Annotated in this window: 32 protein-coding genes and 1 pseudogene (1 of these 33 running past the window's edge); 17 read left to right on the top strand and 16 right to left on the bottom strand. The window is 41.6% G+C overall.

The window, feature by feature from the left end; all coding sequences use genetic code 11:
- Both HWQ58_RS03665 and HWQ58_RS03660 read right to left on the bottom strand, forming a co-directional pair.
- Positions 1–1,856, bottom strand: partial view of a non-ribosomal peptide synthetase gene (locus HWQ58_RS03665; RefSeq protein WP_292857887.1) — the beginning only. The gene continues 2,587 nt to the left of window position 1, outside the view; only the first 1,856 of its 4,443 coding nucleotides appear in the window; it begins with the start codon at positions 1,854–1,856; the stop codon falls past the left edge of the window.
- A 12-nt stretch (positions 1,857–1,868) separates the two neighbouring features.
- Complete coding sequence (locus tag HWQ58_RS03660; protein ID WP_292857884.1) at positions 1,869–10,748, bottom strand: non-ribosomal peptide synthetase; 8,880 nt, start codon at positions 10,746–10,748, stop codon at positions 1,869–1,871.
- A 1,304-nt stretch (positions 10,749–12,052) separates the two neighbouring features.
- On the opposite strand from HWQ58_RS03660, the gene HWQ58_RS03655 reads away from it, so the two are divergent.
- From HWQ58_RS03655 to HWQ58_RS03625, 7 genes are all read left to right on the top strand, one after another.
- Complete coding sequence (locus HWQ58_RS03655; RefSeq protein ID WP_292857881.1) at positions 12,053–14,635, top strand: TonB-dependent siderophore receptor; 2,583 nt, start codon at positions 12,053–12,055, stop codon at positions 14,633–14,635.
- Between the two features lie 142 nt (positions 14,636–14,777).
- Positions 14,778–15,800, top strand: coding sequence for an ABC transporter substrate-binding protein (locus tag HWQ58_RS03650; protein ID WP_292857878.1), 1,023 nt, complete (start codon positions 14,778–14,780; stop codon positions 15,798–15,800).
- A gap of 181 nt (positions 15,801–15,981) precedes the next feature.
- Positions 15,982–17,043, top strand: a complete 1,062-nt coding sequence (locus HWQ58_RS03645) for an iron ABC transporter permease (protein ID WP_292857875.1) — start codon at positions 15,982–15,984, stop codon at positions 17,041–17,043.
- Positions 17,040–17,840, top strand: a complete 801-nt coding sequence (locus tag HWQ58_RS03640; RefSeq protein ID WP_292857872.1) for an ABC transporter ATP-binding protein — start codon at positions 17,040–17,042, stop codon at positions 17,838–17,840. Before HWQ58_RS03645 ends, HWQ58_RS03640 begins: the two co-directional genes overlap by 4 nt.
- Positions 17,841–18,074: 234 nt before the next feature.
- The gene (gene dnaN / locus HWQ58_RS03635; RefSeq protein ID WP_292857869.1) at positions 18,075–19,238 is read left to right on the top strand and encodes a DNA polymerase III subunit beta; all 1,164 of its coding nucleotides are present in this window, start codon (positions 18,075–18,077) and stop codon (positions 19,236–19,238) included.
- 166 nt (positions 19,239–19,404) lie between these two features.
- Positions 19,405–20,067: a restriction endonuclease gene (locus HWQ58_RS03630; RefSeq protein WP_292857866.1), complete on the top strand. Its 663-nt coding sequence runs from the start codon at positions 19,405–19,407 to the stop codon at positions 20,065–20,067.
- Entirely contained in the window at positions 20,064–21,506 is a 1,443-nt protein-coding gene (locus HWQ58_RS03625) for an SAM-dependent methyltransferase (protein WP_292857943.1), read from the top strand. Before HWQ58_RS03630 ends, HWQ58_RS03625 begins: the two co-directional genes overlap by 4 nt.
- 173 nt (positions 21,507–21,679) lie before the next feature.
- Here HWQ58_RS03625 and HWQ58_RS03620 read toward each other — a convergent pair whose 3' ends face one another.
- The 4 genes from HWQ58_RS03620 to HWQ58_RS03605 all read right to left on the bottom strand — a co-directional run bounded on the left by HWQ58_RS03620 (position 21,680) and on the right by HWQ58_RS03605 (position 27,333).
- Positions 21,680–24,988 carry a GAF domain-containing protein gene (locus HWQ58_RS03620; protein ID WP_292857863.1) on the bottom strand — a complete coding sequence of 1,103 codons (3,309 nt, stop codon included), beginning with the start codon at positions 24,986–24,988 and terminating at the stop codon, positions 21,680–21,682.
- Positions 24,989–25,259: 271 nt separating this feature from the next.
- The gene (locus HWQ58_RS03615) at positions 25,260–26,432 is read right to left on the bottom strand and encodes a TRC40/GET3/ArsA family transport-energizing ATPase (protein ID WP_292857860.1); all 1,173 of its coding nucleotides are present in this window, start codon (positions 26,430–26,432) and stop codon (positions 25,260–25,262) included.
- A gap of 105 nt (positions 26,433–26,537) precedes the next feature.
- The gene (locus HWQ58_RS03610) at positions 26,538–26,819 is read right to left on the bottom strand and encodes a hypothetical protein (RefSeq protein WP_292857857.1); all 282 of its coding nucleotides are present in this window, start codon (positions 26,817–26,819) and stop codon (positions 26,538–26,540) included.
- Between the two features lie 136 nt (positions 26,820–26,955).
- Positions 26,956–27,333, bottom strand: coding sequence for a hypothetical protein (locus tag HWQ58_RS03605; protein ID WP_292857854.1), 378 nt, complete (start codon positions 27,331–27,333; stop codon positions 26,956–26,958).
- 130 nt (positions 27,334–27,463) lie between these two features.
- Between HWQ58_RS03605 and HWQ58_RS03600 the strand changes: the two genes are divergently transcribed.
- Positions 27,464–27,652, top strand: a complete 189-nt coding sequence (locus HWQ58_RS03600) for a hypothetical protein (protein ID WP_292857851.1) — start codon at positions 27,464–27,466, stop codon at positions 27,650–27,652.
- A 12-nt stretch (positions 27,653–27,664) separates the two neighbouring features.
- Here the strand turns inward: HWQ58_RS03600 and HWQ58_RS03595 are convergent, their stop codons facing one another.
- The 5 genes from HWQ58_RS03595 to HWQ58_RS03575 form a co-directional block, all read right to left on the bottom strand.
- The gene (locus HWQ58_RS03595) at positions 27,665–28,405 is read right to left on the bottom strand and encodes a Uma2 family endonuclease (protein WP_292857848.1); all 741 of its coding nucleotides are present in this window, start codon (positions 28,403–28,405) and stop codon (positions 27,665–27,667) included.
- 168 nt (positions 28,406–28,573) lie between these two features.
- A complete protein-coding gene (locus HWQ58_RS03590) occupies positions 28,574–28,951 on the bottom strand; it encodes a DUF2358 domain-containing protein (RefSeq protein ID WP_292857845.1) in 378 nt (125 codons plus the stop codon).
- A 53-nt stretch (positions 28,952–29,004) separates the two neighbouring features.
- Positions 29,005–29,568 (bottom strand): hypothetical protein, encoded by a 564-nt coding sequence (locus HWQ58_RS03585; RefSeq protein ID WP_292857841.1) that lies wholly within the window; start codon positions 29,566–29,568, stop codon positions 29,005–29,007.
- Positions 29,569–29,731: 163 nt separating this feature from the next.
- Entirely contained in the window at positions 29,732–30,406 is a 675-nt protein-coding gene (locus tag HWQ58_RS03580) for a HupE/UreJ family protein (RefSeq protein ID WP_292857838.1), read from the bottom strand.
- A 187-nt stretch (positions 30,407–30,593) separates the two neighbouring features.
- On the bottom strand, positions 30,594–31,328 hold the full coding sequence (locus HWQ58_RS03575; protein ID WP_366837300.1) for an SGNH/GDSL hydrolase family protein: 735 nt from the start codon (positions 31,326–31,328) through the stop codon (positions 30,594–30,596).
- A gap of 250 nt (positions 31,329–31,578) precedes the next feature.
- Here HWQ58_RS03575 and HWQ58_RS03570 point away from each other — a divergent pair, with 250 nt between their 5' ends.
- A complete protein-coding gene (locus HWQ58_RS03570) occupies positions 31,579–33,387 on the top strand; it encodes an endonuclease (RefSeq protein WP_292857832.1) in 1,809 nt (602 codons plus the stop codon).
- Between the two features lie 20 nt (positions 33,388–33,407).
- Here HWQ58_RS03570 and HWQ58_RS03565 read toward each other — a convergent pair.
- A pseudogene (locus HWQ58_RS03565) lies at positions 33,408–33,584 on the bottom strand (hybrid sensor histidine kinase/response regulator); the annotation flags it as partial.
- A gap of 982 nt (positions 33,585–34,566) precedes the next feature.
- On the opposite strand from HWQ58_RS03565, the gene pabB reads away from it, so the two are divergent.
- Both pabB and HWQ58_RS03555 read left to right on the top strand, forming a co-directional pair.
- Positions 34,567–36,852: an aminodeoxychorismate synthase component I gene (gene pabB / locus HWQ58_RS03560; protein WP_292857829.1), complete on the top strand. Its 2,286-nt coding sequence runs from the start codon at positions 34,567–34,569 to the stop codon at positions 36,850–36,852.
- A gap of 587 nt (positions 36,853–37,439) precedes the next feature.
- Positions 37,440–39,221 (top strand): iron uptake porin, encoded by a 1,782-nt coding sequence (locus HWQ58_RS03555; RefSeq protein ID WP_292857825.1) that lies wholly within the window; start codon positions 37,440–37,442, stop codon positions 39,219–39,221.
- 63 nt (positions 39,222–39,284) lie between these two features.
- Here HWQ58_RS03555 and HWQ58_RS03550 read toward each other — a convergent pair whose 3' ends face one another.
- Positions 39,285–42,185, bottom strand: a complete 2,901-nt coding sequence (locus HWQ58_RS03550) for a CHAT domain-containing protein (RefSeq protein WP_292857822.1) — start codon at positions 42,183–42,185, stop codon at positions 39,285–39,287.
- 425 nt (positions 42,186–42,610) lie between these two features.
- Between HWQ58_RS03550 and HWQ58_RS03545 the strand changes: the two genes are divergently transcribed.
- The 5 genes from HWQ58_RS03545 to HWQ58_RS03525 all read left to right on the top strand — a co-directional run bounded on the left by HWQ58_RS03545 (position 42,611) and on the right by HWQ58_RS03525 (position 53,121).
- Positions 42,611–43,015: a filamentous hemagglutinin N-terminal domain-containing protein gene (locus HWQ58_RS03545; RefSeq protein ID WP_292857819.1), complete on the top strand. Its 405-nt coding sequence runs from the start codon at positions 42,611–42,613 to the stop codon at positions 43,013–43,015.
- A 402-nt stretch (positions 43,016–43,417) separates the two neighbouring features.
- Positions 43,418–49,654, top strand: a complete 6,237-nt coding sequence (locus HWQ58_RS03540) for a filamentous hemagglutinin N-terminal domain-containing protein (protein ID WP_292857816.1) — start codon at positions 43,418–43,420, stop codon at positions 49,652–49,654.
- Positions 49,655–49,901: 247 nt separating this feature from the next.
- Complete coding sequence (locus tag HWQ58_RS03535) at positions 49,902–50,264, top strand: hypothetical protein (protein ID WP_292857814.1); 363 nt, start codon at positions 49,902–49,904, stop codon at positions 50,262–50,264.
- 319 nt (positions 50,265–50,583) lie between these two features.
- On the top strand, positions 50,584–52,311 hold the full coding sequence (locus tag HWQ58_RS03530) for a ShlB/FhaC/HecB family hemolysin secretion/activation protein (RefSeq protein WP_292857811.1): 1,728 nt from the start codon (positions 50,584–50,586) through the stop codon (positions 52,309–52,311).
- 183 nt (positions 52,312–52,494) lie between these two features.
- Positions 52,495–53,121, top strand: coding sequence for a Uma2 family endonuclease (locus tag HWQ58_RS03525; protein WP_292857809.1), 627 nt, complete (start codon positions 52,495–52,497; stop codon positions 53,119–53,121).
- Here the strand turns inward: HWQ58_RS03525 and HWQ58_RS03520 are convergent.
- The 3 genes from HWQ58_RS03520 to folK form a co-directional block, all read right to left on the bottom strand.
- Complete coding sequence (locus tag HWQ58_RS03520) at positions 53,081–53,725, bottom strand: ADP-ribosylglycohydrolase family protein (RefSeq protein WP_292857806.1); 645 nt, start codon at positions 53,723–53,725, stop codon at positions 53,081–53,083. The genes HWQ58_RS03525 and HWQ58_RS03520 overlap by 41 nt on opposite strands.
- Before the next feature lie 7 nt (positions 53,726–53,732).
- Positions 53,733–54,281, bottom strand: a complete 549-nt coding sequence (locus HWQ58_RS03515; RefSeq protein WP_292857803.1) for an NUDIX hydrolase — start codon at positions 54,279–54,281, stop codon at positions 53,733–53,735.
- A gap of 68 nt (positions 54,282–54,349) precedes the next feature.
- Positions 54,350–54,865 carry a 2-amino-4-hydroxy-6-hydroxymethyldihydropteridine diphosphokinase gene (gene folK / locus HWQ58_RS03510; RefSeq protein WP_292857800.1) on the bottom strand — a complete coding sequence of 172 codons (516 nt, stop codon included), beginning with the start codon at positions 54,863–54,865 and terminating at the stop codon, positions 54,350–54,352.
- Positions 54,866–55,118: 253 nt separating this feature from the next.
- Here folK and HWQ58_RS03505 point away from each other — a divergent pair, with 253 nt between their 5' ends.
- Complete coding sequence (locus HWQ58_RS03505) at positions 55,119–57,506, top strand: transglycosylase domain-containing protein (protein WP_292857797.1); 2,388 nt, start codon at positions 55,119–55,121, stop codon at positions 57,504–57,506.
- Positions 57,507–57,671: the final 165 nt, after the last annotated feature.

The following is a 57,671-nucleotide window of genomic DNA, read 5'->3' as shown; positions in this document are numbered from 1 at the left end:
GGTTGTCCTGTAGATCCAGAAGTATAAATTAAGTAAGCCAGGTTCTCAGTCTTTACTTCACTTGTAGGATTCTCATAACTTTCTTGAGCAATTGCATCCCAAAGAGTATCTAAGCAGAGTACTTGCGCTCCAATATCAGGTAAGCTTTTCACCAACCGTTCTTGGGTCAATATTATTGATACCTGAGAATCTTCCAGCATATAACTCAATCGCTGGTTGGGATACATTGGATCGATTGGTACGTATGCTCCTCCAGCTTTGAGAATGCCTAGTATACCTACCAACATTTCCCAAGAGCGTTCTACACAAATCCCCACTAATACATCGGGTTCAACTCCCAAAGCTTGAAGACGGTGTGCTAGTTGATTGGCTCTGGTATTCAATTCTCGGTAAGTTAATTGCTCATTTTTAAACACCACAGCTACATTTTCTGGAGTACGTTCTGCCTGTGACTCGATTAATTGGTGGATACACTTGTCATTAACATAATCTCTTCTTGTATTGTTGAATTCAACGAGCAGTTGCTGTCGCTCAATATCGACAATACTATGGGTCAAAGTTCTCAGTGTAGTGTCGGAATTTGCAACTATATTGTTTAGCAGCGCTGACAAATGACTCAACATTCTAGTTACCGTCATAGTATTGAAGTAACGTAAGTCATAAAATATATTCAACGATAACTGCGACCAAGGTTTAACTAAAAGAACAAGAGGATAGTTAGAGTTGATAAAAGAGCGAACATTATCAATTTTCAAGTTTCCTGTAGGTAAATTAGAAATATTGGCGGAAGAGTTTTCAAACACCAAAATGCTCTTGAACAAAGGTATCCCTGGAGGTACTTGACTCCAATTCTGAATTTGAATTAGAGGGGTACATTCGTATCTACGTATACTAAGCTGTTGGGAATGGAGTTCTTTCAGCCAAGATAAAAGCGAAACTTCACCAGAAACGAGTACGCGCACTGGTAGGGTGTTGATAAAAAGTCCCACCATATACGAAACCCCTAATAATGTTGGTGGTCTTCCAGACACAACGGTTCCGTACACTACATCTGCTTCATTGCTGTAATAACTTAACAGCAATGCCCAAACCCCTTGTAATAAGGTGTTCAAGGTCAAATGATGTTGTTGCGCTAAAGACTTAAGTGCTTCTGTGGTTGTTAGCGACAGTTGGACTTGTTGTTGATTGAAACCTTCTTGTTGACTTTTCCCATCTGCTATTAAAGAAGTTGGTGTTGTGAAGCCCTGAAGATATTTTCGCCAAAAGACCTCAGCCTCCGATAAATCTTGCTGTTTCAGCCAACTGATGTAATCCCGATAAGGACGGCTTGGTTGCAACTGGAGAATCCGGCCTTGACAAAGTGCCTCGTAGCAGGACAAAAATTCTTTGAGGATTGTGTTCACACACCACGCATCTAAGACTAAGTGACAAATGCTCCAAATAAATTGGTAAGTATCCACCTCTGTCTGAATTAAGGCCAGCCGCATTAAGGGTGGTTGAGCCAAATCAAAGCCACTTTTTTGGTCTGCTTCCAGGTAACTTTGTAGTTGTGCTTCCTGTTGAGTCGTTGAAAGCTCACGCCAATCATAATGCGCGATCGCCAGTTTAGCTTGTTGGTGTACTATCTGAACTGGCTGATTCAGACCTTGCCATACAAAAGCTGTCCTCAAACTCGGATGTCGGTCTATTACTTGCTGCCAAACCTGCTCAAAAGCTGAGATGTTGAGAGTGGCGTGCAAGGTACATACTGTTTGCTCCACATACATCCTCGAATCTGGAGCCGAAAGGATGTGAAATAGCATACCCTGTTGAGTAGGCGAAAGTGTGTAGATGTCCTCTATATTTTGAGCTTCCATACCTTGAAATTTCTACTTGTTGTTGTTCAAAAAAAGCTTATTTAGTTCTTCCTGAGTTAATTCAGCTTCTGGAAAGTCTGAAGGTTTGAAGCTTGGCGTATCGGTGGACACGAAATGAGCAATGGGCGGCATTTCCTCTTGGGGAACGTAAATTCTCTCCACAACCGTTGCTAACTCTGCAATTGTTGGATATGCAAATAACTGATTGATACTGAATTTCAACCCTGCTTCATAAGCTTTAGCCGCAACCTGAATACTTTGAATCGAATCACCTCCCAACTCTAAAAAGTTGTTGTGGATACCCACCTGCCCAATTCCCAAAACTTGACTCCAGATTGTAGCTAGCACCTCTTCTACTACCGTGCGGGGTGCAGTATAAGCCATTTTTTCCTCATCGGATTGTACCTGCTCAGGTGCTGGCAAACGGCGACGATCAACTTTGCCGCTAGGTGTCAATGGCAATTCTTCTAAGATGACAAAGCTGGTAGGAAGCATATATTCTGGTAACTTCTGCCGCAAGAAACTCCGCAATTCCTTGGTTGTAGGTGCTGGTTTTTGCTCTATTACTATGTAGGCGACTAAGCGTTTGCTACCTGAGTCTTCTAAAAGTGTGGCGATCGCTTCTTGAACAACAGGATGTTGAAGTAAAATTGCCTCAATCGCCGTTAGTTCAATCCGATACCCGCGAATCTTCACCTGATGATCGATACGTCCCAAAAACTCAATGTTGCCATCTGGAAGATAACGGCCTAAATCCCCAGTTTTGTAAAGGCGATCGCTCTGTTTTGACTTTTGAACGCCAGGTGCTACAACGGGGAGCCACTGCGGTCTTGGGGTTTCCCCAAGTGGAGCAAGTGGCGTAGGAACCCCCGCAACGCACTGGCTCCTTTTGACTTTTGACTTGTTAAAGGGGTTGGGAATAAACTTTTGGGTAGTTAGTTCTGGACGATTGAGATAACCCCGCGCTACACCTAAACCACCAATATAAACTTCACCAGATACACCAATTGGTACTGGTTGGAGATGAGAATCCAGTAAATAAATTTGGGTGTTGGCAATTGGACGACCAATTGGCACAGGATTTTTTAAGTCATGGTTTTGACAATTGTATACACTGCTCCAAACTGTTGCTTCTGTGGGGCCATACTCATTAAATAAGGATGTATAGGGTAGTAACTGATGATGGCGTTCAACCAACTCTGTAGAACAAGATTCCCCAGCAACAATAACTGTTTGCAAACAGCCAAGCCCAGTTATATCTGTGTGTGCTAAAAGAGCGCTGTAGAGTGAGGGAACACTCAACCAGTGTGAAACTTGATGTTGAACAATTAGCTTGGCTAATTCCCAAATATCTCTCTGGGAACTTTCTCTTAACAGCACCAGCCTACCTCCTTGACACAATGTCCAAAATATGGACGCTACTGAACTATCAAAAGCAAAGGAGGGAATTAATAAGAAACTGGTAACGGGTTCTGAGTAATAAGTAATCCGCGCCAACGTGGAATGGACTAAGTTTTGCTGGGTAACGAGTACTCCCTTGGGTTGACCTGTGGAGCCTGATGTGTAAATAATGTAGGCGAGGTTTTCTAATGTGCTTGTACTGCTGGGGTTTTCTGCGCTTTGCGCTACAATCTGCCAGTCTGAGTCTAGGCAGACAATTTGGGCTGTGTGGGTAGGTAAGTCTGCTATTAGCCGTGCCTGAGTCAGCAGGACTGGCACTTGAGCATCTTTCAGTATAAAAGCGAGATTTTCTTGGGGATATGTTGGGTCTAAAGGTACGTAGGCTCCTCCTGCCTTGAGGATTCCCAAAATTCCCACTATCATCTCCAAGGAACGCTCGACACAGAGAGCCACTGGCACATCGGCAGTTACTCCTAAACGCTGCAAGTAATGGGCTAGAGCATTAGCTCGATGATTTAGCTGTTGGTAGCTGAGTTTTTCATCGGCAAAGACGATCGCGATCGCATCAGGATTTTGTGCTGCCATAGCCTCAAAGTGTTGATGGATACAGCATTGAGGATATTTGCTGGTGTTATTCCACTCTTCGAGCAACATCTGTCGTTGGCGATCGCCCAAAAGACATTGAGACTCGTAACGTGCCAACGGCTGTGCAGACATTACTGTTAGTGTTTCTTGAAAATAAGTGCCAATAGTCTCTAACTGAGCATGACTTATCTGTGTCAAGTCGCACTCTAAATCGAGTTGGATGCAATTTGAGGCATGATTGAGATTAAACTCAGACCGCAACGTAAAATGAGTTTCACCAAAACCCCTCGCCCCTAAAACTTCCAAATCTTTGAGACTTTGCAGACTCTCATAAACATGAAAGTTAGTGTAATTAAAAACAGTTTCAACTAGGGGCTGGAGAGCCTGACGACCAACAAGTTGATGTAAATCTGCATAGGGATAACGCCTGAAGGGCAACAACTCTCGTTCAGCTGCAAAAACCTGCTGCACCAACTCTAGCCAAGTTCCCCCCATCAGCTGCAAACGCAAGGGAACCGTGTTCAAATGGATTCCTAAAGTTTTTTCTCCGTCAGCTTCTTCCAATCGACCATTAGACTCCAGCCCTGTGAGGATATCACTCTCGCCACTTAACAAACTCATCACCCTGATATGTGCAGCTAACAAGACGTTTTTCAGGGGGACTTCTGCTAACCGGGCTAGTTTTTGCAATTTCTCAGAAAGTTCTGGGGAGATGGGGACATCTAAAAAGCCAATTTCTGGGGTATTTGCGCTGTGGTGAGCCACAACCCAACGGGCTATTCTCGTGGTTACACAATCTGCTAATTTTTGCCTCCAAAAATCTTGAGAGTCTGGCGATTGCAATGTTGCACGCTCTAAGGCGACAAAATCTCGATAAGTTATAGCTGGGGCTGGTTCAATGGCTTCGCTTTTACCATTGAGCAAAGCATAATAATGATGCAGCAATTCTGTCAGCAAACAAGCTTTGCTCCAGCCGTCAAGAATAGAAGTGTGACAGCTAAAGGTGAGATAAAAAGACTGCTCTGTGAGGCGGTGAATGAAAAAGCGAATAAATGGTGGGGAAGACCAATCAAAATTTTGTCGTTTTTCAGCTTTTATCCAGGTGGAAAGTGCTTGTTGTTGTTGGTCTGGTGACAAATGACGCAAGTCTTCGACGTGAAAGGGAGCAGTAACTTGTTGATGAACTAGTTGTAGGGGTTCGCTAAAGTTAGTCAGATCAAAGGATGTCCGCAGGATAGCATGGCGATCAACAACGTGCTGTAGAGCTTTTTGAAACAATTCAATGTCTAGACGAACTTGTAAATTGTAAAGAAAAATATCATGGTACATCGGCTCATCAGGCATGGACTGAGTGTGAAAAATCACCCCAGCTTGAACCCTAGCCAAAGGATAGGCATCTTCTACATCTTTGGGTAGCTTTTGCCGTTCTGTCTGGGAAATCAGGCTAAATGGCTCTGTTTTTTGAGTTATTAAAGCACTGAGTTCAACAAAAGTAATTTCTCGTGCCAGTGAGTCGATAGTCTGATGCTGGAAAATCTGCGCTAAGGAGAAGCTTAAACCTTTTGCAGTGGCTCTAGCTAGCACTTGGATGCTGCGAATCGAATCTCCTCCCAACTCAAAAAAGTTGTCGTGAATGCCCACTTGTTCAATGTCCAGCACCTCTGCCCAAACCTCTGCCAACGCCTTTTCTATGAAAGTGCGAGGTGCTACGAAAGCTTTTTCCAATTCAGGTCTGACTTTACCAGGAATTGGTAAAGACTGCCGGTCTACTTTACCATTCGGCGTTAAAGGCAGTGCATCCAGTATGACAAAAGCCGCCGGAATCATGTAATCAGGGAGCTTCTCTAAGAGAAAGCGACGCAATTCGCTAGTAGTGGGTGCTGGTTGATGATGGGTGACACAATAAGCAACTAATTGCTGATTCCTAAAATCTGCCTGAGAATTAGCCAATTCTCCCTTGAGTAAGCGACGCAAACCAGTAATTGTTGATGAATTTTCTACGTCAACCAGTGGTGTGAAATCTCGGTGCTGTTCCTTCTTCTCAATTTCTCTCATCAAAACAACAACTTCCCGCAATGCTGGATGTTGACTCAGTATCGCTTCAATCTCTCCTAGCTCAATCCTGAACCCCCGCAATTTAACTTGATGGTCAAGTCGTCCCAAATATTCAATGTTGCCATCGCTCAGGTAGCGTGCCAAATCCCCAGTTTTGTAAAGACGTTCTAATTTTGACTTTTGACTTTTGACTTTTGACTTGTTAAACGGGTTGGCAATGAATTTAATATCTGTTAATTCTGGTTGATGGAGATAACCCCGCGCTAAACCCACACCGCCAATGTGTAGTTCCCCAGGTACGCCAATAGGCACTGGTTGCAAGTGATTATCTAGCAAATAAATTTGTGTATTGGCAATGGGGCGACCAATGGGAACAGTGTGTTTACGACTCTCACGTTCACAAGCCCAGAACGTAACATCGATCGCAGCTTCCGTTGGCCCGTACAAATTATGTAAGTCTGCATCCAAACGCGCAAAAAATCGTTCTTGTAGTTTCAAAGGTAGGGCTTCACCACTACACATCACCTGTCTCAAGCATTGACACGCTTCAAGCCCAGGTTCTTCAAGAAACACTTGCAACATGGAAGGAACAAAATGCAGCGTGGTGATCTGTTCCTGGGCAATTATCTGAACGAGGTAGGCGCTATCTTGATGACTTGCTGGACGAGCTACCACTAAACGCGCTCCGGTAGTCAAAGGCCAGAAGAATTCCCAAATAGAGACATCAAAGCTAAAGGGTGTCTTTTGGAACACTTTATCTACTGTTGTCAGTTGATAAGTTTCCTGCATCCAAGATAGACGATTGCAAATTCCTCTATGGGTGTTCATTACCCCCTTTGGTTTGCCAGTCGAACCGGAGGTGTAAATCACATAAGCTAAATTATCAGCTGTCACCTGGCTAATTGGGTTGTCCACATTTTTACTAGTCCAAACCTCATGGTTTTTGTCCACCAAGACCACTTGCGCCCCATGTTCGGGCAAAGCTGCGAGGAATTTCTCTTGAGTCAGCAACACTGAAACCTGGGCATTTTCCACCATGAAAGCCAGACGTTCTTGAGGATAGGAGGGATCTAGAGGAACGTAAGCTCCTCCAGCTTTGAGAGTCGCCAAGATACTCACTACCATTAAGAGCGATCGCTCTAGACAAATGCCAACTAACACCTCCGGCTCTACTCCCAGAGTTTGTAGATGATGTGCTAATTGATTGGCTCGTCGATTCAATTCGGCATAAGTGAGTTGTTCTGTTTCAAATACTACCGCCACTGCATTTGGTGTCTGCTCTACCTGAGCCTCAAATTGTTGATGGAGACAAGGTTTGCTGGCGTAATCTACTTGGTTCTGATTCCACTCAAATAATAATTGTTGCTGTTCTAATTCAGTGAGGAGTGGTAGAAGTGAGATGTGCTGCTGTGAGTCGGCAACAATACCTTCTAGTAAGGTTTGAAAATGACCAGCCATCCGCGCAATAGTGGCAGCATCGAATAGGTCTGTGTTGTATTGCCAAGAAGCAGATAGTGTTTCATTAACCTCAGCCATGATGAGATTGAGGTCGAACTGAGCAATTCGCTGTTCGAGGGCTAGGGACTCTAGTTCTAGTTCCCCTAATTTTATCCTTGCTCCTGTTTCCCCTAATGCAAAGGCTGCCAAACCTGATTCATTGAGTAGGTGCGCTTTCTGCAAGACAAACATCACTTGAAATAATGGTGAACGACTGGAGTCTCGCACTGGTTGTAGTTGCTCAACTAGTCGGGCAAAGGGGTAGTTCTGGTGATCAAAAGCATCCAGCACACAGGAACGTACTTGAATGAGAAACTCATCAAAGGTGGGATTTTCTGATAAAGGCGATTGCGCAAAGCGCAGCACCAGAGGTGAACGCAATACTACCGGATTGACAAAATACCCTACCACACCTGCTGCATCAGTTTGACTTCTGCCTGTTGTGGGGGAACCCACTAGGAAGTCTTCTTGACCTGTGTAGCGATAAAGTAGCACTTGCAAGGCTGCTAGCAAGGTCATGTAGAGAGTAACTCCACGTTTGCGGCTGAAGTTTTGTAGTTTTTGAGTTAATTCTGTACTCAGCTGATAGCTAAAGGAAGCTCCTTGATAGGTTTGAATGGCTGGACGCGGACGGTCAGTTGGCAAATTTAATATAGGTAATCCTGCCAACTGCTTTTGCCAGTAGTCCCACAGGCGATCGCCTTCTGGACTCGCTAGCATTAGAGCCTGTTTTCGTACATAGTCGGTGTACTGCCAAACCAAAGGAGGCATCACAGGTGTATTGTTCTTTTGAGCTTGGTACAGTGTTCCCAACTCATCTACCAAGATGGTGAGGCTCCAGAAGTCTGCGACGATGTGGTGAACAACAAGTAAAAGAATGTGTTCCGTTTGTGAGCGAGTCAACAGACTCACCCGCATGAGGGGGCCTTGCTCCAGATTGAAGGGGTGGTATGCTGCTTTAAGCAGGCGATCGCTCAAAAATTCTTCATCCCATGTTGCAGCATCTTCCTGTTGCCAGCAAACCTCTACGTGCTTATGAACTCGCTGTATGGGATGTCCGTCAACATTTGGGAAAGTCGTACCTAGAATTCTATGGCGTTCCACTAAACTCTGAAATGCTCGATGCAATGCAGAAATATCAAGCTCGCCACGAATACGCAGAGCATTAGCAATGTTGTAAGCAGGACTCTCTGGTGTTAGCTGGTGTAAAAAGTACAAAGCCTGTTGACCGTAGGAAAGAGGGTACTCAGTGACAGTCTCATTAATTTGGGCTGGAGCGCTTTTAGGGACAGAAGAAACATTTGTTAACTCAGCAAGTACTACAGTTGCTAGTTGGTTAATATTGGAACCCCCCAAAAAGCTAGTCATCCGTAAGACCACACCCAAGTTAGTTTCAATAGTGTGCTGGAGTTCTACTGCCATTAAGGAATCAATTCCCAGGCTGTTCAAGGGTTGCTGCGGGTTGACTTGGGAAGACACTAATTTGAGTACCTGAGCTACTAACTGCTGAAGATAACAGGTTAACTGTAACTGAAGCTCTTGTGGCTCTAATGCGAGGACAGCTGTATGAGTCAGGCTGCCTATATTGACTGTAGTCTGAGATTCTTCTAAAACGCTGCTGGCAATATTTTCCCAACTTCCTGCCAAAAAATTAGTACGACAAGCATGGCGCTGAATTTTACCGCTAGAAGTTTTGGGGATACTACCTGGCTTGAGGAGTAACACTGCATAAACTTGCAGTTCATGTTCTTTTACTACTGCTTGACGGATAGCTCTAATGACTTCTTCAGTCGCCAAATTTCGTAGGAAACTGCGCTTCACTTCTTGAGCAATAACTAATTTTTCTTCGCCAGCAAGATCAATTGCAAAGGCTGCACTACCGCTAGGTTGCAGTGATGGGTGGCTTTGTTCTACTGACCATTCAATGTCTTGCGGGTAATGATTGCGACCCCGGATAATGATCAAATCCTTCAGGCGACCTGTGACAAATAGCTCTCCCTCCTGCAAAAAGCCCAAGTCTCCTGTCCGCAGAAAAGGCCCGTCTTGAGTATCTTTGAGGTAGGCTCGGAATGTGTAATCCGTTTGCTCTGGCTGATTCCAGTAGCCTTGGGTGACACTAGATCCTGCAACCCAAATCTCACCCACCTCATTAGGTTGGCAAAGGGTTAGAGTCTCAGGATGAACTATGGTAATCTTTAAATCTTGTAAGGCATGACCACAACCGACTATGGTCTGTACACCAGTTTCATTTTGACTGGCTGGAACTATTTTATTTTGCAGCAGTGCCACCGACTGAACTGGTAATAACACAGGTGGAACTAATTTGCTGCCACCAGTTATAATCAGCGTTGTTTCTGCCATACCGTAACAAGGATAGAAACTCTCACGCCGGAAGCCACATTCAGCAAAGGTAGCGGTAAACTGCTCTAGAGTTTCTTTCCGAATCGGTTCAGCGCCGTTAAAAGCAATTTCCCAGCTACTTAAATCCAGGGTGGCTCGTTGTTCGGGCGTGATTTTGCGAACACACAGGTCATAGGCAAAGTTGGGGCCACCGCTAGTTGTTGCTTTATATCGGGAAATCGCCTGTAGCCACCGCAAGGGCTTTTGCAGAAATGCCACAGGAGACATGAGTATGCACGGTATCCCCAAGTACAAGGGCTGAAGCATATTCCCGACTAAACCCATGTCATGGAAAAGGGGCAACCAACCCACGAAAAGCGTATTTTCTGTGTGCTGCATTGCCTGCTTAATTAAAAGTTCGTTATGCAGCAAATTCCCATGACTCACCATTACGCCTTTAGGTGTACCCGTAGAGCCGGAAGTATACTGCAAAAAGGCGAGGCGATCGCTATTTATAGATGGCTGCTGCCATAAATGTGCTAGATCGGTAGTAATGTTATCAGTAGTCAGCAACCGCAAAGTTTGTAAATTCGGATACTGAGCGAATTGTCGCTCAATGTTGGCAAAGACAGTTGTGGTGGTAAGGGCAATCGCAGCCTGTGCATCTGCCACAACAGCCTGGAGTCGGGACAAAGATTGGTTCGGTCGGGGCGGATAAGCTGGGACTGCAATTACCCCAGCATACAGACATCCGAAAAACGCAGCTATAAATTCTAAACCAGGTGGGTAGAGCAGTAGTCCACGCTCTCCACTTTTGACTCCATAACTTTGAAGTAGAGCAGCAATGCTCCGAGCTTGGCGATCTAGTTTTCCATAAGTCAAATATGATGCTTCTACCTCTCCATCCAGCAGAAAAGAATAAGCCTTTTGCTCAGGTTTCAGAACCGCTCTCCAATGAAGAAGTTCAACCAACGAGGTGAATTTCCTCGGTAGCTCGGAAAGATTTTTGCTCATTTATGTCACTCCATTTATACAACTATCTATGTGGAGCCAAACTGCCTAGTTGTGTTAAGTGCGATTAACTCCGCTGGGCGGTTATGCCATCGCCTTCTCAGCCTTTATTTATTGAAAATTTCAGCTTATTAGCCACACTGTATTTTTTTGAGAAAAAAGTTTTTTATTTCTAATTCTAAAATTTCACAGCACAACCAACTCAGGCAAAATATGCCTTAACATGACAGCTTTGTGAAATTTACAGTTTATCTATGGATTGAACATTATTAACAAAAATATTTATCATTAATTTTCTACTCTTGTCAAGCATCCTGCTATATGTAAACAATATTTAAAATAAACAAAATAACATTTTTATTATGCTTATAAAACATTTATCAATATGAATATTTTTATTTTAAACTGGAAAAAGCTATTCATAGCAATATTTTCAGTGCAGTCTACGCAAATGGTTTACATTTTAGAAATAAAAAAATCTGAATAGGACAACTTGTCAAATTTTGCATAACTTATACAAAGTAGATTTCCCATAGGAAACTGATAGTCTAAACTGTGATAAAAGTAATCTAGGCAGAATAAAAGTTACAAAACATTTCAAGAAAACAAAAGCTAATGTCAGACTATCTATAGTACTGTGCTGCGTAAATACGTCTATCTTTTTTAAGGCTAGAAATCCAGTGTTTCAAGGCTCATAATGGTAGGTTTATCGTAAATTCAAGGGTTTAAGACCCCTACATCTATATGTAGCGCGGAGTCGGAGCCACTCCACCTCCGATCATTTTCAGTCGGGGTTTAAATCCCCGTCTGAATGTTTGAATTTTGAATTGTTAACTGTGCCAAGCTGTATTAGCTTCGATTTCAAAAGTATATGAATGCATAAATATAACAATGTTTAATGAATTCATAACTTTTTTACACAAATAATTCGAGTAGCGGATAGAAAAAAGTATTTTTATGTACAGGCTATGCGATTCAATTATAATAAAATCTAAGTCAAAGCAAATCTTGAGTTATTGATATTGCTAAAAGAAAATGCAAGTGCTTAATTTTTAGCACTTTGATATGTTCAAAGAGTTAATTTTTGAGAAAACAATTGTTTTTAAGAGAATTATGAAAAAAGTGGCTTAGGTTGGTATGGCATTTCTAAAGTGTGGTTGTCTTTTGTGAACAAAAATAATTAATAATAATTATCAATTATTTGTTGTAGCACTTGAAAGTAAAAGCGTATTGCGATCGCCTGCAACTAGGTGTGTCTTGATTTCATCAATATTGTGGTGTGGAGGAAAATCTTGAAACTCAAACAGATGATATTATATATAGGGATTGTAGGAGCTATTTGTCTGTTAGAGACTCAGCCTGTAAAAGCACAGTCAGCAGAACCACCGATCGCAAAGATTCCTCAACTGAGCGATGTTCCACGTCCTTACACCAATGTTAAAGACTGGCTAGCGCAGCAGAATCAACAGACTGAAGTCACACCAGTGACAGGAGTGCGCCTAAGAGCAACTGATAGTGGATTGGAAATCCTCTTAGAAACTCCTACATCTGATAAGTTACAAACCACCATCAACAGGGAAAACAATAACTTTATTGCAGATATCCCTAATGCTCAACTGCGATTAACAGGTGATAGTTCTTTCCGTCAAGACAAGCCTGTTGCGGGAATTAGCGAAGTAATAGTTACTAATGTAGATACAAATAGTATCCGAGTGACGGTAACGGGTGAGGGAAGTATCCCAAAAGTCGAGTTAGATGACGGCGATACAGGTTTAATTTTTGTTGTTACCCCAGTTACATCCTCGACACCACAAGCGCCGGATACATTTAAACCAAGTAGTGAAACACCGCCAACTCAACCATCGGCTGATGCAAATGAACCGATTGAACTAATAGTGACAGGGGAGAGCGATACATATTCAGTACCCGACGCTAGCACTGCAACAAGGACAGATACACCACTCAGGGACATTCCTCAATCAATTCAAGTTATTCCCCGTCAGGTGATTGAAGACCGAAATGTTGTACGTCTTTCGGAATTGGCGGATAACGTTAGTGGTGTACAACCAGAACGGGGATATGGGGGATTGTCGTCATTAGGATTTCGGGTGCGTGGGTTTCTCACCAATTTTGAAACTTTACGCAATGGCTTTCCCGATTATGGTTACTTCAGTCCGCGAGATGTCGCTAATATCGAGAGGTTGGAAATTCTCAAAGGGCCGGCGGCGGTACTTTATGGTGGTAGTCCAACACAATATGCAGGAGGAAGTGGTGTTATTAACACAACTACCAAAAAGCCGCTTGCAGAGCCTTATTACAGTGCCAGTGTAACTTATGGAAGTTACAACTTTTTGCGTCCGACTTTAGATATTAGCGGGCCACTGACAGATGATAAATCAGTGCTGTATCGTTTGAATGTCGCTTATGAAAGTTCTGACAGTTTTCGTGATTTTGTCGAGTATGACAGCTTTTTTATCTCGCCTGTGGTAGAGATAAAAGTAGGCGATCGCACTAAACTCACCTTTGAATACGAACACCAGAAATATAACTTTGTTTTTGATAATGGTTTTCCCATTGAGCCAGAAATTCTCCAACTTGGGCGCAGTCGGTTTTTAGGAGAACCCAACTTTGCTAATGGGGAAGTGACATTTAACTCATTAACCTATAAACTAGAACACGAATTTGACGACGACTGGAAATTTCGCCAAGGATTTAATGTTCTCAGTGCTAATTTGAATGACGCAAGGCAGGTATCTCCTGGTTCTTTGCGAGACGACCGTCGGACACTAGACCGTTTGTTCTCCGCTTCTGATGAAGAACACGAAAATATTACGCTACAAAACGAAATTTCTGGTAAGTTTTCTACTGGTTCTATTCGCCATAATGTGCTATTTGGTGTAGATTTAGCGCGAAATTTATTTAACTACATTTTTGCCCCAGACCTAGAACTATCAATAGATATTTTTGACCCGCAATATGGTGGAACTCCTACTCCTGTAGAAGATGGTTCTCCCTTTGGTCGAAAAATTGTCTCCGAAAATGTTGGTTTATTTGCGCAGAACTTAATTGAACTTACACCTAATTTCAAAGTTTTATTAGGTGGTCGCTTGGACTTTAATGATTACAGCACTCAAGACCGTGTAAGTGGCGATATTCTCGATAAGCAATCAAATACTCGATTTTCGCCGCGAGTTGGAGTTATATATCAACCAAGCGATGCGACTTCACTTTACTTCAATTGGTCTAATGGTTTTTCTCCCCAATTTCAAGCCAGAAGTCGGACAGAGGAAAAATTTGAACCGCAAACTACCGAGCAGTTTGAGGTGGGGGTTAAACAAAATTTTCTTGACAATAAACTTTCTGCAACTTTGGCATTCTTTCAAATTACCAAGCAGAATGTATTGACACCAGACCCACTAGACGACCTTAACCAATTCAGTATCCAAACCGGAGAACAACGCAGTCGAGGTATTGAATTAGATATTGCAGGCGAAATATTACCAGGTTGGAAAGTGATTGCCAACTATGCTTACATTGATGGCGAAGTGACAAAAGATAATCTGATTCCTGTAGGAGACAGATTATTTGGTGTCCCAGAACATAGCGCTGGATTGTGGACAAGTTATGAACTACAAAGGGGTAGTTTGCAGGGCTTAGGATTTGGTGCTGGGTTGTATTTTGTTGGTGAGCAGGAGGTGGATTTACCGAATACGTTTAAACTTCCAAGTTATTTACGAGCGGATGCTTCTATCTTCTATCGGCGGCAAAATTATCGATTTGCAGTCAATTTCAAGAATATTTCTAATGTTAAATATTATGAGGTTGATGGGTATAGTATTGACCCTGCGCCACCGTTTACGGTGTTGGGAACAGTGTCTGTTGAGTTTTGATTATTAGGTTAAATTTTTTTAACGCATAGGCGCTTCGCCTTCCCGCAGGGTAGGAACGCAAAGTACGCGCAGAGGAACGCAGAGTTTTCTGAAGTTAATTCGTTACGATTTTGTTGTGTTAAGAGGATTTCAAGAGGGTTGTGTGAGTAAATTACATCGCCGGATCTGGATATTTCAACCCTTTGTTGCAGTCTTAGCAGTGCTGATGCTGGGTATGGTTTCAGGGTGTGCAGGAAATGTCGCTGCCCCAAATGATAGTACCTCGAATGCGACACAATATACACCATTTACACTTAAGAACTGTGATTCGACGATTACCTACAAACAACCACCACAACGCGCTGTCACCATGATGCAATCGGCGACGGAGGTCATGTTAGCGCTGGGTTTAGAAAAGCAGATGGTTGGTACAGCATACCTGGATAATCCGATTTTGCCAGAGTATCAACAGGCATATTCCCAAATTCGCGTATTAGCGCCTAAGTACCCGTCGCGGGAAGTTTTTTTGGGGGTTGAGCCGGATTTTGTCTTCTCCACTGAGGAAAGCGCTTTTGCCAAAGAAGCACTTGGGTCAGAGTTGCTAAAACTAGGTATTTCTTCTTATTTGTTGCCCATTGAATGCGATCGCATCGAACTTAGACCTGAGCGCGTGACGATGGAGAATTTATATCAAGAAATCCGAGAAATCGGGCGGATTTTTGGAGTGGAACAACGAGCAGAAAAATTAATTGTGCAACTGCGATCGCAACTCGAAGCAACCCAACAAAAGTTAAATAAAGTGACAACCAAAAAGCGCATTTTTTGGTACGATTCTGAAAATCCTCCCCTAACTGTTTCTAACTGGGGAATGCCCAATCATATTATTGAATTAGCTGGTGGAGAAAATATATTCAAAGATATCCAAGAGAAAAAAGCATGGGTAACAGTTAATTGGGAAGACGTGATTGCACGTCAACCTGATGTGATTGTTCTGATTGATGCTAACTGGTCATCTGCCGAAGAGAAGCGTCAATTACTTAAATCTAACCCTGCTTACTCTCAGTTAAAAGCAGTGCAGCAGGATAAATTCATTGTCATCGGTTTTAGTTACACGATGCCAGGAATTAGGAATGTCACAGGGGTGAAACAATTAGCAGAGGCTTTATATCCAGAGAGGTTTAAGTGATGAGGGGAGCAGGGGAGATGAGGGGAGCAGGGGAGATGAGGGAGATAGGGGGACAAGGGGGTAAACAAAACTCCTAACTCTTAACTCTTAACTCTTAACTCTTAACTCCTAACTCAGCACTCAGCACTCAGCACTCAGCACTCCTAATGCCCAATGCCCAATGCCCAATGACTAATAACTAATGACTAATCTATTACCAAAGCAATTGAGAAAAAATAAGCAGCAACGCTACAAGCTGCTAATGGTAGCAATGGTTGTCATATTGTTGGTTTCTATGACGTTGGCGGTGATGATTGGGCCAGTGCCTATTCCTGCTTTGAGAGTATGGCAGATAGCTTTATCCCAAGTGTTTCCAAAAGTTACAGGAGACTGGACGCAAGCACAAGTTCAAATTGTCTGGCTGATCCGCTTTCCACGTGTGCTATTGGCTTTTTTTGTTGGCGCTGGACTATCAGTGGTTGGTGTCATCATGCAAGCACTGGTGCGAAATCCCTTAGCTGACCCATTTATTCTCGGTATTTCCTCTGGCGCGTCGGTGGGTGCTGTTTTAGTTATCCTATTTGGTATTTTCTCGTTTTTTGGTGTGTATGCACTGTCTGTTGGGGCTTTCCTCGGTGCGCTGTTAGCATTCGTTGTTGTTTTCTTTTTAGCACGACGACAAGGATACTTCTCCTCCACTCGCTTAATTTTAATTGGTGTAGCAGTATCGTCTTTGTTTGAGGCGGTAACGAGTTTTTTAGCTATCAAGGCTGGAAGTGGTGAAGCTACACGACGAGTATTGTTTTGGTTATTGGGAGGACTTTCGGGAACAACGTGGACAGACTTAATCCTGCCGATGCTGACTTTGTTCTTGGGAATCGGGTATTTGTTACTCCAGACGCAATCGCTAAACGCACTCCTCATCGGTGAAGAAACAGCTCAGACTCTGGGAACTGACACCGATCGCTTCCGCAAGCAGTTATTCCTAGTAACCTCACTGGTGACAGGCGTAATAGTTGCTCTCAGTGGTGTCATAGGCTTCGTTGGGCTAATGATTCCTCACAGCGTCCGTTTCCTCGTCGGCTCAGATCATCGCCAGGTGTTACCTGTGAGTTTGCTCCTGGGCGGAATTTTCTTAATTTGGGCAGATGTCTTAGCACGCACCATTGTCGCCCCAGAGGAACTGCCCATTGGTATTATTACGGCACTTTTCGGCGCTCCTTTTTTCATTTGGTTGATGCAAGGTAAAGGCGGTGGAAAATGAAGTTAGAGGTGAAACACCTATCCTGGAGTATTGAGGGAAAGCAGATTTTGCATGACATCAATCTGCAAGTGTCGTCGGGTGAGTTTGTGGGGCTGATTGGCCCTAATGGTAGTGGTAAGTCAAGTTTGCTCAGGTGTATGTATCGTGTCCTGAAGCCAGATAGTGGGTTGATAACTCTCAACGGAAAAAATATCTGGCATTTGAGTACCCGTGAAATGGCACAAGCTACAGCAGTTGTTTTGCAGGAAGCATCTATTGAATTTGATTTTACTGTTGCAGAGATGGTATTGATGGGGCGTAATGCCCATCAAGGTTTGTTTGACCGTGAGACAGAAAAAGACCACTCCATAGTCTTCGATGCTTTGGTACAGGTGGGAATGAATGACTTTGCAGAACGTAGTTTCATTTCCCTTTCTGGTGGAGAAAAACAGCGTGTGTTGATTGCACGCGCCATAGCCCAGCAAGCACGGTTTTTGATTCTCGATGAGCCGACTAATCACCTTGATATTCGCTATCAGTTAGAACTTTTGCAACTGGTGAAGGGGTTGGGTGTGACTACTATTGCGGCGTTGCACGATTTGAATTTGGCTGCTAGTTATTGCGATCGCATTTATGTTGTCAATAATGGAACAATTAAAGCAGTAGGAACACCTCAAGATTTACTACAACCTGCTTTAATCCGTGAAGTTTTCGGTGTGGGTTCAACAGTAGAAACCGACCCAAGTAATGGTAAATTACACATCAGTTTCTTCTTAGATGCAGGAATAGGAAGCAAGAGGAATTACCTTGCTCCTTAGAGGTTGTTTGAAAAGTCGGAAGGATGGTAAAAAAGCTCTCTCAGTATAACGTGAGTTCGATGGTTAGAAAACGGCAAAAAGCTTGCTAGATGCGAAACAACATCCTCTAAACGAGTTTTCTACCCTTAAGCAACTTCGTCAGCGATGCCTACGCCCACGTACTAACTAAAAAACAGCGATCGCATACTGAACAATAAGGGTGTTAGGATATCTTTCACCAGCTGAATCTGACTTATGAAATTAGTTTGCTCCCAAAGCGATCTCAGTACAAACCTCTCACTCGTTAGTCGTGCAGTACCTTCACGACCAACTCATCCAGTACTTGCCAATGTGTTGTTACAAGCGGATGCTGAAACTAACCAAGTAAGCTTAACAGCCTTCGATCTCAGCTTAGGAATCCGCACCAGCTTTAACGCAGAGGTATGGCAAAGTGGTGCGATCGCACTTCCTGCTAAATTACTTGTAGACATCACTTCTCGTCTTCCAGAAGGTGAAATCACTCTCGATGATGAATCAGCCTTGACAGGTGCAACATCTGGTGGAGAAGGTTTAATTGTCACACTCACACCTAAGAGTGGACATTACCAATTCCAAGCAATGGGGCCAGAAGAATTTCCCGAACTTCCTGTAATTGAAAATACAGAAGTAATTCATCTCACCACCACCGCATTAATTGAGGGATTACGCGGTTCATTATTTGCTACCAGTGCTGATGAAACCAAGCAAGTACTCATCGGTGTGCATTTAACAGTTAAACAAGATACTCTAGAATTTGCAGCTACCGACGGACATCGCCTCGCAGTCGTAGAAACTAGCAACGAGCGTCCTCTAGGCGGAACTAATCAACTAGAAGTAACAGTACCAGCTAGAGCATTACGTGAACTCCAACGAATGTTAGCTCATAGCGCCTCATCAGATGAACCTGTAGCTTTATATTTCGATCGAGGTCAAGTTGTGTTTGCATGGCAAAATCAACGCTTGACTAGTCGTACATTAGAAGGGCAATATCCTGCCTATCGACAATTAATTCCGCGCCAATTTGAGCGACAAGTGACAATTGAACGGCGGCAATTTGTCAGCACTTTGGAACGGATTGCTGTGCTAGCCGATCAGAAAAATAATATTGTCAAGGTCAGTATTGATAGCGAAGCTCAAGAAATTACCTTATCTTGTGAAGCTCAAGATGTGGGCAGTGGTAGAGAGTCGATGCCTGCACAAATTTCTGGGGAAAATATAGAAATTGCTTTTAATATTAAGTATTTGATGGAAGGCTTGAAAGAATTACCATCTTCCGAAATTCAAATGCATTTAAATCAAAGCCTAACTCCAGTGATTTTTACACCATTGGGTGGTTTGAAAATGACCTATTTAGCGATGCCTGTACAACTTAGAAGTTAGAGGTGATATCATGTCCGCATAATTAGTTATGATTCCCATAGTCATTGCACCCCACCCCTTAATCCCCTCCCCGCTTGCGGGGAGGTAGGGCTGATTCATTCCACAAGAGTGAGAAGTTTGTCAATAATATAAAATATGGTGTTTAACCCTGTGTTTTCCTTTACCTATGCCGATTTTGACAGCAGAAATCCTCTGTTTAGAAGCTGAAATATTTTCATTAGCCGAGTCTCAGCATCCAGAACCTCTGCTGTATGGTGTTACTGATGGAAAAGCTGTCGGAACTTACCTGGAACAGAAATTTCGACTTTACTTAAAAGCTAAGTACGATTTCATACAAGGTAACTCTGCGAGTGGTATTGATTTTCCGGGGTTGCTTATAGATATGAAGGTAACAAGTGTTAGACAACCACAATCATCATGCCCATTCAAATCTGCACGCCAAAAAATTTTTGGGCTTGGCTATTCGTTGCTTATCTTTGTTTACGATAAGGCAGATAATAGTATAAACCGCACGGCTACTCTGAATATTTTGCATACGATTTACGTAAGTGCTAAAAGAACCGCAGATTTCCAGATGACACGTGGAATTTCTAGTATTTTAGAGAACGAAGGTAATAAAGATGACCTAATTGCTTTTATGCTCGACCGCAATTTGCCTGTTGACGAACTTGAAGCAAGTAACATCGCGGATGAAATATTGAGAAATCCACCTTTACAGGGATTTTTAACGATTTCCAATGCTTTACAATGGCGACTTCAGTATGGGAGAGTGATAGAACGTGCTGGTCAAGAAAAAGGTATAATTACGGTTTATAGAGCTAATCCCTGATGCGTACTGTTCAGAAACTTAAAGTAGAATACGGCGATTTTCAAACGCCGATAGAATTAGCCGATCAGGTATGTAAAAAGCTAGTAGAGCTTGGTGTTAAACCACATATTATAATTGAGCCTACTTGTGGAATAGGAAATTTTGTTGAAGCTGCTTCATCTTGTTTTGACTCAGCAAAAAAAATTTTAGGAATTGAATTAAACCTTGATTACTTTAGACAGATTCTAGAAGAAGAAAAGTTTTTACATGACCAAAGGATTGAAATTAAATGTGAGGATTTTTTTCAAGTAGATTGGTTATCACTAATAGGTGAATCAAATGAAGAAATATTAGTGCTTGGTAATTTACCTTGGGTAACAAACTCACAACAAGGTAGTATTGGGGGCGTAAATTTGCCTAAAAAGAGCAATTTTAAAAATCATACTGGTTTAGATGCAATTACGGGAAAAAGTAATTTTGATATATCAGAATGGATGCTCATACAGTTTGTACAATACTTACAGAAGCATAACAGTTATCTAGCGGTGCTTTGTAAAACTTCGGTTTCTAGAAAAATTTTAAATTATATCTATTCGGAAAAGCTAAATCTTGCTTACTGTGCAGTTTATAAGATAGATTCTAAGAAATATTTTGATGCTGCTGTTGAAGCTTGCTTATTTTTCTGTAAATTTGATTCCAACTCACAAAAATATTATTGTGATGTATTTGATAGTCTTGAAAGCTCAGTTTGCTCTCGTATAGGCTATTTAAATAATATTCTTGTTAGGGATTTGATTACATTTAAAAAAGTAGAAAGCTTATACAATAAGCAATCAAAAACAAAATGGCGTTCTGGTATTAAGCATGATTGCGCTAGCGTCATGGAATTTCGCAAAAATAATGACTATTTTATAAACGGGCTAGGAGAATCTTATGAACTCGAAGAAACTTATATTTTCCCTTTAGTTAAAGGTTCTTATGTTGCCCAAAATAAAATAAAAGCGACTGATCGATATATTTTAGTTACTCAAAGTTTTGTTGGCGAGTCTACTGAATTTATAAAAGATTTAGCACCTAAAACATGGGCATATTTAGAAAAGCATGAAAGTCTTTTAAATAATAGGAAAAGTAAGATTTATCAAAATAGCCCCAGATTCTCTATTTTTGGTGTTGGCTCATATACTTTTGCACCTTGGAAAATAGCAATCTGTGGACTTTATAAAAAATTAAGTTTTAGATTAATTGGTAAAATAAATGAAAAGCCTCCTATTTTTGATGATACTGTTTACTTTCTCAGCTTTTTTGATGAGAAAAGTGCATACGAATCATATAAGCTTTTAACTTCTTCATTAGCAAAAGATTTTTATTTATCTTTAATATTTTGGGACGAAAAACGTCCAATTAAGTCTACTATTTTAAATAGCTTAAACTTGGCAGCTTTAGCAAAGTTAGTATTATAATGTACTGTTTAGCAATACAATTATTGCTTGTCATAAAAATCCAATTACTGTAGGATGAAATATCATTTAACCCTGATTTAGATCCCCAACTTCTTCAAAAATTTGGAGCTCGGTAATACGCTTTAGTTAAAGGTAAAAGTCTTTGCCAATGACAAATGACCAATGACCAATGACTAATGACTAATTTGTCTAATCGGAATTTCAATCCAAAATTCTGTACCTAACCCAGGCTGAGAATCACATCTAAACACACCACCGTGTTTATCTACGACAATCTGGTAACTAATTGACAACCCCAAGCCAGTGCCTTTTCCCACTGGCTTAGTTGTGAAAAAGGGATCGCAGATTCTTGCTCTGAGAGCTTCGGGTATTCCTGGCCCATTGTCTGCAATCCGAATGACTACACTCTTGATATTGCCTTCAAGTTCTCCAAAAGCAGTACGGATAGTAATTTGACTGCTATGAGGTTTTGATTGAGATTCCGTGTAATCTTCTAAAGCATCGATCGCATTGCTTAAAACATTCATAAATACCTGATTTAGTGGCCCGGCATAGCAATCTACTAAAGGAAGGTTAGTATATTCTTTGACTAATTTTATCGCCGGACTTTCTGGTTTTGCTTTCAAGCGATGCTGCAAAATTAGCAAGGTGCTATCAATGCCCTCATGAATATCAACTGGCTTTTTTTCTGCTTCGTCAAGGCGAGAGAAATTCCGTAAACCCAAGACAATCTGCCGGATGCGATCGACTCCAATTTTCATAGAAGATAGAGTTTTGGGCAAATCTTCCATGATAAATTCTAAGTCGATCTCGAAGGCGCGATCGCTAATCTCAGGACTAGGGTTGGGAGTATTTTGGAAATAGAGGTCTAGGATACTGAGTAAATCTTGGGTGTAATCATTGACATGATTGATGTTGCCATAAATGAAGTTCACGGGGTTATTAATTTCGTGAGCAACACCAGCTACTAGTTGACCTAATGAGGACATTTTCTCAGTTTGGATCAGTTGGGTTTGAGTTTGCTTTAAATCATGCAAAGCTTGAGCTAGCTTTTGAGTTTGCTCTTTGGTTTGATTATGTAATTGAGCTTGTTGGAGTGCAACCCCAAGTTGATTGGCAATTTGAGTAATAAATTTAATTTCTGAGGCTTCCCAATGGCGGGGTGCAGAATTCTGGTAAGCTGCTAGCAAGCCCCATAGCTGTTGCCCGATAAATATAGGTGCGATCGCATAAGCTCTTGCTTGAATTTGCTCTAAAGCCGTAACATGGCATTGAGAGTGGCCAACTTCATAGATGTCATCGACTACAAAGGTTTCATTGTGACGATATCGCCCACCTTGGGTTTCCTGTAAATAGCTATCTTGCCAAACTGTATTGGTATCAGAACTTACTAGCTTTAACCACTTATCACCCACAAACTCGGCGATATATTCACCACTCCAATCAGCCTCAAAGCGGTAGACTGCAACTCGATCTGCTTGTAATGATTTACAAATTTCTTGGGTGGTTGTCTGAAAAATCGCATCTAGATCGAGAGATTCTCTAACTTTCGCCACAACTTCAAACAATACCCGTTGTTGTTCTGTTGCTTGTTGCAAATCTAATGTCTGCTGTTGTGTCTGAGAAAGTAAATCAGCTTGCTGGAGTGCTACACCCATTTGGGCAGCAATCTGACTGAGAAAGTTAACTTCAGAAGTTTTCCATTGCCGGGGGCCAGTGTGTTGATAAGTTGCTAGTAAACCCCAAAGTTTTTGCCCAACAAAAATCGGAGCAAGCACAAAAGCATGAATTTGAAACTGCTCTAGATTGTCGATATGACACTGAGCAAACCCCATATTGTAGATGTCATCGACCGCAAATGTCTCATTGTTGCGGTAACGTCCTCCTTGTGTGTCTTGTAAGTAAGTGTCATTCCAAATTGTATTAATACCTAGTTCGGACTCATTCGACCAGTATGGACTAGCAGCCTCGAAATCTCCAACAAATTCACCACCCCAATTAGAATCAAAACGATAAACAGAAACGCGATCGGCTTTGATTAATTGACAAACTTCTTTAGTAGTGGTTTGAAAAATCGTATTTGTGTCCAGAGATTCCCGAATTTCGGCAATAACTTTAAACACAGCCTGTTGTTGTTCAGCTGTCCGTTGTAACTCAGCGGTGCGTCTTTTGACTTGTTTTTCTAAGTTTTCATTGAAGACTTGTACTTGTTGGTATAATTCATACTGCTGAATTGCAGAAGCAAAGTGTTTACTGAGGTTTCTAGCCAGTTCAATCTCTTCAACCGTCCATTTTTGAGCTTGTGCTTTTTTAGATTCGCGCCAAACCTCAAAGGATTGTCGGGGATACTGTTGCCTTTGATCGCTATCATATTGCCCCGCCCAGAGAATTTCTGTATCTATTTCGCTGCGGAAAATACTTAAGTAGCCCAGTAATTGCTGACGATATTGGAGCGGGATCATCAACATACTGCGAATTCTAGTTGGTTGAAAAGCAACTTGCAAACTTCGCAAGTCAGAAATTTTATATATATCTGAAATTGCCCAAACATCGTACTTATTCGACTTGTAGTGTTCTTGCCAGATACTATACTGTTCTATGAGTGGATATATAGTTTGTTCTGGCATCACAGGTTGCTCTCCACAGATATAAAGCTTGATACAAGTATTTCCTGGTATTAAGCATTCTATTAAGCCGATCGCGTTGCCATTGTGGAAATCAAAAGCTTCATTTCTAAGGCAAAGCCTGCCACCGACACCATTAAAGGCAGCAACAGCCTCTTCTAGGGCTGGCTGTAATACAATTGTCGGCAGTGAATGTAACAGAGTAGCAATGCGATTAACGATCGCTTCTTGTTCGGCTGTTTTGCGAACTTGAGTCAGAAGGGTACTTTGAGCGATCGCCATTGACAGCTGCTCGACTACCATTTGTATTGCTTCTAGCTCATATTCTGAAATCAAACGCGCTTCAGAATTATGAGACACCAGCAGCCCCCAAAGCTGATCTTGATAGAGAATAGGCGCTACTACAGAGGATTTTACGCCCATTGCCGTCAAATATTCAATATGACAGGGGTCTACAGGGCGGTAACGAATCTCTTCTGAGATAGTTTCTCCATTATCCAAGTCACGCAGGTGAATTTGACCAATCTCTTTAGTATCAACGTTTACAACAGAACGCACGCGTGATTTGATAAATAGTTCACGGGCATAGGATGGGATGTCATCGTAGGGAAAATTTAGCCCTAGTAGCGATGGCAAACAATTGTTATTAATCGATTCAGCAATCACTTGACCACTACCATCGGGATGAAATTTGTAAATCATCACTCGGTCAGTTTTTAATAGCGATCGCACTTCTGCCGTTGTCACTGTGATAATTTCTTCCAACTCTAAGCTTCGTCGGATACGGTTTGTAATGCGGCGTAGTAAACTTTCTTCCTCGCGATATAAAAGCAAATCTTGTTCAAAATTGGAGGTCATTGTTTATAAAAAAATAAATTAATAATTTGAAAACTGACATAATTAAATCTAAAGACATTTTGAAATTTATTTCGCCATTTTGTCTTCAGTAAAACTACGGTCAAATCATTAATAAAAATATTTTTTTGCCTTTTATCAAAATTCACCAAAAAATCATAAAAACAGACGCGAAAAAGATTGCGTCTGTACTAGCTACAAGAGAAAATTATTGCTTTTTAGTTTTAAATTTTTGTTGACAGAGTAAGGTTCAACAAAATTAAACTCTTGTGTTCTAAGCAAAGCGGATTTTTAGATAGTCATTTTCCATCTTTGCTCCGCCTGGTTGTAGTGCTGCTAAGGCTTGTGGCAAAACTAAGTTACGACGATGGTTGCCAATAGTAATGTTTAATTCGTCTCCAGTTTTACTGAGTTGAACTTGGTCTTTAGGGATACCAGGTAAGTAAAGTTCTAAGCTGTATTGGTTTTCCTCTTGCACTACTCTAAGAGTTGTTTCTTTGTAATAAACCTGAGTCGGATCTTCATCTTTATAAAGAGTTTCTTTCAGGCGTTCTAATGAAGCTAATCCACACATTTCCTCAGAGAAAAGGGGAACTTCTTTCACAGGCAAAGGGTGAAAATCATCATGAATTTCTCGACGATATTGCTCCTGACTTTCCTTCCAACGTTGGAAAAAAGGATCTTGGACTTCGCTTGGGATAATCCGATTAGCCACGACTAAATCTGTTGCAACGTTATATAAACTCAGATAAGCATGGGCGCGGAGTGACTCTTTAATCACCATTTTTTCGGGATTAGTGACAAGACGCACTGAGGTTTGAGTATTATCTGTTAATACTTTTTCTAGAGCTTCAATTTGTTCATAAAACTCATAAGGTGCATCCATTACCTCTTTATCAGGTAGCGAAAAACCAGCAATTGGTCTAAACAAAGGTTCAACCAGGGGTCGAAGTGCCACCGAGATGTTTTGAAATGGTTTGTAAAAACGGCGCATATACCAGCCACCGACTTCAGGTAAACTCAACAAGCGGAGTGCTGTGCCAGTGGGGGCTGAGTCGATAATTAAAACATCAAACTCACCTTCATCGTAATGGCGTTTCATCCTTACCAAGCCAAAAATCTCATCCATGCCTGGTAAAATTGCCAATTCTTCCGCTTGTACGCCATCTAAACCCCTTGCCTGTAAAACTTGGGTAATATAACGTTTCACAGCACCCCAGTTTCCCTCCAGTTCTTGCAGCGCATCCAGTTCAGCACCCCACAAATTTGGGCGAATTTTTTGAGGTGCATGTCCCAGTTCCATGTCAAAACTGTCTGCTAGGGAGTGGGCGGGATCTGTACTTAAAACCAATGTCTGATAGCCGAGTTCTGCACAACGGAGTCCAGTTGCAGCAGCGACGGAAGTTTTGCCCACACCGCCTTTACCAGTCATCAAAATTACACGCATAGATGCTTCTATCCTGCCTGAGAATTTTATTACATTTATTTACATTATCGACTGTTTGAGGAAAATAAATGTTGTTTCAACACGTATAGGCATTATTATGAGTATTTACCCTAACTCATCCGTTGGGTTTTGCTGCAATAACTGGTCAAGCTTAGTTTCCAGTGCTGAGAGTTTTTTGAGAATTGTGGGGCGATCGCCATCAAGAGAAATTAGTAAATTGGTTATTCTCTCTTGTATGTTTGTTAATTGTGCTACTGCATTCTGGATTTGAAGCATTCCTTCTCGGAGTTCTTGGCGTTCCTGACGTGCTTCCGCCATTTCATCTAACATAGCTTGGACTGTTTTAGCATTACTCTCAAGTAGATGTTTGAGTTCTTTATCAGTCATTGCGATCGCGCTTTGGAATTGAGTTTATTATTCACTCTAAAGTATTGGGGGATTTTGTTTCAATCCCCCGTAGAGCAGCACAGTTGTGCTACCCTGCACTATGGTTTAATTACCTAAAAATTGCGAGCGGGGCTGTTTACTGGCTCAACATGGCAAAAGCTTGCTCAACAAGCATCTTAGCCTTGTGCAAGTTCAACAGCTTTTCCTGTTCAAATCTATCGGGGTAACTCATTTTCCTACCTTCCAGTGTTAGCCGAATCAGTGCTATTTGCTCATCTGTAGGTGAACTCATCTCATCTATCGCTGCGCCAATATACTGAAAAGTCGTGAAAGTGGGAGCCTTTAACCCTCTTCCCTCTTGCATCTGATGTAATGCTAATTGCGGGAATGCCATCAGAGAAGTGATGTAAGAAACTTTGTATCCTGGGTTCCCTGTCGGCTTGATACCGTAGCGTCGGCATAAGTCGCGTAACTCTCGGATGGTTTTGATTTCAAGTTCGGAACGCGTAAACATAAAATAGAAGTGTCCATTTTTGATAGTGGATATTGGTAGGTGTCAACTTTTCCAGGGTGAACACCTACCTTAAATAAAATCTATTGTTATGCGCGCATATCGTTCAAGCTATATTTACGTTTCTATATAAATGCCTAATCCCAAAGGAACACCAGAAAATTTAAACCCTATTGAATCAAACAGAGAAGAAAAGTTAATAGCAAATCTTAGCTTTCGTGTTACCGAAACTATGAAGGAAGAGGTAAAAGCTAAAGATGATCCTCCAGAATTTTGCCGTCGTGCTATCCAAAAAGCACTAGATGAAGAGAAAGAGAAGTAGTGCTTATTTTTCCTACTCTAACTCTTCTGGATTAACCCCCAATTCCTTCAATCTAGCCTTCAGTTCTTCTACTTGCTGTTGTACAAGTTCCCTCTGTTGTCGTTCAGCTTCAATTTTTCGTTCTGCTGCTTGTACCCTTTCTTCGGGAGTCGCTACCAACTGATTATCTACGTTAAAAAACCGTAATTTGGACTCATAAATTCCCAAAAATAATTCTAACTGCTGACTCCACAGCCACCCTTGAGCATTTGGTTCCAAAGGTTGATATTTACCACCCACTAAACGAAATCCTTGAAACTCCAAAGTATTGGGGTGAAACCAAAAATATTCCGGCGTGCGAAAAGTCTCTTGGTAAAGTTCAAACTTCAGACCTTTGTCAACCTTAGCAGTACTGTTAGAAAGTAATTCAATAATCACATTCGGATACTTTCCTTGTTCTGCCCATAATACCCAACTTTTGCGGGGGCGATTTTCACAATCCTTGACGACAAAAAAATCTGGCCCTCTAAAGTCTCGCGTAGTAATCTGTTCTGGGCTAAAATAAATTGTTAAATTTCCAGTAGCATAAAAATCATTACGCTGACGCCACCACCATTTCAGACACGCCAACAGTAGTTCAATTTGCTCGCGGTGTAGATCGCTTTCCAAAGGAGGCTCATCACTCCATAAATCACTAGGGGGAATGATAATATCTTCTGCTTCTGTATGTATAGTTAATTCAGCAGGGTTTTCAGGATTTTTGGCAGCCGTCACGTCGCTTTGCTCCGAATTCAAAATTCAAAATTCAAAATTCACAATCCCCATAAGGAAATTTACTTGCTCTGTATCCTTTTATTTCTGGTTCATAAAGATTAGTGGCTTTTGTTGTTACGTTTAGTGTAATAGCAATCATCTGTTCAGATATATCAATTATTAACTTTTTCAAGAGGAAAAATGCTGTTTCACTACATCTAGGCGTGAACAGTTCCAATAATCGATATGGGAGACAATTAAACCATCAGAGTTAAGACCTAATTCACTCCAACCAGGAATAGAGATTCGTGGCTTCCAGGGGAGAGGAGTATTCCAACTGAGTGTCCACTCAGTTTTTATTGTGTCTCCTAAACGTTGAATATTATGTAAGTCCATCTTGGGATTTATAAACCAAGTTTCGATAAAATTAATCATTGCTTTGTAACCTTTAACACCACGAAATTTATTCAATGGATCTTGAAAATAAACTTCTGGGGTATAAATGCTGTAAGTTTGATTAACTGGGAATCTTTGATAGTCTTCTTTGAGGATTTCAATGATATCCATGATAGATAAATATATCTGTAAATTGGTTTAATATGAAAACTGAAAAATGGAAATCAACCCTCATTCCATAAACGTTCTAACTGACGTCGCCAAGCAGTTAAGACTTCTTCTCGCCCTTGTGAAGTTTGATTTATTTCGCCCATCATTCCTTCGGCGTAAAAGCGTTCTAAGCTTTGCATGGTAGCTTGCAGAGATTGTCCTTGCTGTTTTGCTGCCTGAATAATTTGCCGGATGCGGCTTTCAACTAGTTGATTAAAGACATTATCTAATCTAGCCTGATGGAGAGATAAAAGTCGGTTGATTGCATTGGATAAATCTGCACTCACTAAAGTTCCACTGTGATGTTGAAATACCCCCCAAATTACTCCTTCATATAAAGCGTAACGTACTTCTTGAGTGTCATCAAAGTTGGCTTCTAGGAACTGTTCTAAAAATGGTTGGGCTTCTTGGATGGGCAGAATAGGCAGTAAAACTCGCAGCCAAGTATTATCTTCGGAAAGCAGCACCAACAGCCGAAAAGTAGGAGTGTCTACTTGCCACGATCCAGGAGCAGTCGTAGCAACAGCCGATGTGTCAAATAATTCTGTGAGCGTAGCCGCAATTTCTTCAGGTGTCATAACCTTATATTTATATATATAGTCTCTAGATTACCGCAGAGGTGCATCAACTTATTCATTAGTAGAACGTGCTTGCTTGTCCAGTCTGAAAACGCGGTGGGGGCGCACAGCTAGGTGTACGCCCCCACGAATGAATGTATTCCACTGAATTGAAATATTTGATTTAAATAAGCGAATTGCTTAAAAACACGATGCCGATCGCACAAAAAGCGAAGCCAGCAAGGCTGATTTTCCAGGGTAAAATTCGGTTTATTTCTCCCATACCCATTGCAACACCAATTTCTCTGGCACTCATGGCAACGGCAAACAGAGTTAAGGTAATGCCTAGTATATAGGCAACTACTGGTATCATTCCTGCCGCAACAATAGATTCAGCATTAGCGTAACCCTGAAATAAACCAGCACTGATGCCCACCAAAGCAAGCACCAGAAAGTTTAGTTGATTTGGCATCATCAGCATAGTACCAAAAACAATGGTAGAAATGGCGATGGCTATTTCTGTGCCTGGTAAATTTAGCTGGGATATATGAATTACAATGCCCAAAACTGTTGCGAAGATAAAACATCCAGCGATCGCAGCGCCACGAACAAACACAGATGAGAGTAAGCCAATGGCAACAATACCAATTAAACAATTTAAGCTAATTACTGGCTCTGCCAATCCCCAGAGAAAGGCTTCCCAGCCGTTAGAGATGCTATGGTCAAATGGTGTTCCACTCAATGAACTCAGTAAGCTAATTAAAATTAAAGCTGCGATCGCTCCGATATGGCGATCCATGAACTTTGAGGTCTTAAGTTCCCCCCAAGCACGGGATTCTGACAATTTAGTCTTGAACATCGCTATATACCAAATTAGTTTTTAGGTAATTTATACTACCCACCTACCCTAAAAAACTAACGTGGTAATGATGCTAGATTACACTAGCTTCACTAAGTTATCTAAAGCCAAGTTGATTTCAAAGTGAAAAGTCTGAATGCAGGCTAAAAACTTTCTCTTATCCTTTAAACCACACAACAGGCTGTTCTTATATCTTTCTGACGATGTACTCAACTAATTGTTGAATCATTTGGGCATCCGTTTCACTTAAACTTTCCAACTCAATTCTGTTGTTTTCTTGTAGAGTACTAGAATCGCTACTGTATATACGACGACTCAAGCCTACAGGACTATTTTCATAAAATGTTGTATAAAATACACATGCTGCTACATACGATCCAATCGGACTAGGGTGGCTTTGATCCGAACTGTAAAGGTTTAATTTCAGATTCGCTTCCTGAATTTTTTGCCAAGCTATTCCTACAGGTGCAACTTTAGCTTTCAGTTCTTTAGCAATGCTCATGTAAGCATCAGTCAATATCTGTTGCGTTTCTGTTTGATTTTGCTTTGCCCAAGTCAAGTAAAACACTGTTTGGGAATTCACTCGCTTAATCTCGGCATCAAACAGACTTGCATACTTGTACATTTCCTGGGGATTGGTAATTGGTAAAGTACTTTGCTCTTGGAGTACTACGTAATCCCAGCGTTTCGCTTTCAAAAGCCTGAGTGCTTCACCACGTTTCCAGTGGTTTTTGAGTGTAGCTCCACCAACCACAACCATTTCAGTTTCCAGCGTTTTAGGTTCTTTCGCTGAGGCAGCCAACTGTTGCGTCAACCAAGGAAGATCGTTGAAATAGGTATAGCTGTTGCCAATAAATAAAACTCTGATTGCCTGCTGTTCGTCTACTGGGAATGAATTTGCCTGAATCTGCCTTCCTAACATCTTAAACAAGATAATTATCAGAAAGAGGAATAAACATACATATATTATCTTGGTATTGCTCATCATCCCTGAAACCTTTGCAGTATAACTTAATTCTTGGATGGGATTTTTTTGGAAATAGTTCTGACTCTTGATGAGTATATGAAAGTTTTCCCAACAAATTGCAAATTTTACCCAACCTAAAACTTTTCTTAACTAAACTGTATTAAGAAGAAGACTAATCTAAAAAGTACCTTCATTGGAAGAGACAATGAAATTTATCAAATTGCTACTACTTAGTATTGCTTTTATCTTCTTTGGATGGATTAGTCCACTACAAGCTAATCCAATAGCTCAATTACCAACCCCTTTACCTGTAGTTGCACAACGTGAAACAACATCTTTAGAAAATTCACAGAATGTATTGACTGTTGCAACCTTTAATGTCGAGAATTTAGACCTAAAAGATCGACGCTTTGATAATATTGCCAAAATTATTGGCAATAATTTGAACGCACCAGATGTCATTAGTTTAATTGAAATTCAAGATAACAACGGGCCAACCAATGATAACGTTGTGAATGCAAACCAGACTTACCAAAAACTGATTGATGCACTCAAAAATATTGGTAGTCCAGCATACGAATTTGTTGATATCCCGCCTAGCGACGATCGAGATGGTGGAGAACCTGGAGGCAATATTCGTGTCGGTTTCTTGTTTCAACCCAGCCGGATAACTCTAGCAAAACTGTCCCAAAAAGGCGGTTCATTAGATGCTGTAGCTATTAATCAAGGTAAAAATGGTTTCGATCTCTCGCTGAATCCAGGTCGGATTGACCCCACCAATCCTGCTTTCGATGAAAGCCGTAAGCCACTTGTAGCAGAATTTATTTTTAACGATCAAAAACTGTTTATCATTGCTAATCACTTTGTTTCCAAGCTTGGAGGTTCTCCCAGCGATCTAAAACGAGTGAAACAAGCCGAAATCGTGAATGAATTCGTGGCGCAACTACTACAAGTTGATCCACAAGCCAAAGTAATTGTACTGGGTGATTTAAACGATTTACCAGATTCCCTAACTCTGAAGACCTTGAAGGGTAACATTCTTGAAAATCTAACAGATCGTTTACCTGTTGGCGATCGCTTTAGTTTTAAATTTCGTGGAAATCCTGAACTTATTGACCATTTGTTAGTCAGTGAAAATCTTTCCCGTGTTGCTCAACCAGAAATTGACATTGTGCATGTCAATGTTGGCTTTAGTAAGCCTGTCAGCGACCACGATCCTGTAATTGCAGCGTTTACATTACCTGTTAACGAGTCCACCTCTGACACCATCCCTCCGGTTGTCCAACCCATTCCCACTCCCGTAAGTGATTCTGCGATTATATTGCCTCAATTATCTAAAGTTGCTTTAGTTGACGAACTAGCTAAGGAGTATACACCTAGCAAAACTTTGAATTACGATCGCGCCAGAGATGAAATGTTTGGAGTTATTGACAACCAAGCAGGTATTGTGACAGATATCTATGCCAGTTACCAAATTCGTTTAATTCGTAATGGCGATCCTAGTCAGGAAGCTGATCAATTAGGACTGAATACTGAACATGTTTGGCCGCAAAGTAAAGGTGCTGACAAAGGTAATGCCCGAAGTGACCTTCACCATCTATTTCCTGCACGAGAAGATATTAATAGTGAGCGAGGTAATAAACCTTTTGACGATATAGTTGACACAACTACTAATAAATGGTATATAAATGATACTATTCAATCTACAATTCCTAGTAGTGAAATTGATGAGTTTAGCGAATTAGGATCTTCTAAATTTGAGCCGAGAGAGAAAGTAAAAGGCGATATAGCCAGGGCAATTTTCTACTTTTACACTATTTATCGACAACAAGCTGAGACAGTAGACCCAAATTACTTTCAGAATCAGCGTCAGACTTTGTGTAAATGGAATCAGCAAGACCTACCCGATCCTACTGAAATAGAACGGAATCGTGCGATCGCTAGATTTCAGGGTAATGACAATCCATTTGTGCTAGATGTTACATTAGCAGAACGGGCATACTGTAATTCCTAAATGCAGTAACTTAGAGTTAATTATTCATTTTTGAGTAATACAGTGAAGATACTACCATTTGGATAATTATCTTCGATAGTAATTGTACCGGAATGTGCTTTGATCGCAATTTTACAGAAAGCCAATCCTAAACCCATTTGTGAAACTGCTGGCATCGGAGTTCCAATTTCATACTTCTCAAAAATGATTTGTCGTAATATCAATTTACATTGAAGCTGCATAGAAAAGAGCTTCGAGAATAAAGTCATAAGAAGTTAAAGAAATAACGCGTTCCGATGTGATTGTCCTGAGAAGCTTATTGAGGCGATGCCTACGGCGGGCTGCGCCTACGCGAACGCTAAATTGGGCATCGAATTTGCCCAATTTAGCGATCTGCTCTCAAAATACGAGCATTTATTTCACTTTTAGTGTAAGTTCCAGGTGGAAGTGAAATACGAAATTCTGCTTAAGGTCGCTTAAACATACCTTTATGTAATAACTACGTTAAATATAGGACTCCTATTTGATTTTTGAACAAGACTAAGAAAAAATACTGAAAGAGGTATAAGTCTAACAGGCAACAATGATAAGTCAGCATTTACAAGCCGCGACACTTGCAGTAGAAGTATCGCGGCAACATTCAAGAGAAGAAACTGCATTTGATGCGATCGCACATCTATAAGAACTTACGATTCTTCATCCAGGTAAATTCTCTTAGTACACAGTTTCGTAAATTCTTGACCAATTGAGGGTTTGAGTTTAAACGCAGAGGGACGCAAAGTATAGCGCAGAGGAGCACAAAGTTTGTTTTAGTCCATTCGCTACGAACTTCAGCGTTAGCTGTACTTAGACATATTCTTTCGAGACTTAGGGACTTCCAAATAAAAAAATATCGCAAATTTTCTTGTGATATGGGTGTTCTTACCCGTCCCATATTCAGGGTGAGCAGGACTTCGACGTGAGCGCTGAGTCGAATACTGCCCACCCTACAAGATTAGATAATTTATTTGTTGGAAATACCTTATGCTAGGATACTTTATAGGCAGTAAGGACAAGCTTAACCAAAATCAAGAACTGCAAAGTGTATGACAACATAACTTATTAACAAAGATAGAACAGAAAAATTTAAAATAGCAGATAAATTATCTAGGTGCTATTCTAATTGCAAAAATGTTCTATACAGTCGTTAATTAAGTATGTATGCAAACATTAATTATTGATAACTATGACTCTTATACCTTTAATCTTTATCAGATGATTGCCGAGGTAAATGGGGAACTACCTCTGGTAATTTATAACGATCGCCTTAACTGGGATGAATTGAAAGAAATTGCATTTGACAACATTGTGATTTCACCTGGCCCCGGTCGTCCAGAAAGGTCAGAAGATTTTGGAGTCTGCCGACAGATAATTGAGAATGTGGATGTGCCCTTGCTGGGAGTCTGTCTGGGGCATCAAGGACTTGGCTACCTACATGGTGCAAGAGTGATTCATGCACCGGAAGTTCGACACGGTAGACTCAGTAAAATTTATCATAATAATTCGGAATTATTTCAAGGTATTCCTAGTAATTTTTCTGTGGTGCGTTATCACTCGTTGTTAGTTGCTAATGAACTACCTGAGTGTCTAGAAAAAATTGCTTGGACTGAAGAAGGACTGGTGATGGGATTGCGTCATCGCCATCTACCTTTTTGGGGCGTGCAGTTTCATCCAGAGTCTATCTGTACAGAATATGGGCAAAGATTAATAGCAAACTTTCGAGATATTACGCTGAAATTTACAGAGAAATCGTCAAGGAGGCAGGATAGCGCAGCGTTAGCGAGTCTGCCAGCGTCGGCAGGAGGCAGGAGGGGGAGACACCGACAAGGGGCAGGGCTTGAAAACCTCTTGGCATCAAGAAGTCCACAAAAGCAATATTGGATTGGATATGGATCTATTAATCCTGTTATGGATCGACCCCGCCAAGAACAGAAAGAGAAGTTTAAATTGTATACACGCAAGTTAGATATCTGCCCAAATACAGAACAAATATTTGTACAGTTGTTTGGGGATGCAGCAAACGCTTTTTGGCTAGATAGCAGTCGTGTAGAACTTGGTCTATCTCGCTTCTCGTTTATGGGTGATGGCAGCGGAGCAAACAGTCTATTGGTGCGATATCATACCCAAACCCAAGAACTCACGATCGCACAGTCAGATACCGTGATTCATCGCACCGAAAGTATTTTTGAGTATTTGAAGCGGGAAATAGACTGCCGATCTTGTCAATCTGATGAGTTACCTTTTGATTTTAACTGCGGATTTGTTGGCTATTTTGGCTATGAACTTAAGGCGGAGTGTGGATCTTTATTGGTGCATTCTTCACCATTACCTGATGCAATTTTTTTACTTGCCGATCGCATGATTGCGATCGATCATCAAGAACAGTGTCTTTATTTGCTGCAATTAATCAAAAAAGGACAAACAGAACAAGTAGAAACTTGGTTTGATACTATCCAACAACAACTCGAAACTCTCGATTCTCTTTTTGCTCTTGTACCCCAAGAAAATTGTCAGCCTGTTAAGTTCCGTTTGAGTCGTACTTACCAAAATTACATTCAAGATATTCAGCAATGCTTGGACGAAATTCACGAAGGGGAAACTTATCAAGTTTGCCTGACAAATCAACTTTACACCGATGCAACCCCCGACCCATTGACGTTCTATCGCACATTACGTAAAATCAACCCAGCTCCTTACTCTGCATTTTTGCGCTTTGGTGAAATTGCGATGCCTGCGGCGAGCGTAGCTATCGCCTGCTCATCTCCAGAAAGGTTTCTACGGATCGATCGCCAAGGATGGGTAGAAACTAAGCCGATTAAGGGAACCCTACCACGAGGAGAAACCCCCGAAGCCGATTTCGTCCTCCGTGAGAAGCTACGCAACAGCGAAAAAGACCGAGCTGAAAATCTGATGATTGTCGATCTGTTACGCAATGATTTGGGACGAGTCTGTAAAGTTGGTAGCATCCACGTACCAAAATTAATGGATGTGGAAACATACTCAACAGTACATCAGTTGGTGACAACGATACGCGGGCGGTTACGTTCAGATTTACAAGCGGTGGATTGCGTGCGGGCTGCATTTCCCGGAGGTTCGATGACTGGTGCGCCCAAAATCCGCACCATGCAAATTATCGATCGCTTGGAACAACAAGCGCGGGGAATCTATTCAGGTGCGATCGGCTTTTTGGGTTTGAATGGTTCAGCTGATTTGAATATTGTGATTCGGACTGCTGTTTTGACTCCCGATCGAACCTCCATTGGTATCGGTGGTGGAATTATAGCGCTTTCTGAGCCGGAGATGGAGTTTCAGGAAACGCTGCTTAAAGCCAAAGCCTTAATCGACGCTCTGCTTCTGACGATGCACGGAACATCTGAACCAGATATGTATCCCATTTTAGGATTAGAAGCAACAACTGCTGATAATTATGAAAAATTATCTGCCTAAATCAAAGACTTAAAAAAGGATGGAGATGTGTTTGGGGTGGCTATCCTGACACAAAACTGGCTACTATTAAAGATTCTTGAAACTAACATTTATATCCAAATTCCCTTGGGTTAAGGATTTTTGGTATTAATTTTTAACCTGTAGAGACGATAATTTTTGTGTCTCTACCAATAATTTTGGGCTTCACTGACGGTATTGACTTATATCCAACATTCAGCAGGTTGGAAGTTCAAAATAATTAATAATCAATAATTACTAATTTATAATCACAACCCCATATATAAATGCACTTTCTTGATTCAGGAATAAATTGAAAGATAAAAAGGAGCTAGCAAAAACTAGGGTTAAAAACAAGAAGATAAAGTCCATATATAGCACAAAACCGACCGAAATTACTTTATAAACTTAACCTTTGGCAAATAAGCCATCTGCAAAACTTGACAATTCCTTATATGTAAAAATTTTCTTAGATATATAGCTTAGTTAACAGCAATCTGATAAGATTTTTCCAACAAGTACAATAATTACTTGTTCTCTTTTTCTTGAACCAACTGATTTTGGTTATTTTTTGGGAAAGGAAAATAAAAATGTCTCATATATTATTGTGGAAAACTCTGGTACTAAGTCCAGTAGTTTTGGGAGTGACGGTGTTGGTTTGCGCTAAGGCTATGGCTGCTGCTGAAGTAGCAAGTTATTCTGAAGATACAAAGCCAAAAGCTGCTCAGACAGAAGCACCAATAGCTGCTAATGCTTCAATATTCATTCAAACAGAGCAACCAAAAGTTAATCAGCAATTGGTTGCCCAAAAGACTGATGAAAATAAGGTTTTAGAAGAGGTTAATCGCTACAGCAGCGAAGGCAAAAATCAGAATTCACTGTCTCAAGTCACATCAGTTTCTCAATTTTCTGATGTACAGCCGACTGATTGGGCATTCCAAGCTTTGCAATCCCTGGTTGAGCGCTACGGTTGTATTGCTGGATACCCAAATTCTACTTACCGTGGTAATCGGGCACTGACTCGTTATGAGTTTGCCGCAGGTTTGAATGCTTGTTTAGATCGAGTTAATGAACTGATTGCGACAGCAACTGCTGATTTGGTGACAAAACAGGATTTGGCGACTCTCCAGCGTTTGCAAGAGGAATTCTCGGCAGAACTGGCAACTCTACGTGGTCGAGTAGATTCTCTAGAAGCACGGACTGCTGAACTAGAAGCCAATCAGTTTTCCACTACCACAAAATTGGTGGGTGAAGCTATTTTTGCTGTTAGTGATATTTTTGGCAATATTACTGGCGATGCGAACAATACTGTCTTCCAGGATAGGGTACGTTTAGATTTACAAACCAGCTTCACAGGTAAAGACGTTTTACACACCCGTCTTGCAGCCGGTAATGCACTAGCCTTTACTCAAGTAGGGAATGATGGCATTGCGATCAATACTACTGAAGGCACACAAACATTTCAAATCGGCAGCACTGGTAACAACGGTGTGATTATCGACTGGCTAGCGTATTACGTACCCATCGGGCCAGCCCAAGTTTACTTTGCGGGCACCGGAGGTATTCATAGCGATTATGTGCCCACTAACAACCCTTACTTTGAGGATTTTGATGGTGGTAATGGTGCCTTGTCTACCTTTGCTTCTGAAAGTCCAATTTATCGCATTGGTGGTGGTGCAGGTGCAGCACTGACTTTACCCTTTGGTAGTAGTGGCAGTTTTTTCAAACCTTCATTGACTATAGGCTACTTGGCGTCAAATGCTAATGATCCTGGGCCAAATCAAGGTTTGTTAGAGGGTAACTATGCAGCTCTTGGACAGTTGAACTTTAGTGTTGGCGATCGCTTATCTATAGGTGCTACCTACGTTCACGGTTATAATGGTGGTGGAAGTATCGGTTTATTTGATGGAGGTAGTGGTAATCCAGGCACTATCCGCGTCGTAGGTACTAATCAAGCTAACACCCTCCTAAACGCATCTTCCAGTAATTCCTATGGTGTATCGGCAGCTTTCAGACCCAGTGACAAACTGTCAATTAGTGGCTTCATTTCTTACCACGATGTCACAGGCGTTGGTGCTGATGATGATTATGAAGCTTGGAGCTACGGTCTTGGGGTAGCCTTACCTGACCTTGGTAAAAAGGGTAACGTTTTAGGTATTTTTGCTGGTGCAGAACCTTATGCCCGTAATCGAGGAGGAGTTTTTGCTGGTACTGGTAATGATATACCTTATCACTTTGAAGGCTTTTACAAATATCGCGTGTCAGATAACATCTCAATCACCCCTGGTGTAATCTGGTTGACCTCTCCTGGTCAAAACAGCAATAACGATGATGCAATTATCGGTACGCTGAGAACAACTTTCACCTTCTAAAGGTTTACAGCAATTTGCTTTAGGGACGCATACTTATGCGTCCCTATGGTAATTTACCGGAATTCAAAGCCAATTACCGATCGCAACCATTGGTGCCCAATATGCAGGATGATCGTACATAATATTGACACCTTCAGATGGCGGTAATTTCTTAGCATGAATCATTCTGATTTGAGCCGTTTGCAAAGCCTCTGCAATACTCATGCCAGTGTTGCGATAGTTGGCGTAAAATGTTTTCACTAGTTCGGATGTCGATTGATCGGTAACACTCCACAAAGATGCGATCGCACTTTTAACCCCAACTTGCAATGCAACTCCAGCTAATCCTAGTGTGGCACGATCGTCCCCAACTGCGGTTTCACAGGCAGTTAGCGTGAGTAGTTCGACGCCATCTGATTTGCTGTTGAGGTTTCGCAGTGAGTTTTCTAATTGGCTAATAGTAAGTTTTTGGTTTTTTCCTGTGACAATGAAGGTGTCTTCAGGAATAATCCCAAATTGAGCGTGACTAGCTATGTGAACAATGGGATATGTGGTTTTATCAAGTTTGTCTTGAAAACTTTCGGGGAGAAAATTATCGTCAATCAGGGGGGTATGATTGGGGAATATACTTTCAACTGCACTGATTTCATCGGGAACTGCAAAAAGCTGTTCAAAAGTCTTGCCGTCGATGGTGGCTTCTTTTGTCAAACCCAAAATTAACGCCTTTTGCGTACTGCGATCGCGTAGTTTAGGTGTGGTTATTCGTAAACTGGGAGTTGTGGCAACTGCATAAGTTTCGACTAAATATTTGTTGAGTTTGCTGTCATAAAGTGCTGCCATTGGAACGCTACGCAAAAACCCATCCTGAATAAATACCAAAGTTTTAACTTTCTCTGGGTTGATATCCTCAGCAAAGGGGCGAATCATCCAATCATAAAGCTGTGATGCAATTGTTGTATCGTAGTTAATTTCTTCTCTTTTAACTAGTCCGGTGCGAAACTCGGCAATTTTTTTCTGTAGGGTTTCACTGCTAACTATTTTCTCACTTTGTTGATTGGGGTCTTGAATCCACTTAAATTTAGTTGCCTGATTGGGTAACTGCAATAATATCCCGGTTTTGCCATCTAAAATTATTGAACTCAAAAACCCAGTCTTCTTAAAAGCTACACTATTATCTTCAAGGAGTTCGCCCACCTGTTTGGGATTCAACCCACTCAAAATGCAATCATTGCCAAAATAATTCTGTAATTCTGCGAGTTTCAGAGCATCAATGGTGTTAACTACTTTTGATAGTTCCTTGGCACGTCTTTCGTCTGCAATTGCCCCAACTCGTAGCAAATCGAGCCGCGACTGTGCCAATGTCCGGTATAATGGTCGAACGACATCGCGGAAGTCAAACTGTACATCTCGTTCGGCAGTCAAAATATCCTGGCGGATATCTTCTAAGGTATCAAATGCTCGTTGATAAGATGCGATCGCTTCTTCTTTTCGCTTCTGTTTATCTAAAATCCGTCCAGCTTGCCACTCCCACAAATACAAGCTATCTTTTGCACTTAACTTGCTGTCTGCTGCGATGATAGCGGCTTGGGTATATTTTAATGCTTTTTGATTATTTAATGTTTTTTGATTATTTAATGCTTTTTCATTATCTGGGCTACATTCCCAGAAATGACCCAAAGCACCATTAGCATAAGAAATTAGGCGCTCATCTTGTAATTTTCGACTCGTTAATACTGAGCTTTCGAGCAAATTTAATGCTTCGTTGTCACCAGATAAAACCCGCCTAGTTGGACAGTAGGTAAAGGGTAAAGTTCCTTGAGCATCGCGCTGTAAGTATGCTAAATCAATTGCGCCATAGACTTTTGTCGCTGAATCGGGCAAAGCTTCAAGAACTTTTAAAGCATCCTTAAGAGCTTTATTAAACTCCTGATCATTAATAAACTTGCTCTTATTTGTCTGGGAAGCCAACTGAATGAAATTTAATAATCCCCGCATCTCTGCTAAAGGTTGTTTTTCGTTGCGGGCAAGTTTTATACTATCTTGAAAATATTGATAGGCTTTGTCGTAGTCTTTTTGTGAACTTTGAGTAAATTCTTTTTCTTTACTAAAAATACCAGCCTTCTTTGCTGAATCGGCTTGTAACTCTCGCAATTGACCGCGACTTTTATAAGCATTACCCAAACTATTAAACACCAAAAATTTAGATTCTGAAGCAATTTGTTGCGCTATGTCTAAATACTTAATTGCTTGGTCGTAACTTCCGATTAAGCGATATGCTTCACCAAGAATACCCAAAGCCGCAAAATGACCGCCTTTATCGTTGTATTTGGTGGCGATTTGTTCAGCACTTTCTGGAGTGCATTTTTCTTCCTGACTTGGTTGATTTTCGGAGCTTTTCGACTTATCTACTAGTTGACCACACAAAAGTGCGATCGCTTTACGAGGTTGTCCCAAATTGCTGTAAACTTGAGCAATTTCTGACTTCATACGTCCGACTTGCTGGATATTATTCACCGTATTATAGTCATTAATTGCTGCCGATAACGATGCGATCGCTGCTTTATTTTCTCCTATTTGTTGGTAAGCACGTGCCAAATTTTCATTTACAACTGCCGTAACTGATGGATTATTTTTATCCTGATTTAATGCTTCTTGCCAATTTTTTATCGCCTTAACAAAATTTCCGGTATTATAGTCTTTAATTCCTTCTTCAATTAGTGCAGTGACATTTGGAGTTTGTGCAGATACAACTTGTCCAAACAATAAACAAATTACCAGACTTGCCAAAAATAATATTTTAATTAATCGATGGCGATTTAGTTTTTGGGATTGCTGGGTGAAGAGATGAATTAGTCTTGCAGATAAAAAAATTCGAGTGGCGGAATTTGCTGCTCGAAACTTCTCCCCTTGGGAGAAGCGAAACGCGAATGGCGGTCTTAAAGGTGCAAAGAGTAAGAGTTTGAGATATTTCTTTAGGGATTTCATATTTTAATTCTGCAACGCCTGGTTATGGTATTCAGTCTAAATAAGTTATTTTTTATACAAATGGTTTTGGCGATCGCCAGTTATTCCCAATTAATAGAGGAAACACTTATATGTATGGCTTTTCTTTTTAACTTACCAGAAATAGGCATCAAAAACTAAGCTTTTAGAAGGTGTGCAGTTTTATGCAATTTGTCTTGCATTTAGTGACTGGAAGTGCAAGCTATATAGATAAAACTTAAAATACTTTATTTTGCATTAAACTAACATTTAATACAGGCATTTGCTGCATTTTAGATGGATTATAGCCACATATTTGAAAGTGACAGTTTCTTAAGCAAACTTAATTTTACTCATGTACAGTATGAAGTCTTCTACTGATACGATCAGATGATTATACAAGTATTAATACCCTCTGAATCGGGAAAATGAAATTATTCAAGGACTTTCAAGTGTCGTGGAAAGATGCCTTAGTTTGCTGCTTAAATATAGTGGCATTGAGCGGCTGTGTAAATGTATTAGCAAAGCTTACCGTAGGTATCGCACTTTCTGAAAAACCTGCCTTTGCTGAGAGTAAAATTATCCCCGACAATAGTCTTGGCGCTGAAAGTTCTAGTGTTGTATCTTTTGATAGTGTTGGTTTCCCGATTGATGTAATTAACGGTGGAGCAATTCGCCAAGCAAACTTATTTTATAGCTTTCAAGAGTTTAATGTTGGTGAACTTCGAGGCGTTTATTTCCAAAATATTAGCAACGAAATTCAAAATATTCTAGCTCGCGTTACAGGTGAGAATCGCTCGGATATTTTGGGTACTCTGGGGATAGTTTTATAAATACCAAACTTGGTGCTGGAGCAATTGGACGTGGTGAGGATATTAACATTCAAACAGAAAATTTTGGCGTTGCAGAGAAAGCGGGATGATTTTGCTAGTTTTGTGGGATGGGGCGATTTGCCCGTCCCTTGTATTTCAGGGCGCTCGTGTCGCCCACCCTACAAGAATCATCCCTTGATTCAGCAACGCCAAAATTTTTTTGTAACGGATTAATCTTGAGTCGAAGTTGTTAAAACAAAATATTGCACATATCGGAAAATTTGGATACACAGTTTTCTGCAAAATGGGATGCACAATCATGCGATCGCACGATACAAAAATCATGCAACTATAGGTGAATGCATTACCTAGTCGTTTACCTGATCGTGGATTTTATTTGAATTTATCCAAGGTGAATTATTTATGAATCAAGCACATCATCCTCAAAAAAGCAGTATTAAAAGTATTATTTCTTTATGCTTAATATCCACTGTATTGAGCCAAGCTTTGCCAGCCTATGCACAAATCATACCCGATAATACACTCTCGTCAGAAGCTTCTCAACTTAAACAAAATCTGATAATTAATGGCGCACTAGGCGACAAAATTGACGGTGGTGCAATACGCGGCAGCAATCTTTTTCATAGTTTTAGCGAATTTAATATCGAAAATGGGCAACGAGTATATTTTGGTAATCCCACTGGAATAGAAAATATATTGACGCGGGTAACAGGTGGGAATGCGTCAAATATTTTCGGGACATTGGGAGTTAATGGTGCAGCAAATTTGTTTTTGATTAATCCCAATGGGATTTTGTTTGGAGAGAATGCGCGGTTAGATGTGCAGGGTAGTTTTGTCGGGACAACAGCCAATGGAGTGCAGTTTGGGAATCAGGGTATTTTCAGTGCCACCAATCCCAAAGCAGCACCATTGTTGACGATTCAACCTTCGGCGTTGTGGTTTAATCAGCTTAATCAAGGTGCAGGAATTCAAAATAACTCAATTGCACGAGCCGGAACAGACCCAGCGGGATTTAATGTATATGGTTTGCGAGTACCTGATGGTAAAAGTTTGCTGCTAGTGGGCGGTAATGTCAACATGGATGGCGGCGAGTTAAATGCTTATGGCGGGAGAGTTGAATTAGGGGGGTTAGCAGCACCTGGAAATGTCAATCTTCTTTTTAATGGGGATAATCTCAGCTTGAAATTTCCTCTTAATGTGACTCGTGCAGATGTATCACTTACCAATGAAGCGCGTGTGTATGTAGAAGCTGCTGGTGGCGGTGATATTGTGGTTAATGCCCGCAATATAGATATTTTGGGAGGGAGTCTGCTGAATGCTGGTATCGCTGAAGGTTTGGGGAAACCAGAGGCTACTGCGGGGGATATTACGCTTAATGCTACCGGGGACATCAAAGTTGCTGACTCCGGGAGTAAGATTCGCAATCTTGTGAGTGAAGATTCAAAAGGCAATGGCGGTAACATTACCATCGATTCTGGTTCATTCTTTCTAAGTGATGGCGCTCAACTTTCTGCTTCAACTTATGGACAGGGAAATGCGGGGAATGTGACGGTGGGTGCAAAAGATGCTATTTCCCTTGCAGGTGGTGACATCTTCAGTAATGTGGGAACGGGAGGTGTAGGCAACAGTGGAGGTATCAACATCAGAGGTAGTTCCCTCTCCCTCACTGATGGCGCTCTACTTTCTGCCTCAATTTATGGACAGGGAAATGCAGGGAATGTCATTATCTTGGCAAAAGACAAAGTTTCATTTTCAGGAACTAACAGTGGAGTACTTGGTGCTGTTGATTCTTTAGGTATAGGAAATGGGGCTAATATCAATATTAGAGCGCGATCGCTTTCTCTTGCTAATGGCGCTCAAATAGCTACAAGCACTCTTGGAAAAGGTAGCGCCGGAAATATTCAAATTAATGCTGATGACTCTATTTTTGTCAGGAGTGGTTCTGTAATACAGGCTGCAACCTTTGGACAAGGTAATGCAGGAAGTATCACCATCGAAAGAAATACAGTTTCTCTCGATGGAGTAGGAAGTAATAATATTTCTAGTGGAGCATATAGCGCTGTCGGGCCCTTCGCAATACCTTCACCGGAATTTAGAGAGAAACGCTCTGGAGGAGATATTACTATTACAGCTGAGAAAGTTTCTCTGACCAATGGCGCTCAACTTTCTGCTTCAACTTATGGACAAGGAAATGCAGGGAATGTGACAGTGGGTGCAAAAGATGCTATTTCCCTTGCAAATGGTAAAATTTTCAGTAATGTGGAAACGGGAGGTGTAGGCAACAGTGGAGGTATCAACATCAGAGGTAGTTCCCTCTCCCTCACTGATGGTGCTCAACTGCAAAGTGGAATCCGTGGAGCAGACACTGACGAAGTAGCTGGACGAGGAAATGGGGGAAGTATCAATATTAATCTAACTGGTGCGTTGACAATCTCTGGAACAAAAGGTGAACTTGCTAGCGCAATTTTTACCGATGTAGAAACGGGAGCAAGAGGTAATGGGGGAAATATAGACATCTCAAGTGGCTCATTCTCTCTAAGTGATGGCGCTCGACTGGTCGCTAGCACTGGTGGACAAGGTTTAGATTCACCTAAGAGTCAGGCAGGAAATATTACCCTCAATACCACAGGAAAAGTAGAAGTTGCGGGGGCAGACAGTGCTATCCGCACTACTTTGCTCACGGGAGGAGTTGGGAATGGGGGTAACATTACCATCGATTCTGGTGACTTCTCATTACGAGATGGCGCTCAACTTAATACCTCAACTTATGGACAAGGAAATGCAGGGAATGTGACAGTGGGTGCAAAAAATGCTATTTCCCTTGTGGGTGGTGACATTTTCAGCACCGTGGAAGCAGGAGGCGTAGGTAAAGGAGGCAATATCGACATCAATGCAGCAACACTGTCACTCACTGATAGCGCTCAACTGCTAACTTCCACTCGTGGTGCATCTGCTACCCAACCAGCAGGGCAGGGGGATGCTGGCAATGTCAATGTTTTGGTAACAGGTGCTGTTGATATTGCTGGGGAGAAAAACGGTTTTCCCAGTGGGATTCGCAGCAATGTGGGAACGGGGACTGTTGGGAATGGCGGTAACATTTTTATCGATTCTGGTGACTTCTCTCTAAGCGATGGCGCTCAACTTAATACCTCAACTTATGGACAAGGAAATGCAGGGAATGTGACAGTGGGTGCAAAAAATGCTGTTGACCTTGCAGGTAGTAATAGTAGCATCTTCAGTATAGTAGGAGCAGGTGGTGATGGTAAAGGTGGAAATATTGACATCAATGTACGATCGCTTTCCCTTGCTAATGGTGCTCAAATAGCTACAAGTACTCTTGGAAAAGGTAGCGCCGGAAATATTCAAATTAATGCTGATGACTCTGTTTTTGTCAGCAATGATTCTGTAATACAGGCTGTAACCTTTGGACAAGGTAATGCAGGAAGTATCACCATTGAAGCCGGAAATACAATTTTCTTTGATGGAGTAGGAAGTAATAATCTTACTGGAGCATATAGCGTTGTCGGTCCTTTAGCAATACCTTCACCGGGATTTACAGGGAAACGCTCTGGAGGAGATATTACAATCAAAGCTCAGAGAGTTTCTCTGACCAATAGCGCTGAACTTGAAGCCTCAACTTATGGACAAGGGAATGGGGGTAACATTTTTATCGATTCTGGTTCATTCTCATTAGGAGATGGCGCTCAACTCAATACCTCAACTTATGGACAAGGAAATGCAGGGAACGTGACGGTGATTGCAAAAGATGCTGTTTCCCTTGTGGGTGGCGACATCTACAATAATGTGGAAACAGGAGGTGTAGGCAACAGTGGAGGTATCAACATCAGAGGTAGTTCCCTCTCCCTCACTGATGGCGCTCAACTGCAAAGTGGAATCCGTGGAGCAGACACTGACGAGGTAGCTGGACGAGGAAATGGGGGAAGTATCAATATTAATCTAACTGGTGCGTTAACAATCTCTGGAACAAAAGGTGAACTTGCTAGTGCAATTTTCACCAATGTAGAAACGGGAGCAAGAGGTAATGGGGGAAATATAGACATCTCAAGTGGCTCATTCTCTCTAAGTGATGGCGCTCGACTGGTCGCTAGCACTGGTGGACAAGGTTTAGATTCACCTAAGAGTCAGGCAGGAAATATTACCCTCAATACCACAGGAAAAGTAGAAGTTGCGGGGGCAGACAGTGCTATCCGCACTACTTTGCTCACGGGAGGAGTTGGGAATGGGGGTAACATTACCATCGATTCTGGTGACTTCTCATTACGAGATGGCGCTCAACTTAATACCTCAACTTATGGACAAGGAAATGCAGGGAATGTGACAGTGGGTGCAAAAAATGCTGTTGACCTTGCAGGTAACGCTTACATTTTAAGCACCGTAGAAGCAGGAGGTGTAGGTAAAGGAGGCAATATAGACATCAATGCTACAACACTGTCACTCACTGATGGCGCTCAACTGCTAACTATTACTCGTGGTGCATCTGCTACCCAACCAGCAGGACAGGGGAATGCAGGCAATGTCAATGTTTTGGTAACAGGTGCTGTTGATATTGCTGGGGAGAAAAACGGTTTTACCAGTGGGATTCGCAGCAATGTGGACACAGGAACAGTTGGGAATTGCGGTAACATTTTTATCGATTCTGGTGACTTCTCTCTAAGTGATGGTGCTCTACTTAATGCCTCAACTTTTGGACTGGGGAATGCAGGTAATGTAACGGTACGTGCAAAAGATGCTATTTCCCTTGCAGGTAATGGGAGCATTTTGAGCACTGTAGAAGCAGGAGGCGTAGGTAAAGGAGGCAATATTGACATCAATGCTACAACACTGTCACTTACTGATGGCGGTCAACTGCTAACTGCTACTCTTAGAGCATCTGCTACCCAACCAGCAGGGCAGGGGGATGCAGGCAATGTCAATGTTTTGGTAACAGATACTGTTGATATTGTTGGGCAGAAAAACGGTTTTCCCAGTGCTATTTTCAGCTTTGTGGACACAGGAACAGTTGGGAATGGGGGTAACATTTTTATCGATTCTGGTGACTTGTCTCTAAGTGATGGCGCTCAACTTGTTGCCTCAACTTTGGGACAGGGGAATGCGGGGAATGTAACGGTACGAGCAAAAGATGCTATTTCCCTTGCAGGTCAACCAACTGCCATCTTCAGTACAGTAGAAGCAGGAGGCGTAGGTAAAGGAGGCAATATCGACATCAATGCTACAACACTGTCACTTACTGATGGCGGTCAACTGCTAACTGCTACTCTTAGAGCATCTGCTACCCAACCAGCAGGGCAGGGGGATGCAGGCAATGTCAATGTTTTGGTAACAGATACTGTTGATATTGTTGGGCAGAAAAACGGTTTTCCCAGTGCTATTTTCAGCTTTGTGGACACAGGAACAGTTGGGAATGGGGGTAACATTTTTATCGATTCTGGTGACTTGTCTCTAAGTGATGGCGCTCAACTTGTTGCCTCAACTTTGGGACAGGGGAATGCGGGGAATGTTCGCATTCATGCAAAAGATACAGTAACTGTTTCTGGAACCAATCAAGAGACAGGATTATCTAGTGCTTTATTCACATTTACTGATTCTAATTCTCAAGGCAAAGGTGGCGATATTAGTGTAAACACCAATATCTTTCGCGTATCAGACGGCGCTTTACTGGATGCACGCACTAGAAATAATCAAAAAGGTGGCGATATTACGGTAAATGCAAATGTCTTTGAAGCACTCAACGGCGGACAACTCACCACCATTACCTCAAGCAATGGACGTGCAGGTAAAATTACTGTCAACGCTGACGATAAGGTAATAATTAGCGATATTGACCCTAGTTACAGCGATCGCATTGCTAAATTTCCTGATAACGTAGTAAATATCGGCGCTAACAGTGGCTTATTTGTCAGTTCCACAGGCTCAGGAATCACAGGCGACATCGAAATCAACTCACCCAAAATTACCTTAGATAACCAAGGTAAACTCAACGCTGAATCTGCATCCGGTAACGGTGGTAACATCAACGTCAACAGCGACTTCCTCTTACTCCGTCATGGCGCTCAAATCTCTACCAACGCAGGTACAGCCGAAAAAGGTGGCGATGGTGGTAACATCAATATCAACTCAAAATTTATCGTTGCAGTTCCCAAAGAAAACAGCGATATCAGCGCTAACGCTTTTACAGGAACAGGTGGAAACATCCAAATCAACTCGCAAGGTATCTTCGGTATCGAATCGCGTCCAAAACTAACTGAGAAAAGCGATATTACCGCCAGTTCTGAATTAGGCGTTTCCGGTGTAACAAATATCAATACACCCGATAACAGTTCTATTCAAAATAGCTTTACCGGATTATCACCAAACGTCATCGACACCAACGCACTCATTGCCAATAGCTGCATTTCACGCGGCACCAAGCGACAAGAAAACTCTTTTACCATTACAGGTTCTGGTGCTTTACGCTATACTCCAGGAGATGTATTAACTTCAGCCTATACAACTGGTGATGTGCGTAGTATTGAACCAACACCACGTCACTGGAAAAAAGGCGACCCAATAATTGAACCACAAGGATTGTATCGATTACCCAATGGGCAATTAATCTTGAGTCGAAGTTGTTCAAAATAAATATTGCATATATCGGAAAAATCGCATACACAGTTTTCTGCAAAATGGGACGCACCATCATGCGATCGCGCCATCCAAATCATGCAACTATATATGCATAAATGGTGAATGCATTACCTAGTCATACCCCTTAATCTGAGTATTAAAGAAACGGTTAATGAATCGAAAAACAACCAAAACCATCATTGATTAACCGTTGCTGATAAAAATCTTGTAATTTTTATTCACTCAGCTTGAGAGGTTTATTATGTTTTTCAAACTATTTCGCAACACACTTTTAGCAGCAACTTTGGCATTACCAATAGTGCCATTAACTAGCCAAAATGCTCTTGCAGACGAGCGCGATTTTTTAGTTTACAACAACAATGAGTTAGAAATCACTCAATTGTATGTATCCTCAACAAAATCTAAATATTGGGGTAGCAATATTCTCAATTCAGATATTGTTAACGGTTCATCTGACACCGTTACCTTTGGCAATAATAGTAATCATTGTACCTATGATGTCAAAGCCATTTATAGCGATGGTACTTATGATGTCATGCCTCAGACCGATCTTTGCAGCACCTATAGAATAACTTTTTATGGTCATGGAGGCGACCATCAATAATCTTAGATTCCAAATCGTTTCTTGATGATTTGCGCTTTTATGCAATCATCAAGAAAACTATTATGGTATTTTAATTAAATAATAATATTCTGTCCCAGACTTCAGCCTAGTAACACAATTTTAGAGAATCTACTAACATCATGCCTGCTTGATTAATTATTAATATGGACATGATATAACATCATGTCTGCTTGATTAATGATTAAACAGAAGTCGGATATCTGGATATCTTTCCTTCTCAGATACCCGATAGTGACTTGCGAAAATTTAGAGACTATCTTTTACAAATTTTACATATCATATATAAACTATATAAACAATGGGTTCACACTTTCAGTTTCAAAAGCTTTTTTTCATATTACTTACGTGCATTAGCATCACTCCACTTGCAGTATTTGCACAATCGACACCCCCACCAGGAGTCACAATTCCCCCCGATACACCAGGGAAAGTCGAAGAAACTCAACCCCAACCATCACCGACACCAACTCTTCCACCCACACCACCGACACCAACTGTCCCCATACTCCCATCGCCCCCACAGGAAAATCTACCCGATACAGCTTTTCCTAGCGGTGAAAAGTTCTTTGTCAAAGAAATTCAAGTTACAGGCTATTCTGTTTTAGGAGATGAAATCATCAAGTTAAAACAGCCTTTAGAAAATAAAAACATCACATTTGAGCAGTTATTGCAACTGCGATCGCAAATCACTCAACTCTATGTTGATAATGGCTATATCACCAGTGGTGCATTTATTTCCAACAATCAAAATCTCACTAGCGGTGTCGTGCAAATTCAAGTTGTGGAAGGCGAACTCGAAGGAATTTCCATTTTAGGGTTACAAAGATTGCAGCCTGGGTATGTGCGTTCCCGGATTGAACGGCTTGCAGGTAAGCCTTTAAATCAAAAAAGTCTCGAACAAGCGCTACAATTATTACAACTTGACCCCGTGATTCAACGAGTTAATGCTGAGTTAACCGCAGGTAGCACTCCCGGAAATAATATTTTACAGGTGACAATTACCGAATCGCCACCATTCCACCTTGGAATTACTTTTGCAAATAACCAATCAACTAGCGTAGGCTCAGAACAAGGAAGTGTTTTTCTTGCTCATGATAATTTATTAGGATTTGGGGATAAATTTAGTGCTGAATATGGAGGTAGCGAAGGTTTAGACATTTACGATATCAATTATTCTATTCCCTTCAACACCTTAGATGGAACCATTGGTGTCCGCTACAGCAACAGCGCTAGCCGCATTATTGAAAGCGAATTTCGTGACTTAAATATCCGCAGCGAAGCCGAAACCCTTTCTTTTAACGTCCGTCAACCGCTAATTCACACGCCAAATAGAGAATTTGCTCTCTCGTTAGCATTCGATTTACGGCGCAGTCAAACCTACATACTCAATGATATCCCTTTCTCCTTTACCGAAGGGCCCGAAGATGGGGAATCAAGAGTTACGGTAATCCGTTTTTCCCAAGATTGGTTACAACGTAATGCTAACAGTGTTCTAGCAGCGCGATCACAATTTAGTTTTGGGATTGATGCAATTGACGCAACCATTAACGATAGTGGTACTGATGGGCGTTTTTTCTCTTGGGTGGGACAATTTCAATGGGTACAACGACTATCTCCCCGCATCTTGATGCTAGCCAAAGTTAACACTCAACTTACACCTGATTCCTTACTTTCGTTGGAAAAAATTAGCATTGGAGGAGTTGATACAGTGCGCGGTTACGATCAAAATCAAATTGTTGCTGATAATGGGGTAGTTGGAGGTGTAGAAGTTCGGATTCCCCTGGCATCAAACGTGGAAACATTACAGCTAATACCATTTTTTGACATCGGTACAGCTTGGAATAATCGCGGTATTAATGCCGACCCGCAAACCATTGCCAGCTTGGGGTTGGGCTTTAACTGGCAACCTTTTAACGGTTTGATATTGCGTGCAGACTATGGTATACCATTAGTTGGCACAAGCGATCGCGGTAGTTCGCTGCAAGAGAATGGCTTTAATTTTTCAGTACGCTATCAGCCGTTTTAAAAGCTATATTTCTAGATTAAGTAGGTAATAGTCTGTCAAGAAATAATTGACGAATAAATTTTTTGTAGAGACGGTGATTTATCGCGTCTCTCCAACCGTCAAAATGGGTAATTCAACATAAAATAAAATCCTAGTTCGTAGTGAGCGATTCATCGCTCAAAGCAAGGATTACTACTAAACCTTATGAACCAAATACAAGCCGAACCAAAAACATTTACTTTCGATGAATTTATAGAATGGTATCCAGACTCACAACTGCGCTACGAATTACATAATGGGGTAATTGTTGAAATGCCTAAGCCTAGAGGCAAGCATTCTAAATTAACAGGTTCCTTGATTGAAAAACTTCTTATAACTATTAGAGAGACAGCTAAAGGCGATATTTGGTTTATTCCTAGAGAATCGATAGTTAAACCTAATCGCCATCAGTCAGGTTACGAACCGGATATCATTGTTCTGAACCAAGAAACTATTGATACTGAAACACGTTGGGAAAGTGAATCAGTTATTCAAAATTCAACTTCCGTCAAATTAATAGTAGAAGTTGTGAGCAGCAATTGGCGTGACGATTACTATGACAAGTTTGGGGACTATGAGGAGATGGGTATCCCCGAATACTGGATTGTAGATTATGCCGGGTTAGGGGGACGTGATTTTATTGGAAACCCCAAACAACCTGCTCTTTTTGTCTGCGAACTAGTTGATGGAGAATATATAAAAAAGTTATTCAGGGGTAGTGATGTGATTATTTCCCCCACCTTTCCCAAACTCAACCTAACTGCGCAACAGGTTTTTGATTTAGCTTTGTAATAGGAATGCTCCTTCTCATTGGAATGAGTTGATTCCACTCTCCAGATACATAACCTTCCAGAAACCGTCCTAATTTGTGTCTTGCTCCCAGTCGATAGATAAAATAATGTGACATTAAGGCAGCCGCAACAGCAGCATTGATCCCATCGGGTGTATTGTGGGTAATTGCCGCTTGAATTGTTGCCGCCTCAATCACTTTTTCTGGGGTGGAATAGATGCCAATGGGTGCTGCACGCATCGCTCCCCCGCTTTTGTCACTATCAGGGTTAATTTTGGTTAAAAACTCTTCCCCATCTTGAATTTCTCTGAGAAAATGGTAGAAGTTTCGAGCATAACCTTCTCTCTCATCGCGTTTGAAAGCTGTAAAAAAACTATCGGCTAAAACTTCTCGCGTCCACGGTGCTTGAGCAACAATCACTTCCGCAATGGCGATACTCATCTGGGTGTCGTCGGTGTAGCTGCCAGGATTGAGTCGAAATCGCGGATGTTCGACGTATCGACTCAAATCATTGTTAGCGATCGCTTCGTCTGCACATTCAAAGCCTGCACCATAGGCATCTGCGTAGGCGTAACCCGCCGAAGGCATTGCTAACTCTAGCAGCATAAGGGTATTAACCTAAAAACGGACGCGCCAGAAAAAAGCTAGAAACTGATTTAGCATCTACCGGCTCTCCCTCCAGAATAGCTTTTTCTAGTTCTTCAGGAGTCATAAATACAGTTTCGATATCCTCGTCTCCATCTTGTGGTGGTGGTGTCTCCAGCTTTTCTAAATCTCGTGCCAGAAAAGCATAGATAATTTCATCAGAATAACCAGGAGCTAGGAAAAATTCGCCTAATTTATCCCATTTTTGGGCACTATAGCCAGTTTCTTCCGCAATTTCACGCTGTATTGTTTCTAAAGGCTCTTCACTTACTTCCACTGTTCCCGCCGGAAATTCTAATATCCGTCCTTGAATTGCAAAACGGTACTGGCGCACCAGTATAAGTTTACCTTCCGCTGTCACTGGTACAGCTAGAGCACCGCCAGGGTGACGAATACATTCCCATTCTCCTTCCGATTTATTCGGCAAACGCAAGCGATTAACTTCAAAATCAAACTTGCGTCCTTTATGAAACAGGCGTTGTCTCAGCAGTTGTGGTAATTCTCTACCTAATGGCATAGTAAAATCTGATTATCTGTGAATACAGAGGCAAAATCAGTGTTCTTCTACTTTTAAGGATGGTAATTTTAATTGTCCATCCATAAATGTACATCAGAACAGTCTACCTCTTTCAGCAGCTCTTTAATCACACACCCGGAAACTGGTTCTATCCAATCTGGGGCAATTTCTGCCAGTGGGACTAACACAAAGGCCCGATCCCGCATTCGTGGATGGGGAATCTGGAGATTTGGTGTATCCAAAGTAATGTCATCATATAATAACAAATCCAAATCTAGGGTTCGTGGTCCCCAGTGTTCCTGACGCACGCGCCCAAATTGTTGTTCAATTCCTAACAAAATTTCTAATAACTGCTGGGGGAGTATTTCTACCTGCAATGTGACGCAGCCATTGAGGTAATCTGGCTGTGGTGGCCCGACAGCTTTGGTTTGATACCAATGGGATCTGGCTTCTAAAACAATACCTGGCGTTTGGGCTAAAGTCTCTATAGCTGCTTCTAAAATTGCCTGGGAATCACCGATATTACTACCAAGAGCAACGGCGCTTCGTCTTAGCTCTGCTTCGTCGTAGCCCGGTGTAGACATTATACTTTCCTGAAATAAGCCGTTTTCGGGCTGTCTTTGCGGATACTTGATCAATAGCTTTTATATTCGCAATAGTTATCAAAATTGCAACATTTTTTACAAAACTAAATTAACCATATTTAAAAAACATTATTTTCTAGTGAATTCAGTTAATTATTTATAGGATATTATACTAACACAATGGTAGTGCTATAACCCCAAAGTTGATTGATGGTGGTTATATAGTAGTTACTACTTTGAGCGAGGAACTGACGTGGGGAAGCTTACCTCCTGGTTCAAGCGAAGACCAACTAATTTGAGTGACTTTGGACAAGGAGGAACGAATGAGAGCTTACCACCAGCACATCTGGCACAGACGAGGCAGTTACTGAGCAAAATGAAAATTTTACCATCTAGGATGAGGGTCAATCGGGCAACTGGCGCTAGACCACTCTATCGCCGTTTTTGGTTTTGGGCAGGTTTGGGTGTTGGTGGTGGGATAGTTGCCTTCATCTACGGCATCAGTTTAATAGATCGGACTTTGCCAGATAAGTCCGAGTTGAATGCTGTGTTTCGAGAGCAAACACTGACCATTAAAGCTGGTGATGGCACTATATTACAACAACAAGGTGAAGCGACCAGAGAACAGCTAAAGCTAGAACAAATACCAGATAATTTAAAAAAAGCTTTCATCGCCTCAGAAGATAGAAGATTTAAGCAACACAACGGAGTCGATCCGCAAGGGATTGTCAGAGCAGGTTTGAGTAATTTGCGATCGCAAGGTGTCGTAGAAGGTGGTAGCACCATCACCCAACAGCTAACGCGGATTCTGTTTTTGAAACAAGAACAGACAATCTGGCGCAAACTCAAAGAAGTCCGCCTAGCTCAAAAAATGGAGCAAGAATTAACCAAAGATCAAATTTTAGAGCGTTACCTGAATCTGGTTTATTTGGGATCTGGAGCTTATGGTGTAGCAGATGCAGCGTGGGTATACTTTAGTAAGTCGCCAGATCAACTTTCCCTCGCCCAAATGGCAACGATTGCTGGATTAGCTCCTGCTCCAAGCTTGTACGCCCCAGACAAAAACCCCGAAGCGGCAAAACGGCGGCGAGATTTAGTATTGCTACGGATGCAGGAAGATAAAGTAATTACACCAGAGCAAAGGCAGGCAGCCGTTCAGGAGCCATTAACCCTCAAAAGGAGTTCACCCAAGCGAGTCCAAGTAGAATCACCCTACTTTACCAGCTACATCCAAAAAGAATTGCCCAAGTATGTTTCTCCTAATGTGCTCAAAAGTGGGGGTCTAGTAGTAGAAACCACCCTCAACCCAAGTTGGCAAAAGGTGGCAGAAGAGGCAGTTGCGAAAACATTGCGAAATCAAGGACGCTGGGAAAACTTTAAGCAAGCTGCAATGGTGGCCATAGACCCCCGAAACGGTGAAATTAAGGCAATGGTTGGCGGAAAAGACTTTGGTAAAAATCAGTTTAATCGAGTTACCCAGGCACAACGGCAGCCAGGATCGACATTTAAAGGGTTTGTATATGCCACTGCGATCGCTACTGGCAAAAGCCCCTACGATAGCTACGAGGATGCGCCCTTTGTCGTAGACGGCTATGAACCGAAAAACTATAGTGAAAACTTCCGGGGTTCAATGAACATCCGAGATGCCCTCACCCGCTCTGTTAATATTATTGCGGTCAAGGTGTTGATTGATGTGGGATTTATACCAACGATTAAACTTGCCCATGATATGGGGATAAAATCTGAACTCAAGCCCACCTACTCCTTAGCACTCGGCTCAAATGAAGTCAATCTACTAGAGTTAACCAGCGCTTATGGCAGTTTTGCAACTCAGGGATTGCACGCAGAACCTCATGGTATTACTCGCATCCTCAACCGCCAAGGCAAAGTCATCTGGTCAGCTAATTTCAAGTCAAAACGGGCCCTTGACGCTGACAGTGCCGCCATCATGACTTGGATGCTACGCAACGTCGTCCAAGCGGGAACTGGTGGTGCTGCCCAATTAGATAATAGACCAGTTGCCGGCAAAACCGGTACCTCAGACGAAGCCCGTGATTTATGGTTTATTGGCTACATTCCTCAGATGGTGACAGGGGTCTGGTTAGGTAACGATGACAACCACCCCACTGATGGCAGTAGTAGTAGTGCCGCTTACACATGGCACGAATTTATGGAAAAAGCGGTTGAGGGGATGCCCGTAGAAAAGTTTCCCAAACGACCCAAGTTAGAAGGTCGCAAAGGCACTATCAAAGCCCAGTCTATCAAGCCCAAACAAGTCCTGAATCGTTCTATTGCCTCTGATGATGATGATTCAGAAGGGGAAAGAGCTAGTAGAAATTCTAATTATGAGGAGAGTGGTTCATCTAGGAGACGTAGAAGAAGGAGAAACTATTCTCAAGAAGAACAGCAAGCAAGCGATTATACCCCAAGACGGAGAAGGCGCGATCGCAGCGAATCAAGTTCTAGTAACTCTTCCTCTGAATCATCTACTCCACGGCGACGATCTAGAAGAGTAGAATCTGATTCTCCCCCACCTCGAAGAACTCGGCGAGAGTTGCCTCCTGCAAATAGTTCCGGTTCTTCAGGTTCTTCACCTTCACAACCATCTTGGCGGGATAGACTTAGACCTTCTCAACAGTAATGAGAAGTGGGCATTGTTGATACTATGCACGACCACTATTTGAGGTACTCATTTTTCAGCATTTGAGTTACCTATCCTAGTTATACTAATTCTCTAAAAGCTGGCTACAGATGAGATAATAAGATTTAATGAGAAGAGGGATATCCAATGTCAGGGGTCTATCAA

The organism is Nostoc sp. LPT (assembly GCF_017115165.1).
Taxonomy (GTDB): domain Bacteria; phylum Cyanobacteriota; class Cyanobacteriia; order Cyanobacteriales; family Nostocaceae; genus Nostoc.
The sequence above is the reverse complement of the archived record's forward strand: the minus strand, read 5'-3'. Positions and strand labels throughout refer to the sequence as shown.

Bases quoted from the DNA above. Each gene is read 5' to 3' on its own strand.
- HWQ58_RS03585 (WP_292857841.1), bottom strand. From the start codon at position 29,568: ATGACACCTGAAGAAATTGCGGCTACGCTCACAGAATTATTTGACACA.
- HWQ58_RS03515 (WP_292857803.1), bottom strand. From the start codon at position 54,281: ATGCCATTAGGTAGAGAATTACCACAACTGCTGAGACAACGCCTGTTT.
- HWQ58_RS03535 (WP_292857814.1), top strand. From the start codon at position 49,902: ATGTTTTTCAAACTATTTCGCAACACACTTTTAGCAGCAACTTTGGCA.
- HWQ58_RS03640 (WP_292857872.1), top strand. From the start codon at position 17,040: ATGAAGTTAGAGGTGAAACACCTATCCTGGAGTATTGAGGGAAAGCAG.
- HWQ58_RS03655 (WP_292857881.1), top strand. From the start codon at position 12,053: ATGATATTATATATAGGGATTGTAGGAGCTATTTGTCTGTTAGAGACT.
- HWQ58_RS03630 (WP_292857866.1), top strand. From the start codon at position 19,405: ATGCCGATTTTGACAGCAGAAATCCTCTGTTTAGAAGCTGAAATATTT.
- HWQ58_RS03520 (WP_292857806.1), bottom strand. From the start codon at position 53,725: ATGCTGCTAGAGTTAGCAATGCCTTCGGCGGGTTACGCCTACGCAGAT.
- HWQ58_RS03605 (WP_292857854.1), bottom strand. From the start codon at position 27,333: ATGTTTACGCGTTCCGAACTTGAAATCAAAACCATCCGAGAGTTACGC.
- HWQ58_RS03525 (WP_292857809.1), top strand. From the start codon at position 52,495: ATGAACCAAATACAAGCCGAACCAAAAACATTTACTTTCGATGAATTT.
- HWQ58_RS03615 (WP_292857860.1), bottom strand. From the start codon at position 26,432: ATGCGTGTAATTTTGATGACTGGTAAAGGCGGTGTGGGCAAAACTTCC.
- folK (WP_292857800.1), bottom strand. From the start codon at position 54,865: ATGTCTACACCGGGCTACGACGAAGCAGAGCTAAGACGAAGCGCCGTT.
- HWQ58_RS03530 (WP_292857811.1), top strand. From the start codon at position 50,584: ATGGGTTCACACTTTCAGTTTCAAAAGCTTTTTTTCATATTACTTACG.
- HWQ58_RS03575 (WP_366837300.1), bottom strand. From the start codon at position 31,328: ATGTTAGGAAGGCAGATTCAGGCAAATTCATTCCCAGTAGACGAACAG.
- HWQ58_RS03545 (WP_292857819.1), top strand. From the start codon at position 42,611: ATGAAATTATTCAAGGACTTTCAAGTGTCGTGGAAAGATGCCTTAGTT.
- HWQ58_RS03660 (WP_292857884.1), bottom strand. From the start codon at position 10,748: ATGAGCAAAAATCTTTCCGAGCTACCGAGGAAATTCACCTCGTTGGTT.
- HWQ58_RS03620 (WP_292857863.1), bottom strand. From the start codon at position 24,988: ATGACCTCCAATTTTGAACAAGATTTGCTTTTATATCGCGAGGAAGAA.
- HWQ58_RS03645 (WP_292857875.1), top strand. From the start codon at position 15,982: ATGACTAATCTATTACCAAAGCAATTGAGAAAAAATAAGCAGCAACGC.
- HWQ58_RS03570 (WP_292857832.1), top strand. From the start codon at position 31,579: ATGAAATTTATCAAATTGCTACTACTTAGTATTGCTTTTATCTTCTTT.
- HWQ58_RS03555 (WP_292857825.1), top strand. From the start codon at position 37,440: ATGTCTCATATATTATTGTGGAAAACTCTGGTACTAAGTCCAGTAGTT.
- dnaN (WP_292857869.1), top strand. From the start codon at position 18,075: ATGAAATTAGTTTGCTCCCAAAGCGATCTCAGTACAAACCTCTCACTC.
- HWQ58_RS03540 (WP_292857816.1), top strand. From the start codon at position 43,418: ATGAATCAAGCACATCATCCTCAAAAAAGCAGTATTAAAAGTATTATT.
- HWQ58_RS03610 (WP_292857857.1), bottom strand. From the start codon at position 26,819: ATGACTGATAAAGAACTCAAACATCTACTTGAGAGTAATGCTAAAACA.
- HWQ58_RS03600 (WP_292857851.1), top strand. From the start codon at position 27,464: ATGCCTAATCCCAAAGGAACACCAGAAAATTTAAACCCTATTGAATCA.
- HWQ58_RS03590 (WP_292857845.1), bottom strand. From the start codon at position 28,951: ATGGATATCATTGAAATCCTCAAAGAAGACTATCAAAGATTCCCAGTT.
- HWQ58_RS03550 (WP_292857822.1), bottom strand. From the start codon at position 42,185: ATGAAATCCCTAAAGAAATATCTCAAACTCTTACTCTTTGCACCTTTA.
- pabB (WP_292857829.1), top strand. From the start codon at position 34,567: ATGCAAACATTAATTATTGATAACTATGACTCTTATACCTTTAATCTT.
- HWQ58_RS03580 (WP_292857838.1), bottom strand. From the start codon at position 30,406: ATGTTCAAGACTAAATTGTCAGAATCCCGTGCTTGGGGGGAACTTAAG.